Source organism: Adlercreutzia aquisgranensis, from assembly GCF_943193145.1.
GTDB lineage: Bacteria > Actinomycetota > Coriobacteriia > Coriobacteriales > Eggerthellaceae > Xiamenia > Xiamenia aquisgranensis.
Window position 1 is genome coordinate 1 of sequence record NZ_CALPDA010000011.1, and the last position, 56866, is coordinate 56866.

At 66.2% G+C, this 56866-nt stretch carries 50 protein-coding genes and 2 tRNA genes (1 of these 52 cut by a window edge); 41 read left to right on the forward strand and 11 right to left on the reverse strand.

The window, feature by feature from the left end; translation table 11 throughout:
• Nucleotides 1–93 precede the first annotated feature (93 nt).
• Nucleotides 94–1197 (forward strand): ATP-binding protein, encoded by a 1104-nt coding sequence (locus tag NFR41_RS07685; protein ID WP_251231373.1) that lies wholly within the window; start codon nucleotides 94–96, stop codon nucleotides 1195–1197.
• A 9-nt stretch (nucleotides 1198–1206) separates the two neighbouring features.
• Here NFR41_RS07685 and NFR41_RS07690 read toward each other — a convergent pair whose 3' ends face one another.
• Complete coding sequence (locus tag NFR41_RS07690; protein WP_432762701.1) at nucleotides 1207–2091, reverse strand: epoxyqueuosine reductase QueH; 885 nt, start codon at nucleotides 2089–2091, stop codon at nucleotides 1207–1209.
• Nucleotides 2092–2193: 102 nt separating this feature from the next.
• On the opposite strand from NFR41_RS07690, the gene hpt reads away from it, so the two are divergent.
• From hpt to NFR41_RS07715, 5 genes are all read left to right on the forward strand, one after another.
• Nucleotides 2194–2742, forward strand: a complete 549-nt coding sequence (hpt, locus tag NFR41_RS07695) for a hypoxanthine phosphoribosyltransferase (RefSeq protein ID WP_160212945.1) — start codon at nucleotides 2194–2196, stop codon at nucleotides 2740–2742.
• A gap of 26 nt (nucleotides 2743–2768) precedes the next feature.
• Nucleotides 2769–5111: an ATP-dependent zinc metalloprotease FtsH gene (gene ftsH, locus NFR41_RS07700; RefSeq protein ID WP_251231374.1), complete on the forward strand. Its 2343-nt coding sequence runs from the start codon at nucleotides 2769–2771 to the stop codon at nucleotides 5109–5111.
• Nucleotides 5112–5185: 74 nt separating this feature from the next.
• The gene (gene folP / locus NFR41_RS07705; protein ID WP_251231375.1) at nucleotides 5186–6505 is read left to right on the forward strand and encodes a dihydropteroate synthase; all 1320 of its coding nucleotides are present in this window, start codon (nucleotides 5186–5188) and stop codon (nucleotides 6503–6505) included.
• Nucleotides 6506–6560: 55 nt separating this feature from the next.
• Entirely contained in the window at nucleotides 6561–7553 is a 993-nt protein-coding gene (locus tag NFR41_RS07710) for a biotin--[acetyl-CoA-carboxylase] ligase (RefSeq protein ID WP_251231376.1), read from the forward strand.
• A 145-nt stretch (nucleotides 7554–7698) separates the two neighbouring features.
• Nucleotides 7699–9270 carry an amidohydrolase gene (locus tag NFR41_RS07715; protein ID WP_251231377.1) on the forward strand — a complete coding sequence of 524 codons (1572 nt, stop codon included), beginning with the start codon at nucleotides 7699–7701 and terminating at the stop codon, nucleotides 9268–9270.
• 156 nt (nucleotides 9271–9426) lie between these two features.
• On the opposite strand, the gene NFR41_RS07720 is transcribed toward NFR41_RS07715, so the two are convergent.
• Nucleotides 9427–9501 (reverse strand) — tRNA-Val (locus NFR41_RS07720).
• A gap of 378 nt (nucleotides 9502–9879) precedes the next feature.
• On the opposite strand from NFR41_RS07720, the gene cpaB reads away from it, so the two are divergent.
• The 13 genes from cpaB (at nucleotide 9880) to NFR41_RS07785 (ending at nucleotide 20807) form a co-directional block, all read left to right on the forward strand.
• A complete protein-coding gene (gene cpaB, locus NFR41_RS07725) occupies nucleotides 9880–10791 on the forward strand; it encodes a Flp pilus assembly protein CpaB (protein ID WP_251231378.1) in 912 nt (303 codons plus the stop codon).
• A 5-nt stretch (nucleotides 10792–10796) separates the two neighbouring features.
• Entirely contained in the window at nucleotides 10797–12110 is a 1314-nt protein-coding gene (locus tag NFR41_RS07730; RefSeq protein WP_251231379.1) for a CpaE/TadZ family protein, read from the forward strand.
• A complete protein-coding gene (locus NFR41_RS07735) occupies nucleotides 12101–13423 on the forward strand; it encodes a TadA family conjugal transfer-associated ATPase (protein ID WP_251231380.1) in 1323 nt (440 codons plus the stop codon). Before NFR41_RS07730 ends, NFR41_RS07735 begins: the two co-directional genes overlap by 10 nt.
• Nucleotides 13393–14385, forward strand: a complete 993-nt coding sequence (locus NFR41_RS07740) for a type II secretion system F family protein (protein ID WP_251231381.1) — start codon at nucleotides 13393–13395, stop codon at nucleotides 14383–14385. The genes NFR41_RS07735 and NFR41_RS07740 overlap by 31 nt, the downstream gene beginning before the upstream one ends.
• Nucleotides 14386–14402: 17 nt before the next feature.
• Nucleotides 14403–15317 carry a type II secretion system F family protein gene (locus NFR41_RS07745; RefSeq protein WP_251231382.1) on the forward strand — a complete coding sequence of 305 codons (915 nt, stop codon included), beginning with the start codon at nucleotides 14403–14405 and terminating at the stop codon, nucleotides 15315–15317.
• 17 nt (nucleotides 15318–15334) lie between these two features.
• On the forward strand, nucleotides 15335–15556 hold the full coding sequence (locus NFR41_RS07750; RefSeq protein ID WP_251231383.1) for a Flp family type IVb pilin: 222 nt from the start codon (nucleotides 15335–15337) through the stop codon (nucleotides 15554–15556).
• On the forward strand, nucleotides 15520–15813 hold the full coding sequence (locus NFR41_RS07755) for a hypothetical protein (RefSeq protein WP_251231384.1): 294 nt from the start codon (nucleotides 15520–15522) through the stop codon (nucleotides 15811–15813). The genes NFR41_RS07750 and NFR41_RS07755 overlap by 37 nt, the downstream gene beginning before the upstream one ends.
• Complete coding sequence (locus NFR41_RS07760) at nucleotides 15797–16411, forward strand: TadE/TadG family type IV pilus assembly protein (protein WP_251231385.1); 615 nt, start codon at nucleotides 15797–15799, stop codon at nucleotides 16409–16411. Before NFR41_RS07755 ends, NFR41_RS07760 begins: the two co-directional genes overlap by 17 nt.
• Entirely contained in the window at nucleotides 16408–18531 is a 2124-nt protein-coding gene (locus NFR41_RS07765; protein ID WP_251231386.1) for a molybdenum cofactor biosynthesis enzyme, read from the forward strand. The genes NFR41_RS07760 and NFR41_RS07765 overlap by 4 nt, the downstream gene beginning before the upstream one ends.
• Nucleotides 18522–19013, forward strand: a complete 492-nt coding sequence (locus NFR41_RS07770) for a hypothetical protein (protein WP_251231387.1) — start codon at nucleotides 18522–18524, stop codon at nucleotides 19011–19013. Before NFR41_RS07765 ends, NFR41_RS07770 begins: the two co-directional genes overlap by 10 nt.
• On the forward strand, nucleotides 19010–19531 hold the full coding sequence (locus tag NFR41_RS07775; RefSeq protein ID WP_251231388.1) for a hypothetical protein: 522 nt from the start codon (nucleotides 19010–19012) through the stop codon (nucleotides 19529–19531). Before NFR41_RS07770 ends, NFR41_RS07775 begins: the two co-directional genes overlap by 4 nt.
• 61 nt (nucleotides 19532–19592) lie before the next feature.
• On the forward strand, nucleotides 19593–19952 hold the full coding sequence (locus NFR41_RS07780; RefSeq protein WP_251231389.1) for a DUF192 domain-containing protein: 360 nt from the start codon (nucleotides 19593–19595) through the stop codon (nucleotides 19950–19952).
• Nucleotides 19953–20282: 330 nt separating this feature from the next.
• The gene (locus NFR41_RS07785) at nucleotides 20283–20807 is read left to right on the forward strand and encodes a prepilin peptidase (RefSeq protein WP_251231390.1); all 525 of its coding nucleotides are present in this window, start codon (nucleotides 20283–20285) and stop codon (nucleotides 20805–20807) included.
• A gap of 110 nt (nucleotides 20808–20917) precedes the next feature.
• On the opposite strand, the gene NFR41_RS07790 is transcribed toward NFR41_RS07785, so the two are convergent.
• Together NFR41_RS07790 and thrC are read right to left on the reverse strand one after the other, a co-directional pair.
• Nucleotides 20918–21304, reverse strand: coding sequence for a winged helix-turn-helix domain-containing protein (locus NFR41_RS07790; protein ID WP_251231391.1), 387 nt, complete (start codon nucleotides 21302–21304; stop codon nucleotides 20918–20920).
• Nucleotides 21301–22857, reverse strand: coding sequence for a threonine synthase (thrC, locus tag NFR41_RS07795; RefSeq protein ID WP_251231392.1), 1557 nt, complete (start codon nucleotides 22855–22857; stop codon nucleotides 21301–21303). Before thrC ends, NFR41_RS07790 begins: the two co-directional genes overlap by 4 nt.
• Before the next feature lie 384 nt (nucleotides 22858–23241).
• Between thrC and NFR41_RS07800 the strand changes: the two genes are divergently transcribed.
• From NFR41_RS07800 to NFR41_RS07830, 7 genes are all read left to right on the forward strand, one after another.
• Nucleotides 23242–23580 (forward strand): FeoA family protein, encoded by a 339-nt coding sequence (locus NFR41_RS07800; protein ID WP_251231393.1) that lies wholly within the window; start codon nucleotides 23242–23244, stop codon nucleotides 23578–23580.
• Nucleotides 23581–23662: 82 nt separating this feature from the next.
• Nucleotides 23663–23908 carry a FeoA family protein gene (locus tag NFR41_RS07805; RefSeq protein ID WP_251231394.1) on the forward strand — a complete coding sequence of 82 codons (246 nt, stop codon included), beginning with the start codon at nucleotides 23663–23665 and terminating at the stop codon, nucleotides 23906–23908.
• A gap of 159 nt (nucleotides 23909–24067) precedes the next feature.
• The gene (feoB, locus tag NFR41_RS07810; RefSeq protein WP_251231395.1) at nucleotides 24068–26425 is read left to right on the forward strand and encodes a ferrous iron transporter B; all 2358 of its coding nucleotides are present in this window, start codon (nucleotides 24068–24070) and stop codon (nucleotides 26423–26425) included.
• A 42-nt stretch (nucleotides 26426–26467) separates the two neighbouring features.
• The gene (locus tag NFR41_RS07815; RefSeq protein WP_251231396.1) at nucleotides 26468–26719 is read left to right on the forward strand and encodes a hypothetical protein; all 252 of its coding nucleotides are present in this window, start codon (nucleotides 26468–26470) and stop codon (nucleotides 26717–26719) included.
• A 211-nt stretch (nucleotides 26720–26930) separates the two neighbouring features.
• Nucleotides 26931–27311, forward strand: a complete 381-nt coding sequence (locus NFR41_RS07820) for a metal-dependent transcriptional regulator (protein WP_251231397.1) — start codon at nucleotides 26931–26933, stop codon at nucleotides 27309–27311.
• A 114-nt stretch (nucleotides 27312–27425) separates the two neighbouring features.
• Nucleotides 27426–28805, forward strand: coding sequence for a septum formation initiator family protein (locus tag NFR41_RS07825; protein WP_251231398.1), 1380 nt, complete (start codon nucleotides 27426–27428; stop codon nucleotides 28803–28805).
• 109 nt (nucleotides 28806–28914) lie between these two features.
• A complete protein-coding gene (locus NFR41_RS07830) occupies nucleotides 28915–29886 on the forward strand; it encodes a Ppx/GppA phosphatase family protein (RefSeq protein ID WP_251231399.1) in 972 nt (323 codons plus the stop codon).
• On the opposite strand, the gene vapC is transcribed toward NFR41_RS07830, so the two are convergent.
• The gene (gene vapC, locus NFR41_RS07835) at nucleotides 29883–30302 is read right to left on the reverse strand and encodes a type II toxin-antitoxin system tRNA(fMet)-specific endonuclease VapC (RefSeq protein WP_251231400.1); all 420 of its coding nucleotides are present in this window, start codon (nucleotides 30300–30302) and stop codon (nucleotides 29883–29885) included. The two genes, NFR41_RS07830 and vapC, sit on opposite strands and share 4 nt — an antisense overlap.
• Nucleotides 30303–30312: 10 nt before the next feature.
• Nucleotides 30313–30552 (reverse strand): antitoxin, encoded by a 240-nt coding sequence (locus tag NFR41_RS07840; protein WP_160212924.1) that lies wholly within the window; start codon nucleotides 30550–30552, stop codon nucleotides 30313–30315.
• A 144-nt stretch (nucleotides 30553–30696) separates the two neighbouring features.
• On the opposite strand from NFR41_RS07840, the gene NFR41_RS07845 reads away from it, so the two are divergent.
• Nucleotides 30697–30781: transfer RNA gene (locus NFR41_RS07845), tRNA-Leu, on the forward strand.
• A gap of 8 nt (nucleotides 30782–30789) precedes the next feature.
• Here NFR41_RS07845 and NFR41_RS07850 read toward each other — a convergent pair.
• Nucleotides 30790–32304 (reverse strand): helix-turn-helix transcriptional regulator, encoded by a 1515-nt coding sequence (locus NFR41_RS07850; RefSeq protein WP_251231401.1) that lies wholly within the window; start codon nucleotides 32302–32304, stop codon nucleotides 30790–30792.
• Between the two features lie 383 nt (nucleotides 32305–32687).
• On the opposite strand from NFR41_RS07850, the gene NFR41_RS07855 reads away from it, so the two are divergent.
• From NFR41_RS07855 to NFR41_RS07880, 6 genes are all read left to right on the forward strand, one after another.
• Nucleotides 32688–34268 (forward strand): molybdopterin-dependent oxidoreductase, encoded by a 1581-nt coding sequence (locus NFR41_RS07855; protein ID WP_251231402.1) that lies wholly within the window; start codon nucleotides 32688–32690, stop codon nucleotides 34266–34268.
• Nucleotides 34269–34280: 12 nt separating this feature from the next.
• Complete coding sequence (locus tag NFR41_RS07860) at nucleotides 34281–34763, forward strand: hypothetical protein (protein WP_160212921.1); 483 nt, start codon at nucleotides 34281–34283, stop codon at nucleotides 34761–34763.
• A 239-nt stretch (nucleotides 34764–35002) separates the two neighbouring features.
• Complete coding sequence (locus NFR41_RS07865) at nucleotides 35003–36058, forward strand: polyprenyl synthetase family protein (RefSeq protein ID WP_251231403.1); 1056 nt, start codon at nucleotides 35003–35005, stop codon at nucleotides 36056–36058.
• 157 nt (nucleotides 36059–36215) lie between these two features.
• Nucleotides 36216–37436, forward strand: a complete 1221-nt coding sequence (locus NFR41_RS07870) for a DUF4013 domain-containing protein (protein WP_251231404.1) — start codon at nucleotides 36216–36218, stop codon at nucleotides 37434–37436.
• A 17-nt stretch (nucleotides 37437–37453) separates the two neighbouring features.
• Nucleotides 37454–39427 carry a YgiQ family radical SAM protein gene (locus NFR41_RS07875; protein ID WP_251231405.1) on the forward strand — a complete coding sequence of 658 codons (1974 nt, stop codon included), beginning with the start codon at nucleotides 37454–37456 and terminating at the stop codon, nucleotides 39425–39427.
• Between the two features lie 184 nt (nucleotides 39428–39611).
• Nucleotides 39612–41015 carry a uracil-xanthine permease family protein gene (locus tag NFR41_RS07880; RefSeq protein ID WP_160212917.1) on the forward strand — a complete coding sequence of 468 codons (1404 nt, stop codon included), beginning with the start codon at nucleotides 39612–39614 and terminating at the stop codon, nucleotides 41013–41015.
• A gap of 142 nt (nucleotides 41016–41157) precedes the next feature.
• Here the strand turns inward: NFR41_RS07880 and NFR41_RS07885 are convergent, their stop codons facing one another.
• Entirely contained in the window at nucleotides 41158–42648 is a 1491-nt protein-coding gene (locus tag NFR41_RS07885) for an FAD-dependent oxidoreductase (RefSeq protein WP_160212916.1), read from the reverse strand.
• A 591-nt stretch (nucleotides 42649–43239) separates the two neighbouring features.
• Between NFR41_RS07885 and NFR41_RS07890 the strand changes: the two genes are divergently transcribed.
• The gene (locus NFR41_RS07890) at nucleotides 43240–43677 is read left to right on the forward strand and encodes an RrF2 family transcriptional regulator (RefSeq protein ID WP_251231406.1); all 438 of its coding nucleotides are present in this window, start codon (nucleotides 43240–43242) and stop codon (nucleotides 43675–43677) included.
• A gap of 54 nt (nucleotides 43678–43731) precedes the next feature.
• On the opposite strand, the gene NFR41_RS07895 is transcribed toward NFR41_RS07890, so the two are convergent.
• Entirely contained in the window at nucleotides 43732–45336 is a 1605-nt protein-coding gene (locus NFR41_RS07895) for an FAD-binding protein (RefSeq protein ID WP_251231407.1), read from the reverse strand.
• A gap of 303 nt (nucleotides 45337–45639) precedes the next feature.
• Here NFR41_RS07895 and NFR41_RS07900 point away from each other — a divergent pair, with 303 nt between their 5' ends.
• From NFR41_RS07900 to NFR41_RS07930, 7 genes are all read left to right on the forward strand, one after another.
• A complete protein-coding gene (locus NFR41_RS07900; RefSeq protein ID WP_251231408.1) occupies nucleotides 45640–47421 on the forward strand; it encodes an FAD-dependent oxidoreductase in 1782 nt (593 codons plus the stop codon).
• 103 nt (nucleotides 47422–47524) lie between these two features.
• The gene (locus NFR41_RS07905) at nucleotides 47525–49027 is read left to right on the forward strand and encodes a helix-turn-helix transcriptional regulator (RefSeq protein WP_160212912.1); all 1503 of its coding nucleotides are present in this window, start codon (nucleotides 47525–47527) and stop codon (nucleotides 49025–49027) included.
• 42 nt (nucleotides 49028–49069) lie between these two features.
• Entirely contained in the window at nucleotides 49070–49837 is a 768-nt protein-coding gene (locus tag NFR41_RS07910; RefSeq protein ID WP_349665473.1) for a tRNA threonylcarbamoyladenosine dehydratase, read from the forward strand.
• Nucleotides 49834–50796, forward strand: a complete 963-nt coding sequence (locus NFR41_RS07915; protein ID WP_251231409.1) for a TatD family hydrolase — start codon at nucleotides 49834–49836, stop codon at nucleotides 50794–50796. Before NFR41_RS07910 ends, NFR41_RS07915 begins: the two co-directional genes overlap by 4 nt.
• 41 nt (nucleotides 50797–50837) lie before the next feature.
• Complete coding sequence (gene thrH, locus NFR41_RS07920; RefSeq protein WP_160212910.1) at nucleotides 50838–51443, forward strand: bifunctional phosphoserine phosphatase/homoserine phosphotransferase ThrH; 606 nt, start codon at nucleotides 50838–50840, stop codon at nucleotides 51441–51443.
• Between the two features lie 429 nt (nucleotides 51444–51872).
• A complete protein-coding gene (locus NFR41_RS07925) occupies nucleotides 51873–53270 on the forward strand; it encodes a helix-turn-helix domain-containing protein (RefSeq protein WP_251231410.1) in 1398 nt (465 codons plus the stop codon).
• A gap of 202 nt (nucleotides 53271–53472) precedes the next feature.
• Entirely contained in the window at nucleotides 53473–55368 is a 1896-nt protein-coding gene (locus NFR41_RS07930; RefSeq protein ID WP_251231411.1) for an FAD-dependent oxidoreductase, read from the forward strand.
• A gap of 3 nt (nucleotides 55369–55371) precedes the next feature.
• On the opposite strand, the gene NFR41_RS07935 is transcribed toward NFR41_RS07930, so the two are convergent.
• A complete protein-coding gene (locus NFR41_RS07935; RefSeq protein WP_251231412.1) occupies nucleotides 55372–55968 on the reverse strand; it encodes a hypothetical protein in 597 nt (198 codons plus the stop codon).
• A 222-nt stretch (nucleotides 55969–56190) separates the two neighbouring features.
• Nucleotides 56191–56866, reverse strand: partial view of an energy-dependent translational throttle protein EttA gene (ettA, locus tag NFR41_RS07940; protein ID WP_251231413.1) — the 3' portion only. It continues 1004 nt past the right edge of the window; only the last 676 of its 1680 coding nucleotides appear in the window; its start codon lies beyond the right edge, outside the window — the gene reads right to left on this strand; the stop codon is at nucleotides 56191–56193.

Sequence of the window (56866 nt, forward strand, 5' to 3'; positions counted from 1 at the left end):
TTAGAGGAACTTAGAGGAACTTAGAGGAACTTAGAGGAACTTAGAGGAACTTAGAGGAACTTAGAGGAACTTAGAGGAACTTAGAGGTGCTCCATGGGTGAGAATCCGTTTACACCGAGCTTCGGAGAGGTGCCGCTTCATCTGGCTGGGCGTGCTGAGACCATACGGCTGTTTCAGCGTGCCTTCGATAGCGGCAACCGCAGGCCCGAGCTTACCACCATCTTCTCCGGCGCTCGGGGTACCGGAAAGACCGCGCTTATGGCGTACTTGGCGGACTGCGCCGATCGGTCGGGTTGGATTGCTGTGCGCACCACGGCTTTGCCCGGCATGATGGAGGATATCGAGATCCAGCTTCGGCGTAAGGCTGCTCATTTGTTGGGTGACCAGGCGAAGGTGTCCATAGGCTCTATCGGCATACCCGACCTTCTCTCCGTCGAGGTTCGTCAGACGGCTCCGGCTTCGAGTAATTGGCGCTCTCGCATGGAGGACATGCTCGACCAGCTGTCAGCCAGCGACACGGGCGTGGTGATGGTGGTGGATGAAGTCGATCCCTCTCTGGACGAGATGGTCCAAACTGCCGCGGTGTATCAGCAGTTCGTTGTCGATAAGCGGAAGGTCGCTCTGCTTATGGCCGGGCTTCCCCATAACGTTTCGTCCCTGATAACCAACAAGACCGTCTCGTTCCTGCGGCGAGCGAACCAGATTCATCTCGGTCCTATCGATGATTTCGAGATTGAACGGGCACTCTCTCGCACCATGGCCGACGGTCATCGTAGCGTCGACCCTCGAGGGCTTTCCGTGGCGGCGGACGCCATCGCCGGATTCCCCTATATGCTGCAGCTCGTGGGATACCATGCCTGGGAAGAGGCCAGTGGTGAGGTTGTCGGTATCGAAGGCTTCCAAAATGCAATAGAAATATCCCGTCGGGAGATGAACAGCCGGGTTTTCGCAGCAACGCTAGCCGAGCTGTCCGCGTCCGACGTGCTGTTTCTGCGAGCGATGCTTGTTGATGAGGGTGATAGCGCAATCGCCGATGTGTGCGAGCGGCTGCAATGGTCGTCGTCCCAGGTTGCTCAGTATCGCAGGCGTCTTATGGATGCGGGCGTCATCGGGCGTCGGGCTCGGGGCGTGGTTGGTTTCGAGCTCCCCTTTTTCCGGGAGTATCTGCAGGAGCGCTTCGAGGACGAGGGCCTGTAGCTCGGTTCGCTAACCAGCAGAGCCGTTGCGGTTTCGCAGTTCTTTCAGGATGGCGCGCTTGCGGGCTTGCTTGGCGTCGTAGGCGGTGCGCTCGGCTTTTCGGGCTGCGGTCCTTTCTGCTTCGCGAGCGCGTTCTTCTGCGGTTTCGGCCTGATGGCGGGCGCGTTCCCGGTCGCGCTGGCGTTTGCGTTCCTGGCGCTGGGCCTGCATCTCGTCCAAGGAGAAGCGGCAGCCGCAGTAGTTCTGGCGGTACATCCCCAAAGCCTGGCTGCGCTCGGTGGCGGCGGGGTAGAAGGGGCGGAAGTCTTCGAACACCGCTGCGATTCCCGCCTGCTGCGCCGCCCGTGAAAGCTCTTCCTCGATGGCGGACGTGTGCTGGTAGGGGCTGACCGACAGCGTGGTGGCCAGGCCGTCGAATCCGTGGTCGACGGCGTAGCGGGCGGCTTCCTGGAAACGCAGCCTGTAGCAGGCCCGGCAGCGGGGCTCGGTGCGCGCGTCGGGCGAGGGGACGTGGTGGGCGGCCGTCTCGGTGGGGGCGTTCGTTTCGGCGATGTTCTGGGCGTCCGTCGCTCCGCCGCCCTCGGCCGCTTGCGACCGCTTGCGCAGCGCTTCCCCCACAGCGCCCGCCGACGCCTCCCAGCGGTCTGGCTCGTAGGCGCCTTCCACCACGGCAATCCCTTCCGCCCGCGCCCAATCGAGCAGCGTCTGCAGCCGATGGTCGTATTCGGCGGCAGGGTAGATGTTCGAGTTCGCGTAGTAGATGGTAAGGCTGTGGCCTTCGGCGAGCAGCATGCGCACGGGCTCGAGCGAGCACGGTCCGCAGCAGGCGTGCAGCAGCAGCTTCATCGGGAGCCCTTTCGGTTCGGGACGGTTCGCAACCATGATAAGCACCATGATGAAACCTTGGGCGTTACCATATTGCATCCTTCGGTTTTCGGGTCAATGGTACACTAGGTCGTTGAAAAAGTAAGCGGTTTGCTTCGCGAAAGGCTCAGCGTGCACGAGGACATCGACTACATTCTGTACTCCCAGGAGGATATCGAGGCCTGCGTCCGGAACATGGGGGCCCAGATCACCGCGGATTTCGCCGACAAGGCCCAAGACGGCATCATCCTTATCTCGGTGCTGCGCGGCGCGGCGTTGTTCATGGCCGACCTGGCGCGCGAGATCCACCTTCCCCTGGAGATGGACTACATGGCGGTTTCCTCCTACGGCAGCGGGGTCAAAAGCTCCGGCGTGGTGCGCATCGTGAAGGACCTTTCGTCGCAGATCGAAGGCAAGCACGTGATCATGGCCGAGGATATCATCGACTCGGGCCTGACGCTCACGTACCTGCTGAACATGCTGGCAAGCCGCAATCCCGCCAGCATCACCGTGGCCGCCTTTCTGCGCAAAGACGTTCCCAGTCAGGCGCCCATCGATTGTCCGTACCTCGGTTTCACCTGCCCCGACGAGTTCGTTGTGGGTTACGGGCTGGACTATGCGGAACGCTACCGCAACCTGCCCTACGTGGGTGTGCTGAAGCCCTCGGTCTACGCCGACTAGGGCCTGAACCCAAGAAAGATTCAACCATGGCAGATAACGACAACAAGCAAGGCGGACAGAAGATCCCGCCCCAGCTGCAGCAGCCCAACGTGAGGACCACCATTATCTCGGTGCTGCTGTTCTTGCTGGTGGCGCTGTTCGTCAGCCAGCAGCTGTTCGCGTCGAACCCCCAGGACGCCAAGCCCACCGATCAGCTGATCACCTCCGAGTTCGTCCAGGCGGTGAACCAGGACCGCGTGACGAAGGTGGTCTACAGCGCAGGGGACGGCACGGTGTCGGGCTCCTACTATCCGGCCGTTACCGCCGGCGCCACGGGGGCTGATGCGTTCAACAGCGCCATCAGCAGCCTTGATGCGGCCATCGCGCAGCTGAGGGACCCTGACACCGGACAGGCGGCCCAGGGCATCGGCACCACCGACATCGACATCGTGCAGCTGGGCGAGGAGCACAACTTCGTGTCCACCTACGCCGGCGGCTCGATCACCGAGCTCATGGCGGTCCATCCCGACGTTCCCTACGAGGTGCAGCTGCCCAGCGCCTTGGGCGACATCCTGCTGTCGCTGCTGCCTATCCTGCTGATCGGCGTCATGCTGTTCTTCCTGTTCAGCCAGATGCAGAAGGCCAACAACTCCCAGATGAGCTTCGGCAAGGCCAAGGCCAAGAAGTCGGTGGAGGAGCGACCCGACGTGCGCTTCGACGACGTGGCCGGCGTGGACGAGGCCGTGGAGGAGATGCAGGAGATCAAGGACTTTTTGGCCAATCCGGCGAAGTACCAGTCCATGGGCGCGAAGATTCCTCGCGGCTGCTTGCTGGTGGGCCCTCCGGGCACCGGCAAGACGCTGCTGGCCAAGGCCGTGGCCGGCGAGGCGGGCGTGCCCTTCTTCAGCATCTCGGGCTCGGACTTCGTCGAGATGTTCGTGGGCGTGGGCGCAAGCCGCGTGCGCGATCTGTTCCAGCAGGCCAAGGAGGCTTCCCCCTCCATCATCTTCATCGACGAGATCGACGCGGTGGGCCGTCAGCGCGGCACGGGCCTGGGCGGCGGCCACGACGAGCGCGAGCAGACGCTCAACCAGCTGCTGGTGGAGATGGACGGCTTCGAGGCCAATGACTCGGTGGTGCTCATCGCCGCCACGAACCGCGCCGACGTGCTCGACCCGGCGCTTCTGCGTCCCGGCCGCTTCGACCGGCAGATCGTGGTGGACGCGCCGGACGTGAAGGGCCGCGAGAAGATTCTGAAGGTGCATTCGAAGGACAAGCCCTTGGGAAGCGACGTGGATCTGGAGGCTGTGGCCAAGCTCACGCCCGGCTTCACCGGCGCTGATTTGGCGAACCTCATGAACGAGAGCGCCCTTCTGACCGCCCGCCGCGGCAAGAAGATCATCACCCAGCAAGAGGTGAGCGAGTCCATGGAGCGCGTCATCGCCGGCCCCGAGCGCAAGGGGCGGGTGCTCGACGAGCATACCAAGCACACCATCGCCTACCACGAGAGCGGCCATGCCCTGGTGGGGCATCTGCTCGACCATGCCGACCCGGTGCACAAGATCTCGATCATCTCCCGCGGGCGGGCCTTGGGCTACACCCTGTCCATCCCCAAGGAGGACAAGGTGCTCAACTCCCGCAACGAGATGCTGGACGAACTGGCGGTGTTCATGGGCGGGCGCGTTGCCGAGGAGATCTTCTGCGACGACGTGACCACCGGTGCCAGCAACGACCTGGAGCGGGCGAGCAAGATGGCTCGGGCCATGGTCACCCAGTACGGCATGAGCCCGCTGGGGACCCAGGTGTTCGGCCAACCCAACCACGAGGTGTTCCTGGGCCGCGACTACGGCAACACCCAGGACTATTCAGAGGAGACGGCGCGGCGCATCGACGAGGAAGTGGCGCTCATCATGCGCGACGCCCACGACCGCGCCCATGCCATCCTTGAGGCGCGCCGCGATCAGATGGATTTGATGGCCAGCGTGCTTCTGGAGCGCGAGACCGTGGAGGGCGAGGCGTGCCAGGCGCTGCTGGACAACCGGTGGAGCGAGTACCTGGAGCGCGAGGGCGATATCATCGCCCAGCGCGAGGCGGAGGAGAAAGCGGCCCGCGAGCGCGATGCCCAGCTGGCCGACCCGAACTGGCGCGAAGAGCCGGTGGAGCCGGGCGACCAGGACCCGAGCGGTCCTTACCGTGCGCCTGCCGCTAATGCCGACCGGTCCGACATGCCCACGCAGGCCCAGGTGGACGCCGAGGTTCGCCGCGAGGACGTGATGGACGCCACGCCGCTGGCTCCCGCGCCCAAGCAGGCCGAGGTTCCTTCGGGTGCCGCACCTAAGCAGCCGAAGCACGGGCGCGTGGACGACGGCAGCAACGATTCTGGCGAGTAACCGCCCGCGCCTGCGGGCAGAGTGCGGGGCGCCTCCATGCGGGGCGCCTGCTTCGTTTGGCAGGGAGGCCCTCTATGACCTGGACATGCGGAAGCTTTCGCTTCGACACCTCGGTGCCCGTGATCATGGGCATCCTGAACGTGACGCCCGACTCCTTCTCCGACGGCGGTTCCTTCGCCGACGTGCAGGAGGCCGTAGCCCACGGGCTTTCGTTGGTGGAGCAGGGGGCGCGCATCGTCGACGTGGGCGGCGAATCCACGCGGCCGGGCGCTGCGGCGGTGGATGCGGCCGAGGAACTGGCTCGCGTGCTGCCTGTGGTCGAGGCGCTGGCGGCCGAGGGGCTGTGCGTGAGCGTAGATACCCGCAAGCCCGAAGTGGCCCGCGCCTGCCTGTTGGCGGGCGCCTCGGTGATAAACGACGTGTCCGGCTTCCGCGATCCCGAGATGGTGAAGGTGGCCACCGAATTTGACTGCGGCGTGGTGGTCATGCACATGCAGGGCGAGCCGGGCACCATGCAGGACGACCCTCGCTACGACGACGTGGTGGCGGAGGTGCGCGACTACCTGGCAGCTCGGGCTTCCGAGCTGGAGACGGCGGGGATCGCCCGCGAGCGCATCTGCGTCGACCCGGGCCCGGGCTTCGGCAAAACGGCCTCGCAGACTCTGGAGCTGGTGCGCAACTTCCACGAGTTCGCCCGGCTGGGCTACACGCTCATGGTGGCCGTGTCGCGCAAGAGCTTCCTGGGCCATGCCTACGGCATCCAGAACCCGACCGACCGCGACAAGGTTTCCGCCGACGAGGCGCTTATGGCCTGCGAGCTGGGCGCCGGCGTGGTGCGTACCCACAACGTGGCCGCCACCGTGAATGCCCTTGAGAGCCTGCGGCCGCTGGTGGCGGTGGCCCTAGGCTGCAACGTGCCGCTGGTGGCCGAGGAGGGCGAGGAGCGCGAGGGCAAGATAGCCATGCTCAGCCACGCCATCTCGCAGATGTGCACCCTGCCCGATACGCAGATCGTGGACATCTCGTCCTACTACGAGAGTGAACCGGCCTACTTTACCGACCAGGACGCGTTCGTGAACGCCGTGGTGCTGCTGCGCACGGGTCTGCCGCCGAAGGAGCTGCTGAAGTACCTGCAGGCCATCGAGAACAGCCTGGGCCGCGTGCGCGAGGTTCCCAACGGGCCGAGGACCATGGACTTGGACATCGTGGACTACCAGATGTACCCGGCCCAAAGCGAGCTTCTGGTCATCCCGCACCCCCGCGCCTTGGAGCGCGACTTCGTGGTGGAGCCCCTGCTTGAACTGCGGCCCGACTACATGCTGGCCGACGGTGTGACCGTGGCCGAAGGCGCCTTGCCGCGCGAGGAGCGCGTGGGCCGCTGCGTGCGGCTGTAGCGGCGGCGCTGTGGGGGAGTGCGTTCTGTCGACCGGCAAGACAAAGGCATGCGGGATGTTCCGCGTGCGATGCTTGGACGAGGTCGATTCGACGAACAACGTGGTGAAGGACGCCTTGCGCGCGGGAGAGCCCGAGGGTCTGGTGGTGCGCGCATGGCGCCAGAGCGGCGGCTACGGACGCCAAGGACGTGCTTGGACGAGTCCGCTGGGCGGCCTGTACTGCTCGTGGCTGCTGCGGCCCGACGTGCCGCCCGAGCAGCTGCCTACGTTGAGCCTGGTGGTGGGGCTGGCATTTCGCCGGGCCCTGGCATCGCTTGCGGGTGCGAACGGCGGGCGCGTGCTGGTGAAGTGGCCCAACGACGTGGTACTGGTGGGCGAGGGCGCTGGGGGGTCGGGTGCGAGCAGGTCGGCGGCACCTTCGCTTGTCCTCGCTCGCGCGGGTGTGGAGGGTTGCGATTCGTTGCCGCTGCGGAATCGCTCAGGTGCCGCCGACCTGCTCGCACCCTCCCGCGCAGCCAATCAGGACCGTTCCTCGTTGTTCCCGGGGAGCCGATCGGGCGGTGTTTGCCCGCTTGTCTCTGCCTCTGCGGAGATTCCGGCGTTTTCCAAGTTGGTGGGGATCTCGCTTGAGGCGGTTGGCGGGGGCGTTTGCGTGGGGACCGGGGTGAACGTGGTTCGGCCTGCGGGCGGTGCCGTCTCTGTCGGGGGCAAGAACGTCGCGGGGTACGTGAGCGACGTGGCGCCGAGCCTGGCCGCCGAAGATGCGAAGCGGGCGGTGGAGGCGGTTTTCGGCGCTGTGGCCGATGCTGTGGGATTGTGCTACCAGCAATGGCTTTCCGGGGGGTTCGCTGGTTTTCTGGACGAATGGAATCGGTGCCATGCACTGGTAGGCGCGGCGGTGCGCGTGGAGGACCGCGCCGGCGGGTTGCTGGCTGAAGGCGAAGTGCGGCGAGTTGACGAGCGGGGAAGACTCGTGGTCGCGGACCGCGCCGGGGCCGAGCATGCTGTGTCTTCGGGCGAGGCTCACGTGCGTCAGTGCGGTCTTTAAGGGGCTGTCAGGAAGGCTGCGGCAATACGCAATTCTCTGTTTGCCGATTGGGAAGATGTCTGGTCTTGGCGCTACCGTTTCGATGTGGCGTTACAATCTGGAACCGCAAATGTTTTCAGGGACGATGTGCGGAAGGGCGGGGCAAATGAGGGTGTATCACGGCGCGATTCTCACGGTGGACGCGACCGACAGGGTCGTGCAGTACTTGGTCGAGGACGGCGGGCGCATCGAATATGTGGGCGATGACCTGCCCGAGCGCTACGCAGGGGTGCCGCGGACCGAGCTGGGGAACGGAGCCCTGTGTCCGGCCTTCGTGGACACCCACGAGCATCTGGCGTCGTTTGCCACCTTCAACGCAGGCCTCAACGTGATGGGTGCGCGCTCGAACGGGGAGATACGGTCGATGGTGGCAGACTTTGCCGCATCGTCGTCTGCCAAGACGCTCATCGCCTTCGGCGCCTCGCCCTACTCGGTGGAGGAGGGGCGGCTGATTTCTCGGGAGGAACTTGATGAGGTGTGCCCCGACAAGCCCTTCTTCATGGTGAAGTACGACGGTCATGCGTGCGTTGTGAACAGCAAGCTTCTGGACAAGGTCCGCAGCAAGGTGCGCGGGCTTCGGGGGTGCCATGAGGATTCCGGCGAGATGAACCAAGAGGCGTTCTTCGCCGTTAGCGACTACATAACGGGAAGCCTCTCCATCCCCGAGTTGGTGGGCAACATCCAGCGAGCCATGGACTGCCTGGCTGCGCGCGGCATCGGCATGGTGCATACGGTCAGCGGCGTGGGCTTTACGGGGAACTTGGACATCAGCCTGGAGAAATGGCTGGCCCGAAGCGCCCAGAGCGGATTCCAGGTCCGGGTGTTTCCTCAGTCCATGGATGTTCGGGTGGCCACTAGGCGCAAGCTGCCGCGCATCGGTGGTTGCTTTGCCTGCGCGCTGGACGGCTGCTTCGGCAGCCGCGATGCGGCCCTTCTGGAACCCTATGCGGACGGATCGGGCGACAAGGGCGTGCTGTACTACACCGACCAGCAGGTGGTCGATTTCTGCAAGCGGGCGAATCGCGCGGGGCTGCAGATAGAGATGCATGCCATAGGCGACGCGGCCTTCGACCAGGCGACGCGCGCGCTGAAGGCGGCGCTGGACGACTTCCCGCGCTCCGACCACCGCCACGGCATCATCCATGCATGCCTGCCCACCGACGAGGGGCTGGACATCTGCGCGCACTACGGCATACATCTGCCCATGCAAACGAGCTTCATCGATTGGCCCCAGGAGCCGGACTCCTACCTGGAGTCGATTCTGGGCACCACCCGCGCATCTGCGCTCAACCCGCTTCGGCGCTTTGCGGACGCCGGCATAGTGCTGTCGGCCGGAAGCGATGCGCCGTGCACGGACCCCGACCCTATTCTGTGGATGCATCGTGCCTGCAATCACAGCGTGCCGCAGCAGAGCCTGACCCCTCGGGAGGCGTTGCGGATGTGCACCTACAACGGCGCATGGGTTACCTTTGACGAGGGCGAGCGCGGATCGCTCGAGGTGGGGAAGATGGCCGACATGGTGGTGCTGTCTGCGAATCCCTACGAGGTGGAGCGGGGAGCCCTCGGCGATATTGAAGTGAAGCAGCTGCTGTTGGGAGGTCGACCTTACGAGCCACAAGCCCAAGGCGCTTTCTCGGCACTTATCAAGGGGGCGACTGGGCGCGGCGGCTGTTTCTGAGGGTTCGGGGACCGGCTTTCGCTGAATAGGGCCGCCCTGTTCAGCGCTTGCGTGGTTTGTGGAAAGGGTCGATCGGGGGGCGGCGTTCCCTTGGGCGGCCTTTCTGTGGAAAAGGAAGCGGGCCGGCAGCTGGGTGGCTGTCGGCCCGCGTTTTCGTGGTGGTCGATGAGGGATTTGAACCCCCGACCCACTGCTTGTAAGGCAGTTGCGCTCCCGCTGCGCCAATCGACCAAAACAGGCTCGCGCATCGCCGTGCGGGGCGAGCGCGGTTTTTCATTATCGCATAACCGCAGCTAAGGCGCAACCGATTCGCCGAGGGCCGTTGGTCGAGCGGCTTTGGCACTGATGACGGGTCGGGCGGTTGTTTGGCGGTCCGGGGAGCTGTCGCGTTTGGGCAAGCTTTCCGCTAGATTCTCCGTGAATTCCTGATTGGTACTGCGTACCCGGCTGCTAGGACCAGCGCCTGCGTCTGAAAGGGGGCTGCAAGGAGCGGTTCGCCGGAGCTGCGGAAGTCTGCAACATCGCTCTTCTTGACGGCGGCGCTGCGCGCATGGACCGGTTCCCTCCGGGGGAGGCGTCCTGCATGGGATCGAGGCACGGTCGGCAGCTATGCCTGTCACTGTTTTGACTGGTCGCGTCGTCATACTGAGGTTGTCGGCGGTTGAGCTGGGCCGTACGGGGTCCGGCGCCGGCAACGCGAGGGGGCTGAATCGGGAGGCTGATGACATGATGGCGGGTGCTGCAGGGAAATGGGTGACCCTTTTATGCGGGGCGGGCTGTGCGCTCTGCGTGCTGCTGTATACCCAAGGCGTGTCGGCCCGGGCCGAGGCTGCTCAGGCAGAGGCGCTCGAGCGTTTCGGCGGCGAGCAGGTGTCGGTATGCGTGGCGAAGGCCGACATGGCAGCCGGCCAGACCGTCACCAACGCGGACGTGGAGCTGAGGCCGTGGGCCAGCTCGCTCCTGGCCGACGACCCCGTGCGGGACGTGTCCGATGCAGTGGGGCGGCGGCTGACGAGCGCGGTGTACGCCGGCGAGGTGGTATCCGAGCGCCGTTTTCTCGGGGACGAGGGAGGCCTTGCGGTTCCCGAAGGGATGGTGGCCGTGTCGGTGCCGGCTCAAAACGTGCAGGTGGTTGGCGGTGCCGTGCAGCCCGGAGATGCGATTGACGTGTACGCGACGGGCTCTTCCGCTACGGCGCTACTAGGCTCCTCGGTCCCCGTGCTTGCTACCAGCGCCGATGGGTTCGAGGGAGGCGACGAGCTGACATGGGTGACGCTGGCCTTCGCGCCCGACAGGGTGCAGGAGGTTGTTGCCGCCGCCCAGACCATGCAGCTGTACTTCGCGCTTCCTGGCCAGGGTGGAGGAGGGGTCGGCTCGCAAACTCCCGACCTCTCCGGCTCCTCCGAGGTCGGCGGTCGGGCCGATTCCGCGGAAGGCGTTGCCCGCAGCGCAGATCCGGATGCGCAGACGATTTCGGAGGGCTTGCCGATGGTGGATTCGGCTGAATCGGGCGGGAGGTGACGGCGGTGGCTCGGGGAAAGGTGGCCCTCTGCGCCCAGCGCGACTGCTTGGCGAATCCGGTGCTGTTGGGCTTGCCCGATGAACGGCTGGACGGCCAGGATTGGCTCGTGGCCTTCGACGACGCCGAACGAGCCCGACGCGAAATCGCGTGCGATGCCGAGGTGGTCGAGGTGTGGGTGGCCTCGTGCGACGACATAGAGCCGATTAACCTGGCGGCCACCATCAAGGCCGAGCGGCCCGACGTGGTGGTGTGCATGCTCACCGACCAGGGCAGCGGGTCGCTTCGAAGCCGGACGAGCGCGTCGGGGGTGGACGCGCTGCTCACCAGGCAGGCGTTCGTCGCTCGCTACCGGGCCCGCAAGGCTCGGGCGGCCGAGCAGCGCCGAGCGCTCAGCCACCTTGGTTTGCCGGCGACCCAGGATGCAGGGCGCACGGTCCAAGAGGCGGGGCTGCCGTCGGCCTCCGAGGTGGGCGAGGGCGCGGGTGCGGCTTGTTCGGATGCGCCGTCGCCTGCTGCCAAGGCGCTGCTGCTCCCCGTGGTTGGCGGCAGCGGCGGCGTGGGGAAGAGCACGGTGGCGGTGCTTGCGGCGCTTGCGTGCCGCGGGCGCGGCTTGCGCACGGTGCTGCTCGACTTCGACCTTCAGTTCGGCGATGCGGCCGACTTGCTGGGCATAGAGGATGCGCAGCGCTTGGACGAGCTCGTAGCTGCTCCGGAGCGCTTGGCGGCGCTGCCCTGCGCACCGGGTCGTTTGGCGGTGATCGCCCCTCCGGCTCATATCGATGCGGCGGAAGCGGTGGTAGCCGGTGCGGCGCCCGTGCTGGACTGGCTCTCAGAACATTTCGACGTGGTGGTGGCCAATACCGGCGCGGCGTGGGCCGAGCAGCATGCGGTGCTTCTGGAGCGGGCTGCAAAGGTGCTGTTCCTGGTGGACCAGCGCCCCGGTTCTTTGCGCGCCTGCCGTCATGCGCTCGATCTGTGCGGACGCTGCGGTATTGCTACGAGCCCCTTTCAGTTCGTGCTGAATCGCTGCTCGAAAGGGTCGACCTTCACCTCCATAGATTTGTCCTGCGCGCTGGGAGGGGCGCGGGTGTCGGAGCTGAGGGATGGCGGCGCCATGGTGGAGGAGTTGCTGGCGGCGGGACTGGCCCAGGAGCTGTTCGAATCGGGAAACCCCCTGATCGCTACAGTTGAATCCCTGGTCGACCTGGTTCTGCCTCCCTCGATGGCCGCATGTTCTCCTGCGCCCGCCGAGTCGTCGCGGAAGCAGCCGCTGTTCAAGCTGAAGAGCAGACGCCAAAGGAGGGCAGCATGTCTTTAGCAAGCAGGGCGAAGGAGGCAGGCGGTGCGACGACTTGCGTGCCGATGCACGCCTCGGCGGGGTACGAGGCGCTGAAATCCCAGGTCGTGTCCATGGTATCCGCCGATCGCATAGCGGCGCTCAGCAAGCGGAATCCCGCTCAGGCGCGAAGCGAGCTCAAGGGAGCCTGTCGAGTGGTGCTGGAAGGGCCCGACTGGGCTTCGGCAGGTGCCGAGGAACGCTCGCGCTTGACGGGCCAGCTGCTCGACGAGGTGTTCGGCTACGGTCCTTTGGAGGGCTTGCTGGCCGATGCCGAGGTGACCGAGATCATGGTCAACGGGCCGTCGAAGATTTTCTGCGAGCGCCGCGGCATCATCTATCCTACCGGCTGCTCGTTTGCGGACGAATCCCATATGCGGTCGGTGATCGACCGCATCTTGGGACCGCTGGGCAGGAGGGTGGACGAGCTGACCCCCATGGTGGACGCCAGGCTTCCCGAGGGACACCGCGTCAACGTGGTTCTGCCGCCCCTGGCCCCCGACGGTCCCGTCATCACCATCCGCAAGTTCGCCGAGGATGCGATGCGGCTCTCCGACATGCAGGGGGCCGGGTCGATGGACGTGTTCGTGCGCGCTTTCCTGACCTGGTCGGTGCGGCTGCGCAAGAGCATTGCGGTGTCCGGGGGCACCGGCAGCGGCAAGACCACGCTGCTCAACGCGCTTTCCCGCGAGATCTCGCCGGCGGAGCGCATCGTGACCATCGAGGATTCCGCCGAGCTTCGCTTCGACGAGCATCCCCATGTGGTGCGATTGGAGGCGCGCGGTCGCTCGTCCGAGGGTGTGGGGGAGGTGACCATTCGCGACCTGGTGCGCAACGCCTTGCGTATGCGGCCGGACCGCATCGTGGTGGGAGAGTGCCGTGGCGGCGAGGCGCTGGACATGCTGCAGGCCATGCTCACGGGCCACGACGGCTCCATGACCACGCTGCATGCTAATTCGGCGGCCGATGCGGTGCAGCGGCTGACCACCATGGTTCGCTTCGCCGTCGACTTGCCGGTGGACGTGATCCAGCGCAACATCGCGAGCGCCTTCGACGTCGTGGTCCAGACGGCTCGCAGCGCCGACGGGCGCCGCTACATACAGTCCATCGGCGAGGTCGGCTTCGAGGACAGGAGCCGCAGTTGCACGGTGCGGCCTCTGTACCAGAGAAGGGACGTCGATCGTGCCGGCGTTTGGCTGGCGGCTCCTGAATGGATGAGCGCGGCTTCCCTTGTGGGGGTGGCCAGCGAGAAGGAGGTGGCATCGTGGAGGCGCTGCCTATCCTGCGCGGCCTGAGCGCGGTTCTGGCTTGCTTGTTCGGCGTCGGGCTGGCGTTGCGCCGGCGTGCCGGTCGGCGGGCGGGGGCCCTGGGGGCAAGCAGGGTTCTGCGCCCGGATGGGTGCAGGGACGGTCCTGTCGGGGAGGCGGCGCTCCTGTGGCGGGCGCGCTCGGGCGTTCCGCTGCTGCTTTCGCCCTGCCGTTGGCTGCTGCGCTTCCAAGGGTTTCGCCTGGTTGCAGGATATGTGGCTGAGCGGTTTAGGGCCAAGGGGGTGGCGGTTTCGGACGATGCCGCCTTGAGCTGGGTGTTTGCGGCGGCGCTGGGCGTGGCTGCTGTGACGTTCCTGCTCACCGGATCTGTTCCCGCCAGCATGGCGGTGCTGGGATGCGCTGGCGTGTGCGCCTTCCAAGGGGCGAAGGCCAAGGAGGAGTCTCGTCGCGATAGTTTGCGCGAGTCGGTTCCCGAGGCGCTGCAGTCCCTTGCCGGGTGCTTCCAATCCGGCCTGACCGTGGCCCAGGCTTTCGAGCGGCAGGCCCGGGAGCTGCCCGGCGCCTTGGGTGCGCTTTTCGGCGAGGCTTCCTCTCGCATGCAGCTGGGATCGGGCGTCCACGGCGCGCTCGAGCACTTGAGGCGCCGGGCGGATTTGCCGGAGCTGTCGTTCGTTGCGGTTGCCCTGGATATCCAGCATCAGACCGGCGGGAGCATGCGGGCCATACTGGAGTCCAGCTCGGCGGCGCTGGAGGAGCAGCTGGAGCTGAAGCGCTCGCTGCGGGTTCAGACGGCCCAGGCGCGCTTGTCGGCGCGGGTGGTGACCGTGCTGCCCTTCGTGCTGATCGCACTGTTCTCGCTGGTAAGCGTTGGGTTTCTGGACCCGTTCTTCGCATCGGTGCCGGGCTTGGCGCTGCTTGCGGTGGCGCTGGGGCTGCAGGTGGCCGGAATCTGCTGCATTCGGCGCATGCTGGCTGTCGATCTGACGTGACGGAAGGGACGGTGGCGATGGTGCAGGGGCTTGCTGCGCTGGCGGCGCTTGCGGCGTTTCTCTTCGGGGTAGCGGCGGCCGCCTTTCTGCGCGAAGGCAGGGATCGGCGCTGGCTGTCGCACCGGGCGCGCCGCATCGCGCGGCAACGGCTGCCGGGGGCCGATTCGCGCCGTCTGCCTGCGGGGCTGGCCTTGGCGGTGCGGTTGGGGACTGCGCAGAAGGGCGGCTCGGCAGGGCTTGGGCGCGGGCTCTCCAGGCGTCTGGACGGGCATCTCCTCCGGCTTGCCGAGAGGGCCGGTTTCGGAGACGAACTTTCGGGCGTCGGGCTTCGGCGAGCTTCGGAGCGGCTGGCGCTCGCGGGCGCGGCAGCCGGGGCAGCGGTGGGCGCTGCGCTCTCGGCCGAGCTGACGATGCTGCTGGGCATCGCGGGGTGCGTTGCGGGCGGCGGCCTGTGCGCGCGGGAGCTTAAGGGGATCGAGCGGCAGCGCAAGCGCGGCTTAGCCCGGGAGCTGCCCGAGATGCTGGAGGTGATGGCCTTGGGTCTGCGGTCGGGCATGGCGTTCGACCAGGCCATGGGGCTGTACGCCAGGCACTTCGACACGGCATTGGCGGCGGATTGCGAACGGGCCATGGAGTTGTGGTCGTCGGGCCTTGCTTCCCGCGAGGAGGCGCTGCAGCGGCTGAGCCAAGGCTACGACTCGCCGCAGCTCGACCGCATCGTGCGCGGCATGGCCCGCTGCCTGCGCCTGGGCACGCCCTTGGCGAGCATGTTGGACGAGGCTGCCGCCGAGGCTCGGGCGCAGCACAAGGCGCAGTTGCAGGAGAGGGTGGCGAAAGCCCCCGTGAAGATGATGGTCCCCACGGCGGCGTTCATGCTGCCGGCGTTGCTTCTGCTGGTGCTGGGGCCCGTCCTGCTGCAGTTGGCGGAATGAGGAAGGGAAGGTTGAGCATGGAGAAGGTTCGAAGGTTGGCCGCATGGGCGGCGTGTTCGCGGGCGCGCGTGCGTCTTGCCGCCGGAAGGGCGCGGCTGGACGAGCGAGGGCAAGGTACTACGGAGTACGCGATTCTGGTGGGCGTGCTGGTGGTCATAGCCATCGTCGCCATCACGCTGTTCCGACCGAAGATAGAGGAGCTATGGAGCGCTATCGCCGACGGCATAAACGGCCTGTGACGCTGGCGTCCCGCGAACCGCAAGGCTGTGCGCCTTGCGGCGGCAATGCAGGGCCGCCGGCATGGTTTGCGCTGGATTGCGCCGGTCAGGGAACGGTGGAGTATGCGCTGGTGCTCTTCGCCTTCCTGGCCCTGGCGGCGGGGCTTTCCGCTTTGCTGGGGCTGTTCGATGGCGGCGCGGTGGCGGCTCACGGGATTGCGAGCGCGTCCCACGGGCTGTCGTCGGCGGGAGGGGTTGCCGATGCACTGCTGTACTGAGCGCCGCCGCCCCTCGCCGGGCTGCCGGGCGAAGGAGCCGAATCGCCGCGGGGTCGTCTGCCGGTACCCGCGGTTTGGCCTGGGCGTATCGAAGGTGTCGGACGAGTGCGGGCAGGCTACGGTGGAAGCCGCCTTCGCGTTGCCGGTGCTCGGACTGCTGCTGCTTCTGCTGTTGCAGCCCGGGCTGATCCTCTACGACCGCATGGTGATGGAGGCGGCGGCCAGCGAGGCGTGCCGCATGTTGGCGACGAAGACCGATGCGGCCGGCCCCATGGACGAGGCTGCGCGGGCCGCCGTGCTGCATCGGCTCGGCTCTATCCCGCCCGTCGCGTGCTTCCACGTGCACGACGGGGACGAATGCTCGTGGGCTGTCGAGCTTGCGGGCGACGAGGGCAGCGGATACGTGAGCGCGCGCATAGAGAACCAGGTTCGACCGCTTCCCCTGTTGGGCGCGGCGGCCTCGCTTTTGGGCCTGGTCAACGAAGAGGGGAATCTGGTGGTGCGGGTGGAGCGCTCGGCGCTGGCCCAGCCGGAGTGGATAGACGGAGCGGACGCGGGACGGATTCCTGCGCTGTGGATCGGAGGGTGGTTCCAATGAGGTTCGTGCGGGACGAGCGGGGCATGACGACGGCCGGCATGGCGCTGTCGCTGCTGCTTGCGCTCTCGCTCGTGTTCTCCCTCGGTCAGCTGCAGCGCATATACGCAGTCTCGTCGAAGGTGCAGAACGTAGCCGACGCCTGCGCCCTCGCGGCGCTCAACCCCGTGGCGGAGTTCATGGTGGTGGTGCGCGCCTGCGATGCGGTGGCGCTGTCGTTGTCGTTGGGCAGCATGGCGGCTACGGGGCTGGGCATGGTGGTGGGCTGCGTTCCCTTCGCCGCTCCGGCTGCGCAGGCGCTGCTTTCCGCGGGCCGAACCCTGGCGCAGGCAAGGGACGACTTCGTCCGAAAGGCCCAGGCAGGGTTGGAGAAGGCGCAGCGGGCGCTTCCGTTCATCGCCGCCGCGCAGGCCCTTTCGGTGGCGTCCCAGAATTCCGGCACGGCTCAGCGCTACGTTGCCGTGGCGCTGCTGGCTCCAAGCGACAGCTCTGCCGCTACGGTTCCGGCGCCGGGGGAGCTTGACGAGGTCCTCGACGGCGCCGAGGCAGCGCTGCCCGATCTGCAAGACGCGGTCGACCGCGCGCAGCAGGCGCGGCAGCGGGCGCAAAAGGCCAAGGACGACGCGTTCGCCCACGACTGTGGCAATGCCCCCGGCTACTGTATGCAGGAGCGCGCCGATTCCCTAGCCCAGCTGCCGGCGTCCCAGAACCCGACGTTTTCCAGCGTGGACGCTTGGTCGTTCTCGGTGGCGCTGGCCCGGGCCCAGGCCTACTACCCCCGACGGCTTGCCGTCGAGCGTCCCTTGGACGGCTCGGTGGAGGAGCAGGCGAAGTCGGCCCTGCGCAAGCGCTTCTACGCCTACGCGGCGAACAAGGTGGGGCAGGGCTATGTACTCGAGGGCGAAAACGGGGTGGACATGTTCTTCCCGCTACTGCCCCAGAATACCAAGGAAATGCGGTTGACCAGCCTGTACACCAACGAGGTATACCCTTACGGCCCGGCGGGGGACGGCATGGCCATGCATGCGTGGGAGGGCTGCCCGAACGCCCAGGGATGTGCGGCCTTGGGCTCGATCTGGCAGATGGAGCGCGAAGGCTTTTCGGAATGCGAGCTGTGCGGGTTCTCCGCCGAGAGCATGGGCAGCGTGGCCTCGGCCTCGTCCCGTATCGACAACGGCTTCGAGTACCACTACCTTGCGGTGGCGCGAGCCGCCTTGGACTACCAGGCGGCCCTTGAGGAGGGGCAGCCGGCCCTCGACGAGGCGCGCGAGATCGCAGAAGGGGCCATCGGCGCGGTGAGCGAAGGCCTTTCCGCTGCGGCCGCGTCCCGCATATCGGTGGTGCCTCCCGGCGCGTTCGGAGCCGTGGTGGTCGCAGCCAACCTGTCCGACGATTCGGCGGCGGGCGGCTTCGCGAACGCTTTCGCGCCCGATGCAGGCTCGGCGGGTTGCCGGGTGGCCGTGTCGGGGGCGACGTTGGTGGCGGACCCGACGGGCGAGGGGGAGTCGGTGCTGACCGCGCTTCTGGATTCCGCGGCGCAGAGCCAAACCGTTGCGGGGTCGGTGGCCGGTATTGCCGATGTTGCGCTGACCTGCTGGTCCGATCTGCTCCACGGATACGCCCGCGGCCATGACGGGCTGCTGGCGGCGGTGGAACGGGGCATCGACGCTCTGCCGTTCGCGGGCGATGCGGGGCTGGGTCGCATGGTGGCCGGCGCGCTGCGCGATGCCGTGGCGGCGGCCCGGCTGCAGCCGGCGAACACCGATGCTCTGCGGCCGGTGCTGGTGAACACCGCCCATGTAGCCGCTGCCGGCGACGGCGCGACGCTGGATGCGCTTCTGCGGGCCAAAGGGGCCGTTGCTGCGCATCCATTGGAGGGCAATGACTCGTTCGCCAGCGTTATGGGCAGCCTGGAGGAGGTGGCGTTGGAGCGGGTCGAGGAAGCGGTAGGGGGCATCACCGTGGCCGAGGTCAAGGTGGTCCCCGGGGCGGGCGAGCCCTTCACCGTGTCGTTGGGCCTTCCCCCGGCGGTTGCGGAAGGTGCTCGCGGTGCGGTGTCCGAGGCCTTCGCGTGGCTGCGCCGCCTTCAGGCGCAAGGGGGAGGCGAGCGCCCATGGGAGTAGGAAAGATGCGCGGCATACTGGGCGGATGCCCTGGGCCGCCTGTTGAGGGGGCCGGAAGGGCACCTGGCGAGCGGGGGCAGATGACCGTGGAGTTGGCGGTGGCCTTCCCGGTGCTGCTGGTGGTCGCGCTCGTTGTCGTCAATGCCGCCATGTTCTTCGGGCAGTGCGCCGCCTTCGACAACCTGTTTTGCGATGCGGTTCGCGTGCATGCGGCGTCGCCGGCCTACGGTCAGGGGACGGCGCAAAGCGTGACGTTGGTGCAGGAAGCTATGGACCAGGCGTTTCCCGAGGGTAACGTCGAAGTGGCCGTCCGGGCCGACGATGCGGGGCTGGGGCATACGAGGTTCACCGGTACGCTGCGGTTCGCTCCCACGCTGTTCGGATACCCCTTCCGCTCCGAGGCGTTCGGCGTGGCGTTTCCGCGGCTGAGCCATAGCGCGCAGATCGTGGTGGACTGCTACAAGCCGGGGGTGCTGCTATGAGCGCCCGGCCGGCAGTGCAGACCGGGCGTGCCGTGGCGGCGTTCGCTGCGGTGGCGCTGCTTGTGGCATCGGTGCCGGCGGTACAGGGGATGGTGGGTGCGGCGGACGCAGGCGGCTCGCGGGCCTGCGGAGCGCCCTCGGTCTTCGGGGGCGAGACGGAGGAGATGCGTGCGTCCCTGCGTGATCTGGTGCTTGGCTCTGACGAGTCGCGTTGGCCGACGGGGGATGTTCCGACATGGCTTGCGGAGGCGTCCCCGTCCGCCCGCAGCGCCCGGGAAGTAGCTTCCGACGAGGCTCTCGGCCTTACGGGGTTCGTGCTCTCGGGCGATGCTCGGGAGGTATGCGCGCAGCTCTCTTGCGAGCTGCGGGATAGCGGATGGGAGGCTTCGCCAGGTGCCGACGGCTGCCAGGCGACGTTTCGGCGGGAGCCGTCGGCGCAGGGCGGCGGTCCTTCCTGGGCGAGTGTCGCATGTGCGCAGATAGGAAACGAGGTGAGCGTAGTTGTGTGCTACAGGTAGGCAGAGGCGTTCGTGCGACGTTGGGCGGCTTGTCGGCGGTGCTGGCGCCGAGGGGCTTGCCGTGCGGTTTGGCGGCCACTGCCCCGGGGCGCTGTTCGTGGCGTCAAGCGCGTGCGCGCGCCTGCGCGGCCTGCTCGGCCGCAACCGGTTCGAGGGCGTGCTGATGCTTGCCCCGTGCTGCGACGTGCATACGGTGGGCATGCGGTTTGCGGTGGACGTGGCGTTCGTCGGCCAGGACGGCACGGTGCTTGCCTCGCGGCGCAACCTTGCGCCGGGCAGACGCATGGCGGTTAAGGGCGCCGCGTGCGTGCTAGAGCGTCAGGCGAGTGACGGCGGCAGCTGGTTTTGTCCCGGGGACCGGGTGGTTCTCGGCATTGGGAGGGAGGAAGAGGATGAAGGTGTGTCCTGTGTGCAAGGCTAAGGCCTTCGACGATGCGGCGATTTGCTATGGCTGCCTGTACCGGTTCGATCGGGGCGGCTCCGCGGCAGCGAGCGGACTCGACGGCGGGGCGACGGGGATGGCCTGCGCGCCGTCTGCCACGGAAGAGCCTCCTCCCGAATGCTATCGCGAGAACCTTGTGTTCGCACCGCCTGTGCGGTCTGCGGCCACCGATGGCCTCGGCCGCCATGCGGCGACCGCCGCGCCGCCACCTGCGGTTGAAGCCGAGGCGCACTGGAGACGCGGAGCCGATGGCCGATGGTGGCTGCGGGTGGACGTGGCGCTGCCCCGAGCGGGCGCGTAGGTGCCGTCGTGGCAGGATGGGCAGAGGCGCTTCGCGCGCTTAGCTTCGCCGGCTGCTTCGCATGCGTGGGCTGGGCGGTGGCCGAGGATCTGCGGCGGCGCAGGATCCCTCGGGCCAGCTGCTACGGCGTTGCCCTGTGCGGCTTGGCAGCTCAGCTGCTCGGCCATGGCGTGCCGACCCTGGCCTGGGGGCTGGCCTACGCGCTTGTCGCGATGCTGCTATGTGCCTTTGCCTTGCGGGCGTCTCGGCTGCTTGCTCGCCGTCGTTGCCCGTCGCAGCCGCCGGGCGTCGTCCCAGGTGCCGCACAGGGCGCTCCGCCATCCCCCATAGGCGGCGGCGATATCCGCTTGATCGCGGCGCTTTGCGTGGCCACCGGGCCTTCGGCTCCTTCGGGGGTGGCTTTGTGCGCGGCCGGCACCGTGGCCGTATGCGCCATAGGCCTGGCCTGCGGGCGCCTGCGCTGGCGGGACGGCGTTCCCTACGCGCCCTTCCTGGCGCTATGGCCGATCGGCTCGGTGCTGCTGGGACCCTGACGCACGGGCGCCCCCGCGAGGGCGAGCCGTCGTGGGGGCGCCGGGTTGCGCTGCGCGCGTTGCGGTTGCGCGGGGAGCGTCGCGTCTTGCGCGGCTGCAGGGCTACAGGGCTACAGGGCTGAGCGGAACTCCTCGCGGGCGATCTGCTGCAGGCGCTCCTCCATCTCGGAGTAGGCTTTGAGCAGGCGCTCGCAATCCTCGGTCAGCGTGGAGCCGTGAGCGCCGTCGCGGTGCAGCAGCGTTACGCCCAGCGCCGTCTCGGTGTCGCGGAGGATGCGCCATGCCTTGCTGTAGGCCATGCCCATATCCTTTGCGGCAGCGTTCAGGGACCCTTTGTCCTGCACGCCGCGGCACAGCTTCGCCACGCCGCGGCCGAACTCCGAGCCGTGGGGGTTCGAAGTGGCGGCGATGGCTAGGCGGATGACCGGGGTCAGCGACTTCAAGGGATCGTCGCTGACCTGGCGGGCTTCGGTCGTTTCGGTCTGCACGGTGCTCATGCGCTGGCTCCTTCCTGCAGGAACGTGGTCACGGACTCCTCGATGCTGGCCGCGCCCGGATCGATGACCTTGCTGAAGCGGATGGGCAGCGAATCCAGCTCGGCAAGCCCCGCAGGGATGTTGAAGTCCCCGGTCTCCTCGGCGATCAGGCGATTGAGCTGGCAACCGGAAAGCGCTGCCACCTCATCCGGCAGCGCCTCGCCTGCGGCCATCCCGTGAAGCGCGCGGTAGACGTTGTCGCCGAACTTCGCCCAGTGGGCGGTGCTGGCTATGAGCACGGGGTTCTCACCGCGAAGGCGCTCGGCTACCCGGTAGGCCACGGCGGTGTGGGGGTCCATCAGGTAATCGTGCTCGTCGAAGACTTCCTTGATGGTGGCCAAGCAGTCGTCGTTGCTGACGGAGTCCGCCGCGTAGAGTTGGCGCATGCGGGCGAAGGTCTCTTCGTCCACGCGGAAGCGCTTGGTCTCGCCCAGGTCGCGCATCCAGCCGCGAATGGCGCCTGCATCCCGGTCGGTCAGCTCGAACAGCTGGCGCTCCAGGTTCGACGACACCAGGATGTCCATGGAGGGAGAGGGGGTGAGCACGAAGGGACGGTCGGCGATGTCGTAGGTGCCGGTGTTGATGAAGTCGGCCAGCACGCGGTTCTCGTTGCTGGCGCACAGCAGCATGCCGATGGGAGCCCCCATGACCTTGGCGTAGTAGGCGGCCAGGATGTTGCCGAAGTTGCCGGTGGGCACGCAGACGTCCACCGCGCCGCCCGGCTCGATCTCCCCCTCGGCCAGTAGCGTGCCGCAGGCGGACAGGTAGTAGACGATCTGGGGTGCAAGGCGCCCGAAGTTGATGGAGTTTGCCGACGACAGCGCCACGCCCTGCTCCTCGGCCAGGCGCTCGTTGAAGTCGGCGTCGGAAAACACCTGCTTGGCACCGGTTTGGCAGTCGTCGAAGTTGCCGCGCACAGCCCACACGTCCACGTTGCTGCCGCGCTGCGTGGCCATCTGCTTGTACTGGATGTCGCTCACGCCCCCGTGGGGATACATGACCGCGATGCGCACCCCCTCCACATCGCGGAAGCCCTCCAGCGCGGCCTTGCCCGTATCTCCCGAGGTCGCCACCAGTATGAGGAAGTCGCCCTCGAGCTTGCCCTGGGCGCGCAGCTTCTGGGCGCTTGCCTGGAAGAAGCGGGGCAGGCACTGCAGCGCCATGTCCTTGAAGGCGCTGGTAGGCCCATGCCACAGCTCCAGCACGTGGGTGCCCTCGGAAAGCGTGGTGATGGGGCAGACGTCCTCGGTGTCGAAGGCGTTTCCGTAGATTTGCCGCATGAGAGAGTCCACGGTTTCATCGGGCAGGTCAACGCGCAGGGCCTTGTACACGGCGGCGGCCCGCTGCCAATAGGGAAGACGGGCCAGGTTGCGCAACTCGTCCTCGGTGAAATGCGGAAGGTGCTCGGGCACGTAGAGGCCCCCTCCCGAAGCCAGGCCGTCCACCACCGCCTGGGTGAATGCGACCGGCTGCTCCAGGTTCCCGCGCGTGTCGATGAACCGGTTGTCCGCCATAAGCCTACGTCCTTCCCCCGCTGCGGCCCGTCGCGGCGTTGTCGGCGCGGCGGGCGTGTCGGCAGTATCTGTCTCTCGATTATCCAAATTCAGTATAACAACTTTAGCGGCCCGTGGGCGAAGAAGCGGAAATCCTGCGGTCTTTCGCGGGGTGCCGGCGCCCGAGAAGACGGTTGCCGACGGGCGCGCTCCGCTCGGGCGGCTCTGGGTGCAGCCCTGTTCTCGACGAGGCGTTTCGCTACGATGGCTTAGAAAAGTTAACCAAAGTTTCCATTCTTTGTGGAGCATGGAAAAAAAGTTAACTAAAGCTTCCATTCTTCGGGGAACACGCCTAGAATGCTCAGTTGGTTGCGGTTAACTTATAGGAAGGCTGAGGAGGGTTCCATGAACGGATTCGCGGCAGTGGCAGAGGCGCCGCACTTCACGGTGCAGAAGGCCCCGCATTCTACGGCGTCCTCGGCAAGCGCTGCGGCAAGCAGCTCGATGCCACAGGGGCAGACCATGCCGCTTTCGTTTCTGAAGTGCGGCGAGAGCGCATCGGTGCTGAAGGTGCGCGGCGGCGGGGAGCTGCACCACCACCTGGAGAACCTCGGCTTTGTCGAGGGGGCCCGGGTGAAGGTGGTTAGCGGCATCGGGGGAGACCTGATCGTGGACGTGAAGGGCGCGCAGGTGGCGCTGGGCCGTAACGCCGCCCAGCGGATCGTGACCGTGCCAGCCGCCTAAATCGCGCAGGGAGACTCAGGGCAGCTGCGGGCTGCCTTTGAATTTCATCAACAGCAGGTTCGACGAGAGGAAAGGAAGGTTCATGGCCGAACAGACCGACAGCGTCGTGAAGACGCTGAGGGACGTGCCGATCGGAGCTACGGCCCGGGTGGTGAAGCTGGTAGGCGAAGGCCAGGTGAAGCGCCATATCATGGATATGGGCATCACGAAGGGGGTCGACGTCACGGTGCGCAAGGTGGCGCCTTTGGGAGATCCGCTGGAGGTGACCGTGCGGGGGTACGAGCTGTCCCTGCGCAAGAGCGAAGCGGAGAACGTGCTGGTGGCCTAAGGCCCTGCACGACCGCCGCCGGCGCCCGCTGAGGCGCATTTTTTCAGGCCAGCAGTTAGCTTAAACTAACAATTAGTTGGAAGCTTCGGCCAAAGCGAGACGCTTGCAAGCCCGCTGCAAGGCGGCTTCGGGCGCAAACGGAGAGAGGAATCGCAGACCATGGCACTATCCATTGCTCTTGCCGGCAACCCCAACTGCGGCAAGACCACCATGTTCAACGACCTGACGGGGGCCAACCAGTACGTTGGCAACTGGCCGGGCGTTACGGTGGAGAAGAAGGAGGGCAAGTACAAAGCCGACAAGGACGTGATCATCACGGACCTGCCGGGTGTGTACTCGCTGTCGCCCTATTCCCCCGAAGAGATCGTTACCCGCGACTACCTGCTCAGCGGTACCCCCGACGCGGTCATCAACCTGGTCGACGGCACCAGCCTTGAGCGCAACCTGTACCTGACCAGCCAGATCCTGGAGCTGGGCGTGCCGGTGGTTGTGGCCCTCAACATGATGGACCTGGTAGAGAAGCGCGGCGACAAGATCGACGTCGACGCCCTCTCCAAGCAGCTGGGCTGCCCCGTGGTGCCCACCACCGCCCTGCGCGGCAAGGGCCTCGACGACCTCATGTCCACCGCAATCGCCCAGGCCAAGGCCGGCAAGGTGCCGAAACCCTCCATGAAGTTCGACGCCGCGGTGGAGGATGCGCTTTCCCAGATCGAGGGCATTGTGGGATCGGCGGTTCCGGCCAACGAGAAGCGCTGGTTCGCCATCAAGCTGTTCGAGGGCGAGTCGCTGACGGAGCAGGCGCTGAAGCTGCCCGCTGACTCCATGGACAAGATCGCCTCCATCCGCGAGGCCATGGAGGGCAAGCTGGACGACGACGCGGAGTCCATCGTTACCGGCGAGCGCTACGACGCCATTGCCCATGTGGTTGACCGCTGCGTGAAGAAGGCCCCGGCCACCATGACCACCACTCAGAAGATCGACCGCGTGGTCACCAACCGCATTCTGGGCCTCCCCATTTTCATCGTTATCATGACGCTGGTGTACTACATCTCGGTGTCCACCGTGGGCACTATCGCCACCGATTGGGCCAACGACGGCCTGTTCGGAGACGGCTGGCTCTACACCGGCACCGAGCAGTACGACGAGGCGGTGGAGGAGTTTGAAGCGGCGCTTGAGACCGCCGAGGGCGTAGCCGCGTTCGAGGCGGGCACGCTTGAGGAGCCCGACCCGGCCGAGTTCGGTCTGTGGCATCCCGGCGTGCCGGTGGTGGTGGAGGAGTGGCTGACCTCCGTCGACTGCGCGCCGTGGCTGCAAAGCCTGCTGCTCGACGGCATCATCGCCGGCGTGGGCGCGGTGCTCGGCTTCGTTCCCCAGCTGATCATCCTGTTCCTGCTGCTCTCCTTCCTTGAGGGCTGCGGCTACATGGCCCGCGTCGCCTTCATCATGGACCGCGTGTTCCGCCGTTTCGGGCTGTCGGGCAAGTCGTTCATCCCCATGCTCATCTCCAGCGGCTGTGGCGTGCCCGGCGTCATGGCCACCAAGACCATCGAGAACGAGAAGGACCGCCGCATGACGGTCATGACCACCACGATGATTCCCTGCGGCGCGAAGCTACCCATTATCGCGCTGGTGTTCGGCGCCCTGGCCGGCGAGTTCTACGAGGGAACCTGGTGGGTGGCCCCCCTGTTCTACTTCCTGGGCCTGTTTGCCATCATCGTCAGCTGCATCATGCTGAAGAAGACCCGCGCCTTCGCCGGCGAGGCCACTCCCTTCATCATGGAGCTGCCGCAGTACCACCTGCCCACGGCCAAGAACGTGCTGCTGGCCACCTGGGAGCGCGTCAAGGCCTACATCGTGAAGGCCGGCACCATCATCTTCCTGTCCTCCATCGTCATCTGGTTCCTGCTGAACTTCGGCATGTACGAGGGCGCCTTCGGTCTGCTCGACACCGAGGCCGACGATTACATCCAGTACTCGCTTATGGCCGGTATCGGCAGCTTCCTCTCCTGGATCTTCATGCCGCTGGGCTTCGGCAACTGGGAGGCCGTGGCCACCACCGTCACGGGCCTTGTGGCCAAGGAGAACGTGGTGGCTACCGTGGGCATCATCACGAGCCTGGGCGAAGTGGGCGAGGACGATCCCACCATCTGGGCATCTTTTGCCACCCTTATGGGCGGAAGCTCCGTGGCGATCATGGCCTTCTGCGCCTTCAACCTGCTGTGCGCCCCTTGCTTCGCCGCCATCGGCGCTATCCGCAACCAGATGCGCTCGGCCAAGTGGACCTGGGCTACCATCGGTTACCTGTGCGGGTTCGCGTGGGTGGTCGCCCTTCTGATCTACCAGCTGGGCGGCCTTGCCACCGGCGAGGTGGGCTTCAGCTTCTGGACCGTGGTGGCCGTGGTGCTGCTGGCGCTGATGCTGTTCCAGATTTTCCGTCCCACCCCCGACTTCCAGAAGAAGGACCAGAAGAAGGCGGCCAAGCTGGAGTCGGCCGGCGAGGCCAAGGCCAACGCCTAGGGTTCGCTGCGAACTCGACCCATCCGAAGGAGGAGACCCATCGTGCAGGATCTGACGTTTACGCCCTCTACTGCGATCATCTTACTGGTCGTCGCTGCCCTGGTGGTGCTGGCGGTGCGGCGGATGGTGCGCAAGGGCCTGTGCGACTGCCACAGCGACGGAGGCTGCTCCGGGTGCTCGGGCTGTTCGCACGGGGCTGCGTCGAAGGCGTCGGAGGACGGCGCCGGGACTGCTGGGCCTTCGTGCAGCTGCGCGGCGGTGCGTGAGATGTCGGACCGGCTGAGCCGCCTGTAAGGGCTCGGCCTTCGGGCAGAGCGGCAGCGGTATAACTGCGCCGGATCGGCTGGTCTTCGGGTGGTTCGGTGTTCCTGAGATCCCGTGGCTCCTGGCTGGGGCCGCGGGATCTCTCGTTTCCGGAGCGCCGCGGCATGCGCATCGCCGATTTCGCTTGGCGGACCTCTCGGCTGTGGTACCATGGTGGCACCGTCGAAGTGAGGAGTCGTCTGTGGAAAAAGTATCTATGTCCCACGAGGATTACCTGGAAGCCATCGTGATGCTGGGCGGCAGCGTCTCGTCGCCGGTTCGCTCGGTCGATGTAGCAAACAAGCTGGGAGTTTCCAAGGCTTCCGTTTCCAAGGCCATCTCGCTTCTGAAGGAGCAGGGGCTGGTAGATCAGCCTTACTACGGCGACATCACCCTGACCGCCGACGGCTACGCCTACGGGCACGCTGTGCTCGAGCGCCATGAGCTTCTGTGCGCGTTCCTGGAGAAGGCGCTGGGCATCGACGCCCAAACCGCCGAGGAGGAGGCGTGCAAGATGGAGCACGCCATCAGCGACGAGTCTTTCGAAAAGTGGCGCGATTATATCCAATCCCTTAATTTGTAACCGTTTTCCATCCTCTCGCCCTGCGGGGCATCCCGCTGTGCTATCCTGATTGGTGCTTCTTGCAGCAAACGAACCGTAAACGAACCACATCTCGCAAAGGGGCACTGCTACTTCATGACCCGACGGGGCAACATCGTCAGCTACGATGACGCTTTGCGCGCGCGATCTGCGCGGGAGCGTTACGTTCCGTCGTCTGCGGACGCCGTGGGCCATATCGTCGACTTGAGCGACCGCTTGAACCAGGGATTCGTGTCGCCGTTCAGGAGCGGCGGCGTGTCCGCTGGCTCCGCGCGGCCTTCTGCGACCGCTGCGGGGCGCTCTTCGGGCGCTGCGGGTTACGCCCGCCGTCAGGTTCCCGGCAATCGGGTCGAATCCTCGTCCGCCGCATCGCTGCGTCCGGGGGCGTCCGCCCCGTTACGCCGCGCCGTCGGCTCCGCTCGCTCTTCCAGCCGGATGCCGCTTGCCCCGGGCCAATCGTCCCGGGACGATGGACGCTTTGCGCCGTCGGACTCCGCTTATCGTGCGAACAACTTCTCCGCAGGTCGGAAGCGCTTCGATGCAACGCCGTCCTGGTACGACCAGGGATTCGACCCGGCGTTCTACGGCGATGGCTCCCGCGGGGAATCGCAGCGCCGCGACCGCGCAGCGGGCCGCTCCGGAGGGATCTCTCTTCCCGCCGTCCCCGCGCCGTCCGTTTCGCGACGCGGCTCCTCTGCGGCGCGTACCGCTCCTAGCTGGTACGACGGGTCCGCCGACGACCAGGTGTTCTGGGACGAGGAGTCCGCAGCCGGCGAAGCGTCCGGGGTTGGCCGCTCGGCGGTGTACACCCCCGACGACTACGAAGAGGACGTGCGCCGCGACGAAGAGGCCTCGGGCCGCTCGAAGCGCGAGGAGCGCAAGCGCGCCAAGCGCAAGGAGCAGGCCGACCGCAAGTTCGACCGGCAGTTCGGCTCGGACGAGCCCGCGACGGGCGCCGGCGGCCCGCGCGCGGCGGTGTACAAGGGCGAGATGGGAACCAAGCAGCGCAAGGCCACGCGCATGCAGCGCAGCGGGGCCAACGAATCGGCCCGCACGCTGTCCTCGTCGGCCTCGAAGGAGCACGCCGGCGTCGGTGTCGTCCGCGGGCTGCGAAACGTTCTTCTGGGCGTGGGGCTTCTCGTGGCTCTGGGCGTGTTCCTGTACGAACCTGCCCAGCAATACTACCAGGCGCTTCGCGAGCACGACCGGTTGGAGGCCGAGTACGCGTCCGTGGAGGCGCGTCACGGGCGGCTGCAGACCGACCTGGCCGACTTGCAGACCGATTCGGGCTTGGAGGCGCGGGCGCACCAGCAGCTGGGCTGGGTGAAGAAGGGCGAGCAAACCGCCAACGTGCGGGGGCTGGACGTGGACATCACCGAGAACAGCCTGCTGCAGGCCAACATCGACCCTGCGGACATAGAGCTTCCGCAAACGTGGTACTCGCCGATCCTCGACCCGCTGTTCGGGGTAGAGTAGGCGGCGAGCAGCTGAGACGGGCCTTTCGGGGCCCGTTTTCCGTAAGGAGGCGTGGCCTTCGGCCGCGATGCCGGGCGGCCGAGGCGGTTTCGATCAGGAAGGAACTCTCGTGGGATACATCGCTGGAAGGTACGCGGCGCTGGACATCGGTACGGTGACCTGCCGGTTGCTGGTCGCGGACGTGGGCGCGGCCGGCGAAGTGAGCGTCCTTGCGAAGCGCTACGCCATCACGAACCTGGGTCAGGGCGTGGACGCAACGGGTCGCTTGAGCGAAGAGGCTATGGGGCGGGTGCGCGCAACGGTGGCCTCCTACATGGAGACGCTCGCGGCGCTGCAGGCTGAGACTGGCGTTCCTGCGAAGCTGACTGCCGTGGCAACGTCGGCGGCCCGCGATGCTGAGAACGCCGACGAGTTCCGCGCCATGCTGGCCGGTCTGGGCGTGACGCTGGCCGTCATCCCCGGGCAGCGCGAGGCGGCGCTGTCGTTTCTGGGGGCCGGCAGTGCGTTTGCGGGAGAGCCGGTGGTGGTGGTCGACATCGGCGGCGGCTCCACCGAGGTGGTGGGCGGCATCGCCGGCGCCGACCCGCAGCTGGCCCGTTCCTTCGACATAGGGTGCCGTCGCGTGACCGAGCGCTTCCTGCACGCCGACCCGCCCGCACCCGACGAGCTGGCGGCAGCCCGACAGTGGACCTACGGGCAGTTTGCCCCTTACTTCCAGAAGCTGCGCGATGCGGGCTTGGGCGGCGCGCGCTTGGTGGCGGTGGCGGGCACGGCCACCACGGTGGTGTCGGTGCGCGACGCCATGGAGGTGTACGACTCGGCGCGCGTGCACAAGTCGCAGGTGACGCGCAGCCAGCTGGACGAGGTGTACCGGCGTTTCGCCTCGGTGCCACTGGATGCGCGCCGCACCATCGTAGGCCTCGACCCGGGCCGCGCGCCGGTGATCGTAGCCGGCATGGTCATTCTGCAAGAGGTGCTGGAGGCCGCTGGGGCCGACAGCTTCACCGTCAGCGAGTCCGACATCCTGGAAGGCATCATCTTAAACGCCGCGGCGGGCTTTCCGAGCGGCGGCTGCGACTAGCGGCGGCTGCGGAAATCGACTTCCTCCCAGTCCTCGATTGCAAGCCCCTTCACGCGCTTGAACTCGCGGACGTTTCTTGTCACCAGCGTAGCCTGCAGGGCTAGGGCTGTAGCGGCGATCATCATATCGTTCGGCCCGATGGGAGTGCCGTCGAGGCGCAGCTGGTTGCGGATGGCTCCGTAGGCTCGCGCGCAGCGCTCGTCGAAGGGGGCTATGGCGAACGGGGCGAGGAAGCGCTCCGTTGCGCGACGGGTCTCCTGCGGCCGGGCGCTCTTCTGGATTCCGAACTCCAGCTCCGCGACGGCCACAGCGGGGATTGCGAACTGCTTGGGGTTGCACGACTCCATCACTTTGAGGGTGCCCGGAAGCTTTCCCCGCATGAGGTCGATGCAGATGCAGGTATCGAGAATGTACACGAAGCCCCTCCTATTCGAACCAATCGCACGAATCGTCGAGCGAGGGGTCGAGGTCGGAATCGTCCACGGAGAAGCCGTCGGGCAGGCAGCCGTAGACGCTTTCCCAGTAGCCGGCAGGCCAGCTCGAGCCGTCCGTGGCGCGCCGGATTACGCTGGCGGCGTAGCTGGAAAGCGAGACCCCCTCGGCAGCGGCGCATCGGCGCAGCGAGTCCATGACGGCATCGTTCATGTAAAGGGAAAGCTGCGGCATGAAGGCATCCTTTCCGAAACAAGTATATGGAGCAAGTATATACGTTACGAAAAGGGTTCGCAACGCCGCGATGCGTTTTCCGAGCAGCGCCTAAGCCATCGCCCGCCGCATGCGGGCTATGCGCTATCATGGTGGGCGCGGTAGGGGGGCGTGGCGGAATTGGCAGACGCAGCGGACTTAAAATCCGCCGCCGCAAGGTATGTGGGTTCGAACCCCACCGCCCCTACCAGCTTGCCCCTATCCCCGCTCCACCAAGTCGAGCAGCTGTTGGCGCGAATGCACCCCCAGCTTGCGGTAGATGTGCGACACGTGGGAGTTCACGGTGGCGGGGGATACGGACAGGTCGTCGGCTATGCGGGCGGCCGAGCGGCCCTTCGCCACCAGCGTCATTACCTCAAGCTCGCGCTCCGACAAGGCGAAGCGGCTTGCCACCTGGCGCATCTTGTCTCGGAAGGGCGACGCGGCGGGCCGCTTCGGCATGGCGGCCAGCACCTTGACGCAATCGCGGTCGGTGAAGGCGAAGGTGAAGGCGAACGCCACGGCAAGCCCCATCCCTACGGTGAGCGCCTGGATGCCCAGGGGCGTGTGCGCGCTGGCGATGGCGTGGCCAAGCCCTATGCCGGCCAGGGCGGCCAAGGCCCACACCGCGCGGAACAGGCTGAACACCATCACCGGGTTGACCCTGAAGCCCACGCAGATCTGGTAGGCCACCACCAGCATGGTCACCTGGAAGAAGTACGACGCCAAATCGAGCAGCGTGTGGGCAAGCCAGTTTCCCGCCAGCAGGCTGGGGATGCACAGCACCACTCCCAGCATCATGAGAAACGCCACGCGGTATACCGCTGACACGCCGCGCACGTCGTAGGTCTCGAACAGGTAGAGCAACCAGGCAGTGCTTGCCAGTTTGAGCCCCAGGCCCAGCAGGTTCGCGGCGCCTGCGTAGAACGTGAGCGCGGTGCCCGAGAGCAGCAGGTTGCGCACGGCCTCCACGGCGGTGATGGCGATGAGCAGGCACAGGCAGAAGCGCAGCAGGATGGAGCGGTTTCGTTGCGAAAGCCGCTGCAGCGTGGTGCTGGGCAGCAGGGCGCCAAGCGACAGCGGCTGCCGTTTGACGTCTTGCTGCCCGTCCGAAGCCACGCGGCTTTTCTCTTCCGCATCGGCCCCGCCCGCGCGGTTTCGGTCGTCCGTGCCGCCGTGCGGATGCAGCTGCGCGAGGCCGGCGGTCCCAGCGATCAGCAGCCCCATGGACGCCAGGGGCAGCGCCGAGCCGATCGCGGCAGAGACCCAGGTGTTCACAAGGTCGGTGGTCAGCACGTTGGCAAGCCCGTAGGCCAGCACGGCGGTGACTGCCACGCTGAGCGCCAGCCCCATGAGATCGTGGCGCAGGCAGAACACGTTGTACCAGGCAAGGAACAGCCAGGCGAACCCGACGCCCACGGCCACGGCGGCTATGTAGATGAGGGGGAAGGCCAGGTCGGGCTGCAGGGCGCTGGCCGGTCCCAGGAAGCTGCCGAGGCTGGCCAGCGCCCCCAGGGCGACCAGCGCCCGCTTGCGCTGCAGGAGCGCCTGGGCCTTTCGCGACCAGATGGCCGACAGCGCCAGCAGGCCGACACAGACGGTAAGCGACACCCAGCGCAGGTCGTGGAAGGGCTCGGCGTAGGTGATGGGGTCGGGCAGCGCTATGCAGAGGATGTTCCATGTCTGGCAGAGGGCGAATCCCAGCACCAGGGGCGCGGAACAGCCGCGGAGCATGGCGCCTGCGGCCTTGGCGGTGGGGATGTGCAGCCGTTTCGCAATCGAGCCAGTCCTGCGCCCGCCCGCATCCGGCGCCCCCGCAGCGGCTTTTCGCCCTTGCCCATCCTGCGTCCGCGGCGCCGACGATCTGTCGAGTCTTGTCACCAAGGCGTCTCCCTTTCCCGTGCCCTCGGTCCGACCGGTATCAACAGTTTCTAATGATTTCCCAAAGGTAAACAATGAAATACCAGGTCAATCCCTCACTTTATTCTATGTTGCCAAAACGATACCTTTCATGACTTTCTGCGGATGACGTAGCGCGCGAAAGCCCGTAGGCTGCGCTTCCAAGGTCTTTTCCAAAGGGGATGAGACAAGGGTACTACAAGGAAGGGGAGCGGTCTATGAAAAAGCGACTTGCAACCGTAGCCGCCGTGCTGTGCCTCACCGGCGCGCTGGCGGCGGGCATGGCGGCCTGCTCGACGCCGTCGTCGGGCAGCACTCAGCCGGCCGACAAGCCCGCAGCGCAGCAGCCGGCCGACGATGCGGCGGCCAAGCAGGGGGCCGAGGCCGACCTGAAGGACGACGCCGCCCAGCAGCAGGCGGCCACGGCCGAGGCCGACAAGCTGAAGATGCTGCCGCAGGACGAGAAGGCTGCAGCTGCCGCCGAGCTGTACGCGCCGAAGGTCACCAAGGCCGCCAACGGCGCCGACGTACAGCTGATCCCGGCCGACCCCTATATGTGGAACACGGCCATCCTGGACGGCGAGAACCGCGGCTGTTTGGGGAGCAGCTGCCATGACAGCCTGCTGGACACCAACCAACTGCTGCCCATGCCCCATCCGAAGCTGTGGAACCCCTACGACGTGGAGGCAACCACGAAGTTCTGCTACATGTGCCACTCCAAGGCCCTGTTCATGCAGGACTCCATGCACGCCATCCATATGAACAGCGCCGAGTTCGCCGAGAAGGGCGGCAACTGCGACTCGTGCCACTACATCTCGCCCCAGACCGGCGAGTATCTGCTGTGGGACCTGGCGAAGTACAACAACGCCTACATGGGCATCACCCCGGTTCCCAACGTGACCGGCGACTTCAGCTTCACGCAGGACAGCATCACCCCAACCGACCAGGTGTTCTACTACTGGGAGAACGCCAACCACCAGGGCGTGACCCCCGATAACGACACTTCCCAGGCAGCCTACGACAGCTGGGAGATCGCTGTGGGCGGCGAAGTGGAGAACCCCTTCACCTTCAAGCTGACCGACTTCGAGGACCAGATGGTCGAGAAGGTGCTGAAGATGGACTGCCAGACCAATCCTCCGGGAGGAGCCTACGTGGCCAACGTGAACGTGAAGGGCATCCCGCTGTCGGTCATCATGGAGCGCGCCGGCGTGAAGGATACGGCCAACACGCTGCACTCCGTGGCCGACGACGGCTGGGACGTGTACCCGGTGCCCTTGTCCACGGTCAACGAGTACTTGGACGACATCCTGCTGGTGACCGAGATTAACGGCGAGCCGCTGGGTATGCTGCAGGGCTTCCCGGTGCAGCTGTGGATCCCGCCTCTGGGCGGCTGCCACTACACCAAGCGCGTCGTGAACCTGAACTTCACCAACGACGCCACTGAGGCGCGCCTGTTCCAGGGCTTTACGAACCCCAAGACCGGCGAGATGTTCAACAAGCCCAACACTGCCATCTTCTACACGGCCCAGGGAACCATTTTCCCGGCGGGCCAGCCCATCGAGCTTGAGGGCTTCGCCGACGCCTACGACGTGCCCATGACCGCGGTGGAGATCTCCATGGACAAGGGCGCCACCTGGACCACCTACGACCTGGGCGAGACCGACGTCATGCGCTGGGTCGACTGGAAGTTCTCGTTCACGCCCGAGAAGCCCGGCAGCTACCTGATCCAGGTGCGCGGCGTGGCGGCCGACGGGTCCGTGAGCACCGATCCGTCCCAGCTGTTCTTCAACGTGAAATAGGGAGGGGAGACCATGAAGCATACGATGACGAAGATCGCGGGGGCCACGGCGGTGGCAGCCCTGGTGGTGCCGGGGGTGGCCTTGGCGGCGACTCCGACTGCGGCGGTGACCCCCGACGATGCGAACGCCACCTGGACCCACGTGGAGGCGTCCGGGCATCGGGCCGGCGCGGGTTGCGTGCAGAAGACCGCGGTGGCGGGCGAGTTCGCCTGCACCCAGGACTGCCTGACGCCCACGGCTTCCATATCCGGGGTGTTCATGAAGGCCTCGGCGGCGCTGTGCCAGTCCATGGCCCAGGCGGCGGTGGTGGCCACGGCCGACGGCTCCTACACGGTAAGCCATGACGGAAGCGTCGTATCCGTGCAGCCCGGCGGCGAGGGCGACCAGTCCCAGATCATGGGCTGCGCCTGCGCCAGCAACGTTCCCGGGGGCGCTGCGGTGATGAACGCCCGCGTGGACGGCGTGTCGCTGGCGAGCCTGCTCGGCCAGCTCTAGCGCCAGAGACGTCGGCGGGCGGCGACCTGCGGCCGATGGGCCGTGCGGTCGCCGCCCGCTTTTTCGCTTGCGGACGAGCCGGCCTGCCCGCCGCGCGCTTTCGCGGCCGGTTGCGACGCCCGCTTAAGGAATCCGCGCGAAACTTGCGCCCATCGCGGGCGCGGGGCGCCTGGGGGCGGCGCATGTGGTAGGATAGGCGGGCTTGTGCACTGCTGTTTCGCTGCCGAAGAAGAAGGCCCATGGAAACCATCAACGATCTTGTTGCCCAGCTGCCCACCCCTCCCGCCACCTTCGAGGGGAGGCTCGACGCCTACGCCCCGCTCATGGGCGGCATCATCAACTCGTTCATTCCCACCGGGTCGCATCCGGACATGGACCGCTACCTGTACGACCCGCTGCGCGCCTACAGCGAGAACGCTGGCAAGCGCCATCGCCCCCTCATCTGCTTCGAGGCCTGCCGCGCGGTGGGCGGCGACATGCAGAAGGCCACCAGCGCCGCTGCCGCCATCGAGCACTTCCATACGGCGGCGCTCATCCACGACGACATCGCCGATGAGGGCGAGCTTCGCCGCGGCATGCCCTGCATGCACCTGACCGAGGGCGTGGGGCTGGCCATCAACGCAGGGGATCTGGCCCTGTCCACGGTGAACGGGTCGGTGGTGGACGACCCGCTGCTTGACGATGCAACCAAGGTTCGGGTCATATCCGAGCTCATCAACATGACGCGGCGCACCATCGAGGGCCAGGCCATGGACTTGGGTTGGGCCCGCGACGAGCGTTTCGACATCACCCCCGAGGACTACCTGGTCATGGCCATGCACAAGACGGCGTTCTACTCCGGCGCCGTGCCGCTGGCCGTGGGGGCCATCATAGGCGGGGGCACCCCTTCCGAGGTGGAGGCGCTGCGCAGCTTCGGCATGAAGTGCGGTCTGGCCTTCCAGATCCAGGACGACCTGCTGAACCTCATCGGCACCGAGGAGTCCACGAAGAAGGACTTCCGCAGCGACATCACCGAGGGCAAGCGAACGCTGGTGGTGGTCCATGCCCTGCAGAACGCCGAGCCTGCCGACCGCGAGCGCCTGATCGCCATCCTGTCCGGCAAGGAGCGCGACCCTCGGGTGCTAGCCGAGGCCGTGGGCTTGTTGGAGAAGGCCGGCAGCATCGAGCACGCCCGCGCCTACGCCCAGGACTTGACTGAGCAGGCCAAGGCGGTGCTTTCCGAGGGCATCGCCCCGTCCGACTCCCGCGAGGTGCTGCTGTCCATGGCCGACTGGTTCGTGGAGCGTCTTTCTTAAGGGCGCTTAATCCGCTGTGACGATTTGGCGCCAGACTCGACCCGCGCCGCACTGCGCCCCTAGAATGAGGGTTGGATACGTAGGCGAGCGCGGACGTCTCGCAGAGTCGTCGCTGGCGGCATGATGCGGCGTCCGGGCTGGTTCAAGGGAGAGACCTATGGCAGTCGGATACTTCAAGAGCGCATGGCGCGACGTAACCTCGTCCCCTGGCTGGATGGGCAGGCTCTGCCTGCTTGCGCTGGTCAGCTTCATCCCCGTGTTCGGGCAGATCGTGCTGTTCGGGTACCTGCTCGGGTGGGCTCGCGACGTCGCCTGGGGCGTGAGCAGCCCGTTGCCGGGACGCATCTTCGGAAACGAGGACGGGAAGCTGTATTCTCGCGGGCTCTTCGCCTGGGTCCTCAGTCTCATTTGCTCCCTCTTGCCGCTGGCCGTGGAGGTGCTCTGGATGATCCCTGCCAGCGGCATGGCGCTGTTCGGATGGGGTTCGCACGGCTTCTCGCCCCTGCTCGCGTTCGGGATGGGCGGCATGGTAAGCGTGGTGCTGGTCGCCGTCGCCACGGTTGCCGCGTCGCTGTTCTGGCTGGTAGGGTCGATGCGCATGAGCATCTACGGGCGCTTGGGACCGGGCCTGCAGTTCGGCCGTATCTTTTCCATGATCCGCTACGACGCCGGCGGCGCGCTCAGGCTGGTGGGCATGAACCTGGCCTGCGCCGCCGTGGTGGTGGCGATCATCGTCGCACTGTTTCTGGTGGCTGCGCTGCTTCTGGTCGGCCTGATGATTCCCGTCGCGGGCTTCTCGGGGCTTATGTCCGGCGAATGGGTGGCGGGCCTCTTCGTCGCCGGCGGCGTGCTGGTCTTCTTCGTGCCGCTGGTGTTGGTGGTTGCGTTCGTGGCCGAGGTGCTGGTCGTGCTGATGTACGCGCTGGTCATCCGCGCCGGCGGATACTGGGTGCGGCAGTTCGACGTTCCGGCGTGGCGTGGCCAGGACGACCCCATGCCCTTCGAGGAGCAGGCGGCTCGCGCAGCGGCCGTCGTGCCGCCCCGGCCCGCAGCCGCCCCGAACCCGGCACCCGTGCCGCAGCCGGTACCCGCCCCTTGCCCTCAGCCTGCGCCGGCGCCCTGCCCGCAACCGTCTCCTGCGCTCCAGCCGGTTCCCGCAAGCGTGCCGCAGCCTCCCGCGGCTCCGGTTGTTCAGCTGCCTGCATCGTGCCCGCAGCCCGCTCCTGCGTGCGACGCCGCGGTTTCGGTTGAGCCCGCAAGCGCTGCTGCGCCCGAGGTCCCCGTCCTCGAGTCCCAGCCCTCGCCGTCTGCCGCGGTGCCTGCCGCCCCGGCGCCCGAGGCTGCCGGAACCGACGAGGGCGGCAAGCCCCAATCCTAGATTCGGAAAGACCTGCCATGACCCAGCCGCGCGACCGATCCCGCTTCCTGCCCGTTTGCCATCAGGACATGGTCGATCGCGGCTGGGATCAGGTGGATTTCGTCTACGTGGTGGGGGACGCCTACGTGGACCACTCGTCCTTCGGCATGGCTATTATCTCCCGCCTGCTCGAGGCCCGCGGGTTCAAGGTGGGCGTGCTTTGCCAGCCGGATTGGACCGACCCCGAATCCGTCTGCGAGTTCGGCGAGCCGCGGCTGGGCTTTCTGGTGTCCGCCGGCAATATGGACTCCATGGTGAACCACTACACAGTGGCGAGGAATCATCGCAGCACGGACGCCTACTCGCCTGGCGGCAAGATGGGCTTGCGGCCCGATCGCGCCTGCGTCGTCTACGGCAACCTCATCCGCCGGGCGTTTCGCCATGCCCCCATCATCCTAGGCGGCATCGAGGCGAGCCTGCGGCGGCTTGCCCACTACGACTACTGGTGCAACTCCATGCGCCGTTCAGTGCTGCTGGATTCTGCCGCCGACCTGCTTATCTACGGGATGGGCGAGCATCAGATCGTCGAGGTGGCCGAAGCGCTGGATGCGGGGCTTTCCGTGCGGGACATCACGTTCATCGACGGTACGGTGTACAAGACGAAGTCCCTCGAGCACGTCTACGACGCGGTGGAGCTGCCGGGGTGGGACGCCGTGCGCCAAGGCGGCGAAGCCTATGCGAGGTCGTTCGCCGTCCAGTACGCCAACACCGATCCGTTCACGGGAAAGAGGCTGGTGGAGTCTTACGGCGAGCACGAGTTCGTGGTGCAGAACCCGCCGTCGGCCCCGCTTTCGGTCGAAGAGCTGGATGCGGTCTACCGACTGCCCTATGCGCGGGCTTGGCACCCCGACTACGATGCGGCCGGCGGCATCCCCGCGCTGTCCGAGGTGCGGTTCAGCCTGACCAGCAACCGCGGCTGCTTCGGCGAATGCGCCTTCTGCGCGCTCACGTTTCATCAGGGCCGCATCGTGCAGGCGCGCAGCCACGAGTCGCTGGTGGAGGAGGCGCGCGAGCTTGCGGCCGAACCGGGCTTCAAGGGCTACATCCACGACGTGGGCGGTCCTACGGCCGATTTCCGCGCTCCTGCCTGCGACAAGCAGCTGAAGAGCGGGGCATGCCCGGGCAAGCGCTGCCTGGCGCCGAAGCCCTGCAAGCGCTTGGTGGCCGACCATGGAGACTACCTGCAGCTGCTCCGCCGCATCCGCGCGCTGCCGGGCGTCAGGAAGGTGTTCGTGCGCAGCGGCATCCGCTTCGACTACGTGATGGCCGACGGCGCTCACGGGCGCGAGTTTCTGGACGAGCTGGCACAGCACCACGTGAGCGGCCAGCTGCGCGTGGCGCCGGAGCATGTGTCCGATGCGGTGCTCCGCGTCATGGGCAAGCCCTCCCACGAGGTGTACGAGCGCTTCGTGCACGAGTTCCAGCGGGCCACCGAGGCAGCGGGCAAGGAGCAGTACGTGGTGCCCTACCTGATGTCGTCGCACCCGGGCAGCGGCCTTGCGGAAGCGGTCGAGCTGGCCGAATACTGCCGCGACATGGGGTTCAACCCCCAGCAGGTGCAGGACTTCTACCCCACGCCCTCCACCTTGGCCACGGTGATGTACGCTACCGGGCTTGACCCGCGTACCATGGAGCCGGTCTACGTGGCCAAGTCGCGCCTCGAGAAAGCGCTGCAGCGGGCGCTCATCCAGTACCGCGACCCGAAGAACCGCGACCTGGTGGAGGAAGCGCTGCGCCGCGCCGGAAGGACCGACCTCATCGGCTTCGGCCCGAAGTGCCTCGTGCGCCCGAAGCGCCCCGGCGACAAGGACGCACCCGGCGGGCGGCCTGCCGCTGGCAAGGGCAGGCGCACGGCCAAGGCTGCGCCGCATCCGAAGGCCGCGGCTGCCAAGCCGGCGCCGAAGCGCACGAAGCCGCCTCGAGCCAATGGCCACAAAGGCGGCATCCGCTAAGGACCGGCTCGCCGCAGGCAGGTTGTAGCAGCCGATTTCCCCTCGCAGCCTCCAATCCCCGATTTCCATGGCATAATAGGGCCGTTTGCCGTCTCTCGTGGTTCGTGCGAAAGCCGGCAAACCCTCACTGAGGCCTGTGGCACGGCCCAGTGCGGCATGCCGAGCCGACAAGGGAAGAGGGGTTATGAGCGATACGAAAGCAACGCCCACCATGGGAGCCGCCGACGCGCCCGACGCAGTCTACGACGCGCGCAGCCTGGGGGCGCCGAAGATGTTCGTCTTCGGTCTGCAGCACATGTTCGCCATGTTCGGGGCAACTATCCTGGTGCCTACGCTGACGGGGCTGTCGGTCTCCGCCACGCTTCTGTTCGCTGGTTTGGGAACGCTGCTGTTCCATCTGGTTTCGAAGGGCAAGGTGCCGGCGTTTCTGGGATCTTCCTTCGCCTTCATCGCCGGCTACGCCGCCATCGCCCCCAACGGCGAGGCGGACCTCCTGCCTTACGCCTGCCTGGGCGTGGCGGCTGCCGGTCTTCTGTATTTGGTGCTGTCGCTTCTGTTCAAGGTGTTCGGCGCCGAACGCGTCATGCGCTTCTTCCCGCCGGTGGTCACCGGGCCCATCGTCATCTGCATCGGGCTCATCCTGGCCAGCTCGGCCATTGCGAACTGCTCTACGAACTGGCCCATTGCCATCGTGGCCATCGCCATCATCGTGGTGTGCAACATCTGGGGCCGCGGCATGATTCGCATCATCCCCATCCTGCTGGGCGTCATCGGCTCCTATGTGGTGGCGGCCTGCGCTGGCGTGGTCGACTTCCAGCCCGTGGCCGACGCCGCCTGGATCGGGCTGCCAGTGCTGTGGGACAACACGGCGCTGTCGCTGTTCGGTCCCGGCTTCGACACGGGCCTTGCCATTACCGCCGTCATCACCATCATGCCGCTTGCCTTCGCCACCATGATCGAGCACATCGGCGACATGTCGGCTATTAGCTCCACCTGCAACCGTAACTACATCGCCGAGCCGGGCCTGCACCGCACGCTTCTGGGCGACGGTTTGGCTACCATCATCGCCTCGCTCTTCGGCGCGCCGGCCAATACCACCTACGGCGAGAACACCGGCGTGCTGGCCCTTACCCGCGTGTTCGACCCCCGCGTCATCCGCTTGGCGGCCATCTTCGCCATCGTGTTCTCGTTCTGCCCGAAGTTCGCGGCGGTCATCGCCTGCATGCCCGCCTGCGTCATCGGCGGTGTGTCGCTGGTGCTCTACGGCATGATTTCCAGCGTGGGCATCCGCAACCTGGTTGAAAACCACGTGGACTTCTCCCGCAGCCGCAACGTCCTGGTCACAGCCATCATCCTGGTGCTGTCCCTGGGCATCGCCTACAGTGCTGCGGGTGCCATCGTGTTCGAGCTGGGCGGCGTGGTCATCTCGCTGTCGGGCTTGGCCGTAGGCTCGGTCGTGGGCATTCTGCTCAACATTGTGCTGCCGAACAAGGAGCCCTACTGGGACGGCGGTTTGGCGGCTGCAGCCGAGGCCGACGACATCCCCATGCCGCTGGAAGCCGAGCTGGAGAACCTGCCCATCAAGTAGCGCTCCCGAGCGCAGGCCGCAATGGACCGTTTGCGCGCGTTCGCACAGAAAGCGTATTCGTCAAGAAAAGCGCAGGGCCGGCATCCCCCGAAGGGTGCCGGCCCTGCTTTTTGCACGGTTGCGCGAGCGCGCCGTCGACGCCTTAGGCCTGCACGGCTGCCGCGGCGTTCTTGCCGGCGTAGCGGCCGGAGGTGTAGGCGTAGTTCAGCCCGCAGCCGCCAGCCGGGTAGTCGTCGTAGATGAACTCGCCGCAGCACACCTCGCCGGCGGCGTAGAGGTTGGGGATGGGGGTGTCCGTCTCGTCGAGCACCTGGAAGTCGGTGTTCACGTGGTAGCCGCCGAAGCTGCCGTGGGTGCATACGCCCATGGTCAGCACGTAGAAGGGGCCGGTTTCGATGGCTACCAGGTTATCCGCCTTCTTCCCGAACTGGGTGTCCTCGCCGGCGGCGGCCATGGCGTTGTAGGCGTCCAGCTGCGCCTGCAGGGCCGCCCCGTCGATCCCCAGCGCTTCGGCTGCTTCGGCAACGGTGTCTCCCTGGGTGAAGACCCCCTGGTCAAGACCCAGCTGGAAGGCGTTTGCCAGCTTGTCGCTGAGGGTGTCCACCATGGGTTGGTCGTAGACGGCGTAGAAGCTCTGGTCGGGGAAATGGGCTACGGTGTAGTAGATGTCGTGGGTCTGGCCGCCTTCGTTCACGAAGCGGTTGCCCGAGGAATCCACCCACATGGCCTTGCTGTCGATGAGCTTGCTCTGGCCGGCTTCCACGGGGCAGGCCAGGATGCCGTTGGTGCCGCCGTGGCCGATGTAGGCCGCGCCGATGTCCAGCCCCATCTCCAGCCCTTCTCCGGTGCAGCCCTGGCCCACCTCGGTGTACACGCCGTCGTAATCGGGGCAGTACTCGGCGATTAGGTCCTCGTTTCGGCAGAAGCCGCCGGTGGCAAGGATGGTGCGGCCCGCATCGTAGCGGATGCGCTTGTCGGCGCCTTGCACGGCCAGCACGCCCTCCACCTCGCCCTCGTCGTTCACGATAAGCTCGACGGCCTGGGTGTCGAAGACGAAGTCGACGCCGGCGTCCTTGGCGTACTGCTCCACGGCTGCCAGGGCCACCTCGTCGCGGTCGTCGATGTTGTGGGCGCGGGCTATGGTGTCGGTGCCCTTCTTCGAGATCTTCTCCTTGAAGGGAACGTTCAGCTCTCCGCTGAGCCAGTCTATGGTCTCGCCGAAGTGCTCGGCGCAGAACTGCTGCATGGCCGGGTCCAGCTTGTCGCCGCCGCGCTCCATGAAGTAGGCAAGCAGCCCCTCCGGCGTATCCTCGATGCCCGCTGCTTGCTGCAGCTGGGTGCCGGCTCCGTAGAGCGTGCCGATGGCCAGCGAGCTGGAGCCCGAAAGCCATGGCGTCTTCTCGATGAGGACCGTCTTCGCGCCCGCCAGCGCCGCTTCGGCGGCCGCCGTAGTGCCGGCTGCTCCGCCGCCTATCACCAGCACGTCGCAGCTTACGGTTTCGTCCACGGTCGGGTCGGGCGCCTCGCGGGGCGCGCATCCGAACAGGCTTGCTGCGGCCAGGGTCGCGGTACCTGCTGCGCCGAGCACGAAGCCGCGGCGTGTGATTCGGGGTGTCTGAGTTGACGGTGTCATGGTTGCCTCCTCTGACGTTGCTGCGGATGTTCCAAAAACTCTGCGTCTTTGCGTTTCCGCAATAAAACTCCGAGCTATCTCATCAAGGTACGGATTCATCCTAGCGCGCTCGCTAGACATTTTTCCGCTGCGAGGGGCGCCAAGGCCGACCGGTTTCCCGGATGTTGGCGATTTGTCGCCTGTGCCTGCACAGACGCATCGCGACCGGCAACGGGCTGCTCGCTAGCAAAACGGCTGCGGCTCCTGCGGTCTGCTCGCCGACGAAGCGGCTGCGGATTCTGGGGTCTGTCAGGCTGTCGAGTTGCGCGCCTGCGCTTGTGCTCTTCGCGGGCGCTCGGTTGTCGCGCCGTCAAAGGCCGTCCGTCCTTTGGGCTGCCGGTGCTCCCCGCGCGCCTCTCTCTGGCGCGATTTGCTGATAAAACCGCTGATAGTTAGCGGAAACATTGCGGAGAGCCTGTGCAGAGAAGGGTGAAAACCGGGTTTCGCGGCTCGCAATAAAACCTAGTATCATGCTAGAATTTCGCTGACAGTTATCGGCGGGCAGCTCGGAGGTCGGGCGCCTTCGCCGTCCGGGGCTCGGAAAGGTTTGCCATGCTCGTTTCAACGAAGGGGCGTTACGCGTTGCGGCTGATGACGCGCATTGCGAAGGCCGGCCCGGGCAGCAAGGTGTCGCTGCGGGAGGTTTCCGAATCCGAGGACATTTCGCTGAAGTATCTTGAGCAGATCGCCCGACCGCTGTTGCAGGAAGGGCTGATAGAGAGCGTGCGCGGCAAGGGCGGTGGCTACCGTTTGCTGCATCCTGCGGACATGGTGAAGGCGGGGGATGTACTGCGGGCCGTGGAGGGAACGACCACGCCCGTTCTGTGCGCGGCTCTTAGCGGGGAAGGGGAGTGCCCGCGCGTCGGCGTATGCACGACAATCGGCTTCTGGTCCGGCCTCGACCAGGCCATCGAGAGCTACGTGGACGGCGTGACGCTGGCCGATCTCGCTCGCGGCTACGAGCGCGACGAGGCTTTGGGGCTTACCTAGCCGGGTTAGTGCGTTCCGACGCCGCTTCGCCGCAAGTGCCGTGCCGACCGGCGGCTACCGAGAGTCGCCATCTTCTCCGTCGGTGCGGTAGTGGCTGCCGAGGCTTTCCGTCCTGGCTCGCGCGGCATCCACTACGGCAAGCGCCGCGGTTGCCAGGTTCTCCATCTGCAGGCTTTCCGCCCGCGTTGCGCGTTCGGCGGCTTCCCTCATCTCTGTTAGCTGCCGGTGCGCTTCGGCGAGCGCTGTCTCGCTGCGGTCGATCATGCAGGTGCGCTCCATGATGGCGCGAACGTGCTGCAGGGCCATGCGCGCAGCTTCCTTGTCGGCGGAGCCTTGGGAGAGCAACGGCCGCCAGGCTTCCGGGAGGCTCGGCCGGGCTGCCATGCTGTTCTTAGCTGCGTGCCTTGCGGCTTCCTTTCCCGCTCGTAGGCCGAATACCAGGCAGTTCGCACTCGACAGGCCGCCGAGCCGGTCGGCTCCGTGCATGCCCCCGGTGCATTCCCCGCAGGCGAAAAGCCCTTCCACCCCCGTGCTGCCGCGTTCGTCGATGGCGATGCCGCCGTTGTTGGCGTGGGCGAACAAGGAGACGCGCATTTCGTCGTCGGCCAAGATGCCCCGTGTTTCCCGGAGCCATTGGGAATAGGTGCGCGCGAACTCCGGCAGCGCGGTGCCTTCGGGCAGGCGGACGTTGGCGCGAAGCCCCTGGGGCCCGGCGGCGTCCAGCGCCATGTCGGCAGCCCGAGAGATGAGGCGGCTGGTGAACGGGCCATGCCCCGACCGTGCTCCCATCACTTCGTCGGTTGTGGCTCCCAGGGCCTTGGCGAGGGGCGCAACGGCGTCGGCGCCTGTCTCGTCGAGCAGCTGCGTCCAGCGAAACACCTTCTCGTTGAAGACGGCGCCCTGCCCGCGCCCCACCAGCCCCGGCATGATCTGCATGAACTCCATGTTCGTCAGGCGCGCTCCCAGCCGAAGCGCGCAGGCGTGGCCGGCTCCCGTGTCCTCGGCAGCGCCCAGGTGCCGCTCGAACAGGCCGCCGCAGCCCCCGGTGGCCAGCACGATGCTTCGGCACGAAACGGCGTGCAGCCCCCCGTCTGCCGCATCAAGGAACAGCGCGCTGAACCCGCCGACTCCCGCTGCCTGGTCGCCTGAAGGGCGGATGTCCAGCAGCTCCCAGCCGCTGTGCACCGTTATGCCCAGGTCGGCAACGCGCTTGCCCAGCGCAGCCTCCACCGGTTCCCGCTCCAAGCCGTACCAGCGGCGGTGCTTGTGGTCGAAGCAGGGGATGAACTCGCGCTCGCCGGGATTGTCGGGACGCTTGAGGCGAACTCCCCGCGACTCAAGCCACGCGACAGCCGGCGCGATGCCGCCTACGAACGAGCGCACGAGCGCTTCGTCGGCCACACCGCCGCCCACGTCAACGATGGTGCGCGCCAGGTCGTCCTCGTCCTCGGGCCCGTCGGGCGCTACGAGTCCCAGCCCCCAAGTGGTGGGGCGAAAGCTCGACCCGCCGAACAGCCGCCCGGCGCATGCGATGGCAACCTGGGCGCCCGCTTCGGCCGCGGCAAGCGCGGCAACGACGCCAGCCAACCCGGCGCCCACTACCAGTACGGAGCTGAAGATGCAGCCGGGATGGGAGTGCGGCGTTTTCAGCTGGTCCACGGGTCCTCCAATCGACGGTTCGTCTCGCTATTGTACCCTCCGTCGCCGTGCCGCTTGCTGGGAGCTTTCGACGGCCAGTCAACGGCTTTTCGGTGCGAATCCGTAGTTTTCCCAGTTCGGCGTCTCCCATACGAAACGGATAGGTGCTGTCCCGAGAGCAAACACTGCCTTTGGACGGTAGGCGCGGCTCTGCCTGTTTCCTAGGATGTGTCGTGTTCGGGCCAGGGCGTGCGGGCGTGGAGCGCCCGAGCACTTTCCGGGCCCGGCGAGGAAACGCATTGCGCAAGAGAGGAAGGGTGGAGTATGGCTCTGTCGAAGAAAACGAGCGAGGGAATGAATCGCCGCGATTTTCTGAAGGGGACTATGGCTGCCGGCATCGTGGGGGCCACGGGCGCGCTTATGGCCGGTTGCTCTCCGGCATCCCCGACGGGGACTGCCAGCGAGCAGCCGGTGAGCGCATCGGGCGAGGAGACGGCGGCTCGCGCGTCGCTTACCTACGATCAGGTGCACGGTGGCACATGGTCGTTCATGGTGCCGCCGGAGGTTCCTTCCGAGGACAATATCGTCCGTACCGAAGAGGCTGACATCGTGGTGGTCGGCTCCGGAACCGCCGGCTTGGTGACGGCGGCTTCGGCGGTGGAGAACGGTGCGAAGGTGATTCTGTTCTCCGCGTCGAAGGGCAACGTGTCCCGCGGTGGGTCGTGTCATGGCGTGTGGAGCAAGGTGATGGAGCGCGAGGGCGTCAAGCGCTACAACCCGGGCGACTTCTTCCGCGGCCAGATGATCGCGGCGGGCTACAACGTGGACCAGGGCAAGTGGTGGAAGTTCGCCAACAACAGCGAAGAAGCCATGAACTGGTGCATCGACATCATCGACGAGGCGGGCTACCGGACCGTGCTGGAGGCCTCCCCGCAGCTTGACGAGAGCGACCCCATGTTCTGTCCGGTGGCGTCCCATTCGTGGGTTGGAGGCGACATCACCTCGGCAGGATCGGGTCAGCAGCTGCTGGTGGATACGCTGGCGGCCCGCGCCCAGCAGATGGGGGCCATGCTGGAATACGAGATGGTGGCCGAGCAGCTGGAGAAGGACGCGTCGGGCCGCGTGGTAGCCGTGCTGGCGCATCCGGTTGGGTCGACCGACGAGTACGTGCGCTACAAGGCGTCGAAGGGCATTGTGCTTGCCACCGGCGACTTCTCCGCCGACAAGGATATGATGCAGTGCTATTGCCCCGGGGTGTTCGACCTGCTCAACCCCGATGCGGACAAGAACGAGTACGACGTCGGGTTCACCTGGGGCGGCCTGTACCGCGGCGAAGGCCAGAAGATGGGCCTGTGGGCCGGTGCCGCCTGGCAGCGCACTTACCCCAACGCGCCCATGACGCTGGCCGTGGGCACCTCCGGTCCGGCGAACCGCACCATGGGTGCTCATCGCGGGCTGCTGCTGAACAAGCGCGGCGAGCGCTACGGCAACGAGGACGTAAACGGCGTGTTCGCGGGCCTTACCCAGCGCCATCAGCCCGAAGGCCTGTCCTACGCCATTTGGGGCACGAACTACGCCGAGGACGCGGCGCCGTGGTACTCCACGGGCATGATCGAGGGTGAGAGCGAGCCGATGCCGCCCGCCGAGATGATCAAGCAGTGGGACGAGGGCATGATCGGCGCTCTGCCGCAGACGGTGGTCAAGGCCGACACCATTGAAGAGGTCATCGAGGGTTTGGGCCTTCCCAAGGACGTGGCCCTGGCTTCGGTGAACCGCTACAACGAGCTGTGCGCCAAGGGCGTGGACGAGGACTTCCACAAGTGCCAAGAGCAGCTGATCGGCATTACGGAAGGCCCCTTCTACGGCGCTGTGGGCGGACGCCCCGAATTCCTGACGGTGCTGGGCGGCTTGCGCACCAATCTGAACATGCAGGTGTGCGACGAGGACGACAACCCCATCCCCGGCCTGTTCAACGTGGGCACCATGGTGGGCGACTACTACGGCAACACCTACAACTTCATGGTCGAGGGTAACAACCTGGGAGCCACCTGCATCACCTTCGGCTACCTGACTGGCCGCGATCTGGCCAAGGGCCTGTTCGACTAGCTTCTTTCGGCCAGCTTGCTTCCATGGCGCCTCCGTCCGTTTGCCGGCGGGGGCGCTCTTGCTATAATCGGCCCCGCGCAACGGATGCTCGGAAGGAAGGTGTATGGGAGAGAGGCTTCGCCGGCTACGGCCCTATCTGGGCATGCCCACGCTTTTTGCCGCGCTCGGGTTCGCCACCTATTGGGCGTGGATCGACTCGGTGTTCTTCTCGGGCGTTCTGTTCGGCTCGTTCGGCGATGCGGCGACATTCTCCCAGCGGCTGCACATCGTTGCGCAAGTGGTGGCTATCGCGCTTACATTGGGTGCGGCGGCGCTTGCCGGGCGTTCGCCGCAGCTGATCTCCGGCATGAGGGGGATGTCGATTCTTGCGGTGCTGGGAACGGCCGGCACTGTGGGAGGTTACTTCGGTGCGGCGTTTGTCGGCTCGCCTTCGGAAAGTAGCGTGGGCCTTGTTCTGCTGGGTGCATCCGTGGTTGCCATGGGCGCCGTCATGGGGCTGCTGCCGCTGTTCTGGGGTCGGGTGCTCGTGGACAGGGTGCGTGGCCGCGAGACGCTGGTGGTGTGCGCGTCGCTGGTGGCGGCGTGCGCGGAAACCATGCTGGCATCGCTGGTGGAGCCTTTGGGTCGGCTGCTTGCCGCGTGCTTCCTGCTTCCCTTCGGGCTGCTGTGCTTCGCGGCTTTGCGCCAGGGCCATCAAGCCGATCCAGCTGCTGCGGGCCTCGATGATTCGGACGAAGGCGCCTGCGGAGGGTCGGCGCCGTTGGGAACGCAGGCCGCCGCTTCGTCTTGGCGCTTCATGCTGATGCTGTTCGTGACCAGCTTCGCCTTCGGCGTGCTTCAGACCGAGTCCCGGGGGCTTGCGGCGCTCGACTTCTCGACGCTCTCCATAGCTCAGCTGGCCGCCAGGGGAGCGGTTGCCCTTGCGGTTTTCGGCGCCGTGGGGGTGTTCGGCTGCCCGTACAAGACGGTCTATCGTTCGGGCCTGCTGCTGATGATCGCGTCGTTCATGGCCAGCCCTTTTCTGTCCGAACCCTTTCCGGGTTTGGGTAGCGTGCTGGTCAGCCTGGGTTACACCTGCATCGACCTTATGATGTGGACTTACGCCTTTGACTGCGTGCGGGTGCTCAAGGTGAACCCCGTTTCGTTCGTGGGCGTTCTGCGGGCCATCATGATGGTGGGCGTGCTCGCGGGCTTGTTCGCGTCTCCGTGGCTGCTGGGGGAGGGGCCGGGGTCGCATCGCTACGGCATCGGTGCGACGGCCGTGGCGTATTTGCTGGTCATAGGTGCGATTGTTCTGATGGACGAGAAGGGCTCCCAAGGTTTCTGGAGCGTGCTCAACCGCGCTCGTGCCGAAGCCGGGGAAGACCCTTCGCGCAGGCTTCGCGCAATTTCGGACGCCTTCGGCTTGACGAAGCGCGAGTCGGAGATAATGGGGCTGCTGGTCAGCGGCCGAAGCGCCCCCTACATCGCCGAAGAGCTGTTCATCGCGGTAAGCACCGTGAAGTACCATTCGTCGAGGGTGTTCGCCAAGCTGGGCGTTCATTCCAAGCAGGAGCTCATCAGCTTCTACGAGGGCTGGGACGAGCGAACGGCGCCGAAGCGGTAGCGGGCCATAGCGGGCGGCACAAGGGAAAGCGCAGGTGAGGACGTGGCGGTGACGGACGCGGGCGAAGCGGCGGATTCGCGGCTGGTACGCATCATGGGGCGCGAAGGCGTCGAGCGGCTGCGGGCTGCCAAGGTGGTGGTGCTGGGTCTGGGCGGCGTGGGGTCAAGCTGCGCCGAAGCCCTGGTGCGCGGCGGCGTGGGGCATCTGGTGCTGGTGGATCACGACATGGTGCAGCCGAGCAACCTCAATCGTCAGGCGCTGGCGTTTACAAGCACTATCGGCAAGAAGAAGGCCCAGGTCATGGCCGCTATGGCTCAGGATATAAACCCGCAGGTGGAAGCCGTGCCCGTCGAAGAGTTCCTGCTGGCGGAAAACGTGCCCGAATTCCTGGGCAAATGGGCCGCTGACGCTGATTACGTGGTGGACGCCATCGACACCATCTCCGCGAAGCTGGCTCTGGCCGAGTACGCTTGCGCCCACGGCACGGCGCTCATCAGCTCCATGGGGGCGGCCAACAAGCTGCACCCCGAATGCCTGCGCGAGGCCGACCTGTTCCAGACGGTGAACTGCCCGCTGTGCCGCATCATGCGCAAAGAGGGCCGAAAGCGCGGCATCGACCACCTGAAGGTGATTTACTCCTGCGAGCAGCCGGTGCCGGTCGAGGTGCAGGAGGGCGCTACCCGCCGCGAGCGCACGAACCTGGGCACCGCCAGCTACATGCCTCCCATCATGGGCCAGATGATGGCCGGTGCCGTGCTGCGCGAGCTGGCGGGCTTGGAGGGGGCCGAAGGCTGCGGGAGCCTGCGATGAGTCTGCCCCTCGCACAACCACTCTACGACATGCACTGCCATTTGGGCTTTGCCGAGGACCCCGCATCGCTTGCCGAGGCGCTGGGCGCCCGAGGCGTCGGCTGCTGGTCGCAGACGGTGACCCCCCAGGAGTACGAATATCTTTCTGGATTGCTGGGCTGCAGCGCATGGCGGGATTCGGGTGAGTGCGCTCGCGTTCCCTCTGCGCTTCCACCGCTTCGGCTGGGCGTTGGGCTGCATCCCTGGTGGGTGCCGACCGATGCTTGCGAGTGCCGCAGGCAACTGGAGCGCATGGAGCCGCTGGTAGGCGCCGTGCGCTGGATAGGAGAGGTGGGTCTGGACTTCGCCCGGCGGGGAATCGCCTCCCTGGAAGCTCAGGAGCAGGCGTTTCAATCCGTCGCGTCCTGGTGCGTTCGGTCGGGCGGCAAGACACTGTCCATCCATGCCGTAGGGAGGGGCGCCGCCGGACGCACGCTTGATCTGCTGCAAGGTGCGGGCTTCTTCGCCGATGGGTCGAACCGCGCGGTTTTTCACTGGTTCAGCGGCAGCTCCGACGAGCTTGTGCGCGCCCGGGACGCAGGCTGCTACTTCTCTGTGGGACCGCGCATGCTGCAGACGAAGCGCGGCCGGGCCTATGCGTCTCAGATTCCCGAGAGCCGACTGCTTCTGGAAACCGACCTGCCGCCGCTTGCTGACGGCGCGGCTGCAACGGTCCAGGCTGCGATGGGGCTACCTGACTCCGTGGATCTGCGTATGCCGCAGTGGTCAGTCGAACGGTCGGCAGCGTTTCGCGGCGAGCCTTCCGAAGTCGCCTCGACGTGCGCCTCCGAAACCGAGGCGGACACCATGGCGGCTGCCCTGGTTGAAGCCCTTGCAGCCTTGTCCGCCATTCGCGGCGCAGAACCCTCCGAGCTTGCCCGGATAATCGGCGAGACCAGCCGCGTGGTTCTCGACTGCTAGAATTACCACAACGGTTTCGGGTTTCGAAAGGACGGTTTGCGATGGACGTTGTCTGCCTCGACTTGGAAGGCGTGCTGGTTCCCGAGATATGGGTGGCCTTCGCTGCGGAAAGCGGCATCCCCGAGCTTGCGCGCACCACTCGCGACGAACCCGACTACGACAAGCTCATGAACTGGCGGCTTGACGTGCTGCGCGAGCACGGGCTGGGGCTCTCCCAAATCCAGGCCACCATCAGCCGTATCGACCCGCTGCCCGGCGCGCGCGAGTTCCTGGATGCCTTGCGGGAGCGTGCTCAGGTGATCATCATCTCCGATACCTTCACCCAGTTCGCCCAGCCGCTCATGCGCAAGCTGGGGTGGCCCACCATCTTCTGCAACGAGCTTGCGGTGGCAAGCGACGGTACCATCACCGGCTTCACTATGCGCTGTCCTGAGTCGAAGCTGACCACGGTGCGGGCGCTGCAGTCCTGCGGCTTCGACACCATCGCGTCGGGCGACAGCTTCAACGACCTGGGTATGATCCAGGCCAGCAAAGCGGGCTTCCTGTTCCGCAGCACCGAGGCCATCAAGGCTGACCACCCCCACATTCCCGCTTTCGAGACCTACGAGGAGCTGCTGGACGCCATTACCGCCGTACTGCGCGCCTAGTCAATCGCTCTGAACGCCCGCCGCCCTTGCCGCTTCGGCGGCAATGGCCACCTCCCTGCTGCCCTGCTGCTCTCACCGTGCTAGGGGCTTTGTCGTCCCGACATCTCCGTTCCTGTTCTCGCTCCGCTTGCACGAGTTGCCGGTTGTGCGGCCTTGTCCGGAAAACAGAGCAGGCCTTGGAGCGAAGGAGGGAAGGGGGTTCGCTTCAAGGCCTGCCTTTGGAAATGTGGCCGAGGGGACGGCCACCGAGTAGGTTGGCATCAGAATAGACGAGCGCAGGCCTCGGCGGGGCGCAAACGGCGTCATCCCACAATATCCGCACGTCGATGGGCTTGTCCGCGCCGTTCGTCCCGGGATTGGCCCCTCTCGGCCCGATGCATTTTGTATAATGGCCTCAACCGACCTTTCGTCGAAGGCAGGATCGTCTCTGTGAGCTTCTTTTCTCCCGAAAACCGAAAAGCATGGCTGCCGGTGGTCCTGGCCGCCCTGGGCATGGGCTGCTATCTTGGCTGGGGTATGATGGCATCGTCGGCCTCGCTGCTGTCGCCGGGCATTCGCGAGTCGGTGGGTGCCTTGGCTATCGGGGATGGTCCGACGCGCTGGCTGTGGCTGGCGATCGTCGCTGCGACCGGCACCGGTGCCCAGCTGCTGAAGGAACGCTTTCCGCGTCGGGCCGTGACCGTTGCTGCAGCGGTTCTGACGGCCGGTGCTACCGTCGGCATTTACCTGGTGGCCCCTCATGCCGAACCTCTCGTGTCTACCTTGCGCATGCCGATTGCCGCATCGTCTGTGTTCATCCTGCTGTGGGGCGAGCAGCTCTGTCGTCTGAGTAGCCTCCAAGCACTGCGCTGCGTGCTCATCGCGTCGTTCACCGCATCGGCCGTAGTGATGCTGGCCACCTGCCTGCCCGAGTTGGGGCAGGTGATGCTCCATGGGTCGCTGCCGGTGGCTTCGGGCGGAGCGCTTGTGTGGCTCAATCGACGAAAGCTACTGGAGCCGGTCCAGGGGCGCGCGTTTGGGACGCGTCGGTTTCCACTGCGCGCCTTTGTCGGCATAGGTCTTCTCTGCGTGGTGGTGTTGCTGCTGCAAGCCTACAGCGAAGGGAAAACCGACAGCCCCGACGAACTTTTGTGGGTGGTTGCGGGCTTGGCGGTCAATGCGGTGCTGTTCGTAGCGTCGGTTGTCAACCCAAAGCTCACCACGGCCTCCAATATTTCCAAGCTCATGCTCCCTTTGTTCGCCGTGGGGACGTTTCTGGTGTTCGCCACCGACTTCGGTCAGCAGAGCGTGGAGGTGTTCGCAATCGGATGTGCGTGGGTGTATTACCGCATATTCACCTGGATTATCTGGCGGCTGGGAGCGCTCGGCACCGACAAGGCTCCCGTGGCTGTCATCGCCGTAGGGCAGGCAATACTTACGGGCGGTTCCATGCTGGGCGAGTGGGCTTACGGGCTCATGGGCGCCTGGGACCTGTCGTTTTTCGCTGCCGCCGCGGCTGTGTGCTTGCTGAGCGTATGCGTGGCTATGTTCTTCCTGGACACCCGCTACGTCGCCGAGCTAGCCGATGAGACCGTGACGTTCGACCCCGAGAATCGCGCCGTCTGCGAGCTGTGCGCCGACAACGCCACGGCGACCTACGGGTTTTCGCGCCAGGAGAGGTCCATCGCGCTCATGCTGGTGCGCGGTGACGACAACGAAACAATCCAGGGGGAGTTGGTCATTGCGACAAACACCTTGAGAACGCATTTGTGCAACATGTACCGCAAGACCGACACCCACTCCCGCGAGGAACTGGTTTTGCTGCTACGCTCCCTCACGCAGAACTAGGTGGCGTTTCGCCGCTTGGCGCATCCTTGAGCATGTGCCAATCTATCAGGCACGATAGCCGTCTACTCCAATAATACTCCGCAGGCTTTCGCCCGTACTCCACCTTTACCGCGTCGCCGTTCTTCCCTCGCGCTGCACTCTTCGGTACAGTGCGGCCGTCCGATTTCGAGAGGTCGGAAAACCGTATGAGGAAGGGAGAACCATGGAGGACGTACGCAGCGATTTGAGCCGTCGCGGATTCATCGCAGGGGCCGGCGTGGCTGCGCTGGCGGCGGTGGGAGCCAGCTTGGCCGGATGCGGGAAGGCCGAGCAGCCTGCGCCCGCGAGCCAGGACGGGGCCGACGCGAAACCCGAAGCCGACGCGGCCGAGGCGAAGAAGAGCATCCCCGAGGTGTTCACCGACGGCGTCTACATCACCAACGGCATGAGCATGCATGGGCTCATCGACGTGAAGACCATTATCGCCGACGGCGCTATCGCCGAGGTGAAGGTGCTCAACCACGGTGAGAGCCGCGTTATCGGCGAGTACGCGCTCGAAGCCATGCCGGCGCGCATCGTGGAGAGCCAGTGCGTTGACGCCGATGTGATCACCGGCGCCACGCTCACCAGCATGGCCATCAAGAGCGCAGTGAGTGAAGCCATCACCAACGCCGGTGGCGACCCCAGGGATTTCAGCGGCTACGTTGCCCCTGCGCCGGCTAAGCAGACCGTGGAGAAGTCGGCGGACGTGGCCATCATGGGCGCCGGCCCTGCGGGCCTTATGGCCGCTTGGGCTGCCGCCGAGCAGGGCAAGAGCGTGATCATCTGCGAGCGCATGGGCTATACCGGCGGCTGCGTGCCCATTACCGGCTGCGGCGTCTACGTGCAGGAGACCCAGATCCAGAAGGCGTGGGGCCTCGACCATGTTATGGAAAGCCATCGCACGGTGGAGCGTCGCCTAGAGGTTTATACCGAACGCCTGGTGAAGCCCGACAGCCCCTACTACAACCCCGATATGCCCTTCATCAAGAACATCCTGTACTCGGCCCAGCGCGCTGTAGACAAGATGCTGCAGATTGGCGTGCCGTTCTGTCCCATCGGCAATACCGGCGTGCCGGTGCTCTCGCCGGGCGACTTCCAGATCGGCGGCAAGCATGCGGTGCAGATCCTCACGAACTACGTGACCACCCAGCTTGGGGTCGAGATCATCACCGAGGCGCCGGTCACCTCGCTTACTACCGAGGGCGGCAAGGTGGTCGGCTTCGTCGCCGAGGGCGCCGACGGCTCCGAGTACCACGTTTCCGCCGATGCGGTGATCCTGGCCAGCGGCGGCTATATCATGAACCGCGACCTGATGGAGGAGTACCAGTCCGACGACTTGAAGTTCCCGCTCATGGGACCTCCTTGGGCCACGGGTGACGGCATGCTGCTGGCCAAGGACGCAGGTGCTGCCTGGTGCTGCATGGACAAGGGCGTGACCAGCCACTACCATGCAGGCGTGTCGCTGGCGGAAACCTCCTACATCCACTATTGCGTGCCGGGCGTGGTGGTCAACGGCAACGGCGACCGTTTTGTGGACGAGACCATCTCCTACATCATCGCCCTGCGCAAGTTCAAGGAAGAGCCCACCACCGACTTCTACTGGATCTTCGACGATTCGGCCAGTTACGGTCTGTACCCCAACGGCAACAACTTCGGGATCGACTACGAGTTCTTGCTGGAGACCGGGGACATCATCAAGGGCGAGAACTACCAGGACCTAGCCGAGAAGACGGGGCTCTCGGGTCTGGTGGCCGCACTGGATGCGGTCAACGACTGCGCGCTCAACGGCGCCGAGGACCCGTGCGGCAACAAGAGCCTGGCGGCTATGCAGCTGGACGGCCCCATGTACGCCATGAAGATCGTTCCCACGCCCTACATCGCCCAGGGCGGCGTGAAGATCGATCTGGACGGCCACGTGCAGCGCGAGGACGATTCGATCATCGAGGGCCTCTATGCTGTCGGCGACGTGACGGGCGCGCTTGAGAACCGCGACGGTGCCGACTACATGATCGGCCTGACCCAGGCGCTCGGCTACGGGCTTATCGTGGGCGAGACGGTAGCCGGCGACCTGGCCTAAGCTTCAGGCCGCCTGAGCGCAGACCCTGCGGCGGGAGGCTGGTTGCACCTGGGGGCCCTGAGCTCCCAGGGTCAGCCGGCCTCCGTCGCTCATGCGGGCTTCGATGCAGGTCAGCAGCCCTTCGGCGTCGGTGCCGAAGGCGAACGACGACACGCGCCGGCCCGCGGCGAAATCGCAGAAGGTGAGGGGGTGCAGCTTGTCGGCGCCGTCGGCGGGCTGCATGTTGCCGCCTTCCGGGCCGTCAGCCGCCCCTTCGTCCCTCTCGACGGCTTCCCGCAGCTGGGCGTTGCTGAGCACGGCGGCGGCCACGTGCACGCCGTCCACCGGGGTGAGCACGATGGCGCAGCGCTCCATGACCACCAGCATGGAGCCGCCGTCCCCCTCGCCGCGCTTCACCGCCACGATGTTCTGGCTGGCCGCGTCGATGACCTTCTGCATGGACCGTAGGCTGCAGGCGCGGCTGTCAAACTTCCAGCTGCTCCTGAGCATCGACGCCTGGGAGGTAAGCGCGCTGGCGGAGCGGCGGGGTGCCGGTGCGCTGATGGGAGCTGCAGAAGCGCTGGCAGGGGCGCTTGCGACGGTTGCGTTGGCTGCGGTCATGGGGTGCCTCCGATCGAGTGGTGTGGTTGGCGTCTGTGTTCGATGGATGGCATCTTAGACGAGCTGTCATGCGTGCGAGGCGATACTATGGGACACCCAGGCGCTTTCTGCCAGAGAGGGGGCCGGGCTTCTCTGCGAACGGGGACGCGCTTCCAAAAAAAGACGCGCCAGGGCGGGGGCGCGTCTTTTCTCGGGCTTGCGGGGCTTTGCGTCGGCGGGGCTTTAATCCCTGGTCAGCTTGCGGTGCACGCGGTGAGGCTTGGCGGCTTCGGCTCCTAGGCGCTCGATGCGGTTCTTCTGGTAGTCGTCGAAGTTGCCCTCGAACCAGTACCAGGCGCCCGGGTTCTCGTCGGTGCCCTCCCAAGCCAGGATATGGGTGGCCACGCGGTCAAGGAAGAAGCGGTCGTGGCTGGTCACCACCGAGCAGCCGGGGAATGCCAGCAGCGCCTCCTCCAAAGACGACAGCGTTTCCACGTCCAGGTCGTTGGTGGGCTCGTCCAGCAGCAGGACGTTTCCGCCCTGGGCCAGGGTGAGCGCCAGGTTCAGGCGGTTGCGCTCGCCGCCGGAGAGCACGTCGGCGGGCTTCTGCTGGTCGGAGCCCTTGAAGCCGAAGCTGGCCACGTAGGCGCGGCTGGGCACCTCGGTCTCGCCCACCATCATGTGGTCAAGGCCGCCCGACACCACTTCCCACAGCGTCTTGCCCGCTTCCAGGCCCTGGCGGTTCTGGTCCACGTAGGACAGCTTCACGGTCTCTCCTACGTCAAGCGTGCCCGAGGTAGGCTCTTCCAGCCCCATGATCATCTTGAACAGGGTAGACTTGCCCACGCCGTTGGGGCCGATGACGCCCACGATGCCGCCCTGGGGCAGGCTGAAGGACAAGTCGTCGATGAGCACGCGG

Bases quoted from the DNA above. Each gene is read 5' to 3' on its own strand.
- NFR41_RS07685 (WP_251231373.1), top strand. From the start codon at position 94: ATGGGTGAGAATCCGTTTACACCGAGCTTCGGAGAGGTGCCGCTTCAT.
- NFR41_RS07690 (WP_432762701.1), bottom strand. From the start codon at position 2,091: ATGGTGCTTATCATGGTTGCGAACCGTCCCGAACCGAAAGGGCTCCCG.
- ftsH (WP_251231374.1), top strand. From the start codon at position 2,769: ATGGCAGATAACGACAACAAGCAAGGCGGACAGAAGATCCCGCCCCAG.
- folP (WP_251231375.1), top strand. From the start codon at position 5,186: ATGACCTGGACATGCGGAAGCTTTCGCTTCGACACCTCGGTGCCCGTG.
- NFR41_RS07710 (WP_251231376.1), top strand. From the start codon at position 6,561: ATGTTCCGCGTGCGATGCTTGGACGAGGTCGATTCGACGAACAACGTG.
- NFR41_RS07715 (WP_251231377.1), top strand. From the start codon at position 7,699: ATGAGGGTGTATCACGGCGCGATTCTCACGGTGGACGCGACCGACAGG.
- cpaB (WP_251231378.1), top strand. From the start codon at position 9,880: ATGCCTGTCACTGTTTTGACTGGTCGCGTCGTCATACTGAGGTTGTCG.
- NFR41_RS07735 (WP_251231380.1), top strand. From the start codon at position 12,101: ATGTCTTTAGCAAGCAGGGCGAAGGAGGCAGGCGGTGCGACGACTTGC.
- NFR41_RS07745 (WP_251231382.1), top strand. From the start codon at position 14,403: ATGGTGCAGGGGCTTGCTGCGCTGGCGGCGCTTGCGGCGTTTCTCTTC.
- NFR41_RS07750 (WP_251231383.1), top strand. From the start codon at position 15,335: ATGGAGAAGGTTCGAAGGTTGGCCGCATGGGCGGCGTGTTCGCGGGCG.
- NFR41_RS07755 (WP_251231384.1), top strand. From the start codon at position 15,520: ATGGAGCGCTATCGCCGACGGCATAAACGGCCTGTGACGCTGGCGTCC.
- NFR41_RS07760 (WP_251231385.1), top strand. From the start codon at position 15,797: ATGCACTGCTGTACTGAGCGCCGCCGCCCCTCGCCGGGCTGCCGGGCG.
- NFR41_RS07765 (WP_251231386.1), top strand. From the start codon at position 16,408: ATGAGGTTCGTGCGGGACGAGCGGGGCATGACGACGGCCGGCATGGCG.
- NFR41_RS07770 (WP_251231387.1), top strand. From the start codon at position 18,522: ATGGGAGTAGGAAAGATGCGCGGCATACTGGGCGGATGCCCTGGGCCG.
- NFR41_RS07775 (WP_251231388.1), top strand. From the start codon at position 19,010: ATGAGCGCCCGGCCGGCAGTGCAGACCGGGCGTGCCGTGGCGGCGTTC.
- NFR41_RS07790 (WP_251231391.1), bottom strand. From the start codon at position 21,304: ATGAGCACCGTGCAGACCGAAACGACCGAAGCCCGCCAGGTCAGCGAC.
- thrC (WP_251231392.1), bottom strand. From the start codon at position 22,857: ATGGCGGACAACCGGTTCATCGACACGCGCGGGAACCTGGAGCAGCCG.
- NFR41_RS07800 (WP_251231393.1), top strand. From the start codon at position 23,242: ATGAACGGATTCGCGGCAGTGGCAGAGGCGCCGCACTTCACGGTGCAG.
- NFR41_RS07805 (WP_251231394.1), top strand. From the start codon at position 23,663: ATGGCCGAACAGACCGACAGCGTCGTGAAGACGCTGAGGGACGTGCCG.
- feoB (WP_251231395.1), top strand. From the start codon at position 24,068: ATGGCACTATCCATTGCTCTTGCCGGCAACCCCAACTGCGGCAAGACC.
- NFR41_RS07825 (WP_251231398.1), top strand. From the start codon at position 27,426: ATGACCCGACGGGGCAACATCGTCAGCTACGATGACGCTTTGCGCGCG.
- NFR41_RS07840 (WP_160212924.1), bottom strand. From the start codon at position 30,552: ATGCCGCAGCTTTCCCTTTACATGAACGATGCCGTCATGGACTCGCTG.
- NFR41_RS07850 (WP_251231401.1), bottom strand. From the start codon at position 32,304: ATGCTCCGCGGCTGTTCCGCGCCCCTGGTGCTGGGATTCGCCCTCTGC.
- NFR41_RS07855 (WP_251231402.1), top strand. From the start codon at position 32,688: ATGAAAAAGCGACTTGCAACCGTAGCCGCCGTGCTGTGCCTCACCGGC.
- NFR41_RS07860 (WP_160212921.1), top strand. From the start codon at position 34,281: ATGAAGCATACGATGACGAAGATCGCGGGGGCCACGGCGGTGGCAGCC.
- NFR41_RS07865 (WP_251231403.1), top strand. From the start codon at position 35,003: ATGGAAACCATCAACGATCTTGTTGCCCAGCTGCCCACCCCTCCCGCC.
- NFR41_RS07870 (WP_251231404.1), top strand. From the start codon at position 36,216: ATGGCAGTCGGATACTTCAAGAGCGCATGGCGCGACGTAACCTCGTCC.
- NFR41_RS07875 (WP_251231405.1), top strand. From the start codon at position 37,454: ATGACCCAGCCGCGCGACCGATCCCGCTTCCTGCCCGTTTGCCATCAG.
- NFR41_RS07880 (WP_160212917.1), top strand. From the start codon at position 39,612: ATGAGCGATACGAAAGCAACGCCCACCATGGGAGCCGCCGACGCGCCC.
- NFR41_RS07885 (WP_160212916.1), bottom strand. From the start codon at position 42,648: ATGACACCGTCAACTCAGACACCCCGAATCACACGCCGCGGCTTCGTG.
- NFR41_RS07890 (WP_251231406.1), top strand. From the start codon at position 43,240: ATGCTCGTTTCAACGAAGGGGCGTTACGCGTTGCGGCTGATGACGCGC.
- NFR41_RS07900 (WP_251231408.1), top strand. From the start codon at position 45,640: ATGGCTCTGTCGAAGAAAACGAGCGAGGGAATGAATCGCCGCGATTTT.
- NFR41_RS07905 (WP_160212912.1), top strand. From the start codon at position 47,525: ATGGGAGAGAGGCTTCGCCGGCTACGGCCCTATCTGGGCATGCCCACG.
- NFR41_RS07915 (WP_251231409.1), top strand. From the start codon at position 49,834: ATGAGTCTGCCCCTCGCACAACCACTCTACGACATGCACTGCCATTTG.
- thrH (WP_160212910.1), top strand. From the start codon at position 50,838: ATGGACGTTGTCTGCCTCGACTTGGAAGGCGTGCTGGTTCCCGAGATA.
- NFR41_RS07930 (WP_251231411.1), top strand. From the start codon at position 53,473: ATGGAGGACGTACGCAGCGATTTGAGCCGTCGCGGATTCATCGCAGGG.
- NFR41_RS07935 (WP_251231412.1), bottom strand. From the start codon at position 55,968: ATGACCGCAGCCAACGCAACCGTCGCAAGCGCCCCTGCCAGCGCTTCT.